The sequence below is a fragment of the Proteus sp. CA142267 genome (assembly GCF_003336825.1).
Classification (GTDB): Bacteria; Pseudomonadota; Gammaproteobacteria; order Enterobacterales; family Enterobacteriaceae; genus Proteus; species Proteus terrae.
On record NZ_QPMG01000008.1, the window covers coordinates 1 to 57671 of the forward strand.

Here is a 57671-nt window from a genome sequence, read left to right on the forward strand (position 1 = left end):
GTAGCGTTGTTGACTGCGCTCATTCGCACTAGTCACATACTTTTGTATGCTCCCAGCGACTCATTCACTTGTCGCCTAGCTACACCTCGAACTATTTAGAGTAAGAGTCTCGTCATATTCAAGTTGTAGCGTTGTTGACTGCGCTCATTCGCACTAGTCACATACTTTTGTCTGCTCCTAGCGACTCATTCACTTGTCGCCTAGCTACACATCTTGAACTATTTAGAGCAAATTCAGGGTGTATACCCCGTTTTTAAATGATGCATACAGCATAAATAATCAATCGCTATTGATAAAGTCAAACAGAACAATCTATTTGATAGATTATAACTATCAGTTTAATACAATAAAGTAGGATTATTTATGACTCCTTGTATAACGATTCATTCTAATCAACTTTGGAAATGAATACTATGCTTGTTAACAAATGGTTACGAATAATATGATAAATTGAATTAGCATCTCTTTGATATATCAAATGTAATTCGACTATATGACAAAAAGATGAAACTCAAAATGGCAGTTAAATGTATCAGTCATCAAGTTGGTGTTGTTGCGCTCTTTCTAGTAATTGTGGATAAAACTGCCAAAAAATCTCGCTTAATTCATCGTAATGTGTTTCGAGTACGATATAAGAGCCCGCAAGTGCGCTTAATCGTGGTCTTCTTCTCGCCATTCCTTTCAACGTTTGAGCAATATATGCCTTGTCAGCATAACGAATTAACCAAGATTGTGACCATAGATATTCGTTGAGCTCTTGGAATTTTTCAGGTGTTTGCCATAAATCTGGTTCAATAATATTTCGAGTCTTGGTGACAAATTCAGTCAATGGTATATGCGGTTCAAACTTTGACCAGTTTAAAGAAAGAAAGTGATCCCAAAAAACATCTAAGGTAATCGGTGAAACTCGGCGATATTCATCAGGAAATAAAAGGCGAGCTTGTTTGACTAATGGGTGAGTATCAGTGAGTACATCAATACGTCTATGCATACGAATACCCTCAATAACAGCTTGGCTGTAATCAGAGCTAGGTGCGCCTTTGACGTAATCTGCCATCATATTGCCTAATAGAGAGCTTTTTGCCCTAAAGGCCAGATGTAAGTGAGCAAGATAATTCATCTCATCATCATAGCGCTTTTTGAATAAAAAAGGGCTTCTTTGTTGCACTGATAAGCTGGCAGCACTAGACTAGTCCGCCTGTTTTTTATGAAAGTAGTCGTTTAATTATGCGTGTATCAGACTTTACATTTGAATTGCCAGAAGCCTTGATTGCTCACTATCCTCAACCTCAACGCAGTGGTTGTCGTTTGCTCTCTTTAGAAGGTGAGACTGGTGCTTTATCACACGGTGTTTTTACCGATGTGTTAGATAAAATAAATGCCGGTGATCTACTGGTTTTTAATAATACTCGCGTGATCCCTGCGCGTATTTATGGCCGTAAAGCGTCAGGCGGTAAAATCGAAGTATTAGTTGAGCGTATGCTTGATGAACATCGTGTGCTTGCCCATGTTAGAGCCTCTAAATCCCCAAAAGAAGGCGCTGCGCTTGTACTAGGTGAAGATGAAAGTGTACAAGCAACTATGGTTGCGCGTCACGATACACTTTTTGAAATTTGCTTTGATGATGAAAGAGATGTTCTCACCATCCTAAATAGCATTGGGCATATGCCTTTACCTCCTTATATTGATCGCCCAGATGAAGAATCTGATAAAGAGCTTTATCAAACGGTCTATAATGAGCGTCCTGGCGCTGTTGCCGCACCGACAGCGGGATTACACTTTGATGAACCATTACTGCAAGCCTTAAAAGAAAAAGGTGTGGAGATGGCATTTGTTACACTGCATGTTGGTGCAGGTACTTTCCAACCAGTGCGTGTTGATAACATCGAAGAACACACAATGCATTCTGAATACGCAGAAGTACCACAAGACGTGGTTGATGCTGTATTAGCATGTAAAGCGCGTGGAAATCGAGTGATTGCGGTGGGTACAACTTCTGTTCGTTCTTTAGAAAGTGCTGCGAAAGCAACAAAAGACGCGTTAATCGCGCCTTTCTTTGATGATACCCAAATCTTTATTTATCCGGGTTACCAATATCAAATTATTGATGCATTGATTACGAATTTCCATTTGCCTGAATCAACTTTAATCATGCTGGTTTCTGCTTTTGCAGGGTATAAAAATACCATGAATGCATATAAAGAAGCTGTTGAGCAAGAGTATCGTTTTTTCAGTTATGGTGATGCGATGTTTATTACTCGTAATCCTTTAGCTATTAATGAAAAAATAGGACAAGAATAAAGATTTATTATTCTTTTTAACGTTTTTCTTCGTTTTATGAATTGTTATTTCAACTTTATTGCTTAATCCCTTTGGCTAAGCACGGGTTTTTGTTGAAGTAACATATACAGCCGTCTAACAAATGATTAGAATGTGCTGTTTTTTATTGCGCATTGGACTGTTTTTCTGATGCTTGGAGGATGAGTGAAATACGAATTAGACAAAACCGACGGTAATGCTCGTCGCGGTCGCCTTATTTTTGAACGTGGTGTTGTTGAAACACCTGCATTTATGCCAGTGGGTACTTACGGCACAGTAAAAGGAATGACACCTGAAGAAGTAAAAGCAACAGGTGCACAAATTCTTTTAGGTAACACCTTCCACTTATGGTTACGTCCTGGTCAAGAAATCATGAAATTACATGGTGATTTACATGATTTTATGCAATGGCAAGGCCCTATTTTAACGGATTCAGGTGGTTTCCAAGTCTTTAGTTTAGGCGCAATGCGTAAAATTAAAGAAGAGGGTGTTCACTTCCGTAACCCTATTAATGGCGAAAAGATTTTCTTAAGCCCAGAAAAATCAATGGAAATCCAATACGATTTGGGTTCTGACATTGTGATGATTTTTGATGAGTGTACGCCATATCCTTCAGATTGGGATTATGCAAAAAACTCAATGGAGATGTCATTACGTTGGGCTAAACGTAGTCGTGCGCGCTTTGATGAACTTAATAACAAAAATTCATTATTCGGTATTATTCAAGGCGGTGTTTACGAAGATTTACGTGATATCTCTGTAAAAGGGCTAGTCGAAATTGGTTTTGACGGTTACGCTGTCGGCGGCCTTGCGGTCGGTGAGCCTAAAGAAGATATGCATCGTATTTTAGAGCATGTCTGCCCTCAAATTCCTGCGAATAAACCGCGTTATTTAATGGGTGTTGGTAAACCAGAAGATTTAGTTGAAGGTGTTCGTCGTGGTATTGATATGTTTGACTGTGTCATGCCAACACGAAATGCACGAAATGGCCATCTGTTTGTAACCGATGGTGTCATTAAAATTCGTAATGCGAAACATCGCTCTGATACATCAACACTTGATGAACATTGTGACTGCTATACCTGTAAAAATTATAGCCGTGCTTATTTACATCATCTTGATCGTTGTAACGAAATTTTAGGTGCAAGGCTGAACACTATTCACAACTTACGTTATTATCAACGTTTGATGGCTGAGATTCGTCAGTCTATTGAAGATTCACGTTTTGAAGAGTTTGTACACGAATTCTACGAACGTATCGGAAAACCTGTCCCACAGCTAAATGGCAGTGCGACTAAGTGTGAATAATGTATACGAGAAAGCCCAATTCTGTGTATGATATTGGGCTTATAACTTGAATATCGTCGATATCGACAACAATGAGGAAAAGTGAATGAGTTTTTTCATTTCTGATGCTGTAGCTTCTGCTGGACAAGCAGCACCTGAAGCTAGCTTTATGTCTATTTTACCGATGTTAGTGATCTTTATTCTGATTTTCTATTTCATGATCCTACGTCCACAGCAAAAACGTACTAAAGAACATCGTAAACTGATGGATTCTATCGGTAAAGGTGATGAAGTTTTAACGACTGGTGGTTTAATTGGTCGTGTTGTTAAGGTTTCAGATAACGGCTATATCGTTGTTGCTCTGAATGAAACAACTGAAGTAACTATCAAACGTGACTTTGTTGCCGCTGTATTACCTAAAGGCACAATGAAAGCTATTTAATAACATTTCCCCAAAGGGAAAAGGGAACTGCCGTGCTAAACCGTTATCCTTTGTGGAAGTACCTGATGTTGATAGCCGCTATCCTCATCGGTCTGCTTTACGCACTTCCTAACCTATATGGTGAGGATCCGGCTGTTCAAATCACTGGCGCGCGGGGAACCGCCGCCAATGAGCAAACACTGGATCAAGTTCGATCTTTATTAGATAAAGAAAAAATTGAAGCGAAATCTATTGCACTTGAAAATGGTGCGATTTTGGCTCGTTTCGGTAACCCTGATATTCAGTTACGTGCCCGTGAAGTGTTGTTACCTGCATTAGGCGACCAGTTCATTGTTGCACTTAACCTTGCACCAGCAACACCAAAATGGTTAGAAGCCATTGGTGGTGAGCCGATGAAACTGGGGTTAGACTTACGTGGTGGTGTTCACTTCCTGATGGAAGTTGATATGGAAACTGCGTTAGGTAAACTTCAGGAACAAAATGTTGAAAGTCTGCGTACATTATTACGTGACGAAGGCATTCCGTATTCCTCTATTCGTAAAACGGATAACTATGGTGTTGAAATCCGTTTCCGTAATTCGGATGATCGCTCTAAAGCTTCAGATTACCTAACTCGTCGTAATCAAGACCTCATTTTTAGAGATGGTGCAAATAACTCATTAAGAGCTATTTTTACTGACGAACGTTTACGTGATGCTCGTACTTATGCGGTACAGCAAAATATCACTATCTTACGTAATCGTGTTAACCAGTTAGGTGTTGCAGAGCCATTAGTTCAACGCCAAGGCGCTGACCGAATTGTTGTTGAATTACCAGGTATCCAAGATACCGCTCGTGCTAAAGAAATCTTAGGTGCGACAGCAACATTAGAATTCCGTTTAGTCAATACTACCGTTGATCCTTCTGCTTTAGAAACAGGTCGTATTCCGGGCGACTCAGAAGTGAAATATACCCGTGAAGGTAGACCAACTATTCTTTATAAACGCGTTATTTTAACGGGTGACCACATTACTGACTCAACCTCCCAGGCTGATGAATATGGTCAACCTCAAGTGAATATTTCACTTGATAGCGCTGGTGGTTCTATCATGTCTAACTTTACGAAAGACAACGTCGGTAAACCGATGGCAACACTGTTCGTCGAGTATAAAGACAGCGGTAAACGCGATGAGAACGACCGTGCTGTATTGGTTAAAAGCGAAGAAGTTATCAACGTTGCGAATATTCAGAGTCGTTTAGGAAATAGCTTCCGTATTACGGGTATTTCAAATGCGAATGAAGCACGTCAATTATCTCTGTTATTACGTGCCGGTGCGTTGATTGCACCTATTCAAATCGTTGAAGAAAGAACGATTGGTCCAACTTTGGGTCTGCAAAATATTACCCAAGGTTTAGAAGCGTGTTTATGGGGTCTGATTGCGTCAGTTGCCTTTATGATAATTTATTATCGTAAATTTGGTGTGATTGCGAGTACTGCATTAATGGCAAACTTAGTGTTAATCGTTGGGGTAATGTCACTATTACCGGGCGCAACACTGACCATGCCGGGTATTGCGGGTATCGTATTAACACTTGCCGTCGCCGTCGATGCCAACGTACTGATAAACGAACGTATCAAAGAAGAGTTACGTAATGGTCGATCAGTACAACAAGCAATTCATGAAGGTTATAAAGGTGCCTTCTCCAGTATTATTGATGCGAACTTAACCACATTAATTACAGCTGTGATCCTTTATGCAGTCGGTACCGGCTCAATCAAAGGCTTTGCTATCACAACTGCAATCGGGGTTGCAACATCCATGTTTACCGCTATCGTCGGTACTCGTGCGATTGTAAACCTGTTGTATGGTGGTAAACGCGTTAAGAAACTGTCTATTTAAGGAGCACGTTGTGGCACAGGATTATACTGTTGAACAATTAAACCATGGTCGTAGAGTCATTGACTTTATGCGTTGGGACAACGTCGCCTTTAGTATTTCGTTTCTGCTTTTGATAGCTTCAATTGCTATCATTTCCGTGAAAGGATTTAACTGGGGACTGGATTTTACAGGTGGTACAGTAATTGAGATCAATCTCAGTCAACCAGCCGACCTTGATAAAATGCGTGATAGCCTAGATGCTGCGGGCTTTAAAGATCCTCTGTTACAAAACTTTGGTAGCAGCCGCGATATTATGGTGCGTATGCCTCCTGTTGAAGGACAGGCTGGTCAAGAATTAGGTAAGAAAGTTATCGATGTTATCAATGCTAAAGTTGATAACGATGCTGTGGTAAAACGTATTGAATTTGTTGGGCCAAGTGTGGGTAGTGAATTGGCTCAAACAGGTGCAATGGCGTTATTATCTGCACTTATCTGTATTCTTATCTATGTTGGATTCCGTTTTGAATGGCGTTTGGCGTTAGGTGCTGTTATCGCACTTGCGCATGACGTGATTATTACGCTGGGTGTACTTTCACTATTCCACATAGAAGTTGACTTAACCATTGTGGCGTCATTGATGTCTGTTATCGGTTACTCACTGAACGATAGTATTGTTGTATCAGACCGTATTCGTGAGAATTTCCGTAAAATTCGTCGAGGAACATCATATGAAATTATGAACGTTTCTCTTACACAGACATTAAGCCGTACCATCATGACATCAGCAACAACATTACTTGTTGTATTAATGCTGTATATCTTTGGTGGTTCAATGCTTCAAGGCTTCTCTTTAGTTATGTTAATCGGTGTTTCAATCGGTACTATTTCTTCTATTTATGTGGCTTCTGCATTAGCACTGAAAATGGGAATGAAACGTGAACACTTGATTGTACAAAAAGTGGAAAAAGAGGGTGCCGATCAGACAACACTCTTACCATAATAGAGCGTTTTTCTGATAAAACATTGCAAACACCCTGCCAGTGTATACTGACAGGGTGTTTTTTGTTCACTGAACAGGTACACTGTTTATGAGTATTGTCAAAAGTAGGAATAACTATGCATTGCCCATTTTGTGGAGCCGTAGATACCAAGGTAATTGATTCCAGACTTGTTGGTGATGGTTCACAAGTGCGCCGTCGTCGCCAATGTCTTGTTTGTCATGAACGTTTTACTACCTTTGAAGTAGCAGAGCTAGTGATGCCTCGTGTTGTGAAAAGTGATGAAATACGTGAGCCTTTTGATGAAGAGAAACTTCGTCGAGGTATGCTTAAAGCATTAGAAAAACGTCCAGTGAGTTCAGATGATGTTGAAGCTGCGATAAGCCATATCAAATCACAACTAAGAGCGACGGGTGAAAGAGAAATACCTTCAAAAGAAATTGGCAATTTTGTTATGGAACAACTAAAGAAACTCGATAAAGTGGCTTATATTCGCTTTGCTTCGGTTTATCGTAGTTTTGAAGATATCCGTGATTTTGGTGAAGAAATCGCAAAATTACAGGATTAATGCGCTAATACTGTAATTTATTTAATGATTTGACAAATAACGATAAATAATAAAATTATATGTAATTATTATGACAAATAACAACAGTAACAATCCAAGTGAAAATGAAAGCCTGCATGATGAACACTATATGCGTCGAGCTATTGAGCTTGCAGCATTAGGTCGCTTTACAACATCACCTAACCCTAATGTGGGATGTGTGATCGTAAAAGAGGGTGAGATTATCGGTGAAGGTTATCACCATCACGCAGGTGGCCCTCATGCTGAAGTTAATGCATTAAAAATGGCTGGGGATAAAGCAAAGGGGGCGACGGCTTATGTCACACTTGAACCTTGTAGTCACTTTGGTAAAACACCACCTTGCGCTGATGCCTTGATTAATGCAGGTGTAAAACGAGTTGTTGCTGCGATGCAAGATCCTAATCCTCAAGTTGCAGGCCGTGGTTTGCACAAATTATTATCAGCGGGGATTGATGTTTCACACGGCGTTTTAATGCAAGAAGCTGAAAAACTTAACGTTGGGTTTTTTAAACGAATGAGAACAGGCTTCCCTTATATCCAGCTAAAATTAGGTGCATCTTTAGATGGTAAAACGGCATTAGCATCAGGTGAAAGCCAATGGATAACCTCTAAAGCATCTCGTCGAGATGTGCAAAATTTTCGGGCTCAAGCTAGCGCTATTTTAACGACTAGTGCAACAGTAATTGCTGACAATCCTTCTATGAATGTTCGTTGGGATGAGCTTTCAGATGAAATCAAAGCTATCTATCCTGAAGAAACGCTACGTCAACCTATTCGTATTGTTACTGATAGCCAAAATAGAGTGAGTGAAAATCATAAAATTACTCAAATTGAAGGCGAATGCTGGTTGGCGCGTACAAAATCACAGTCAAGTGACTGGCAAGGTAATGTATCAGAAATCCTATTACCAACAAATGGCAAAAGCAGTGGTGTAGATTTAGTTTTATTAATGATGCAATTGGGTAAACGCAATATCAATACCGTATGGGTTGAGAGTGGTGCTCATTTTGCTGGCGCATTATTAGAGGCTGGGCTTGTTGATGAGCTTATTATTTATATAGCGCCTAAAATTTTAGGGAATGATGCTCGAGGATTATTTACACTTTCTCCACTTTCATCATTATCCGAAGCACCTGAATTTACAGTAGATTCTCTCCAACAAATTGGCTCTGATATCAGAGTTTGTTTAAAACCTCGTTATTAATAGACGCAAATAAGTGTGTCTACGGCGCTATTTGTAGTAAAATAGCGCCGTGTGTGTTATTTCCTGTCGTTACGACATCGTTATCAGCCAACTAAATGCCTTGATTTATCAAGGGTTTTTGGCTCCTTTGCTGTGTAATAATAAAACAGAGCGCAGTAAAGGAAAGAATATGATAAAATCCGCGCCCCGCGGATAGGAGAAAAAGGTAACCTATGAACGTAATCAAAGGTGTTGTCGCGGCGCCAAACGCACGCGTAGCAATTGCAATTGCCCGTTTTAATAATTTCATCAACGACAGCTTATTAGAAGGTGCGGTTGATGCATTAGAACGTATTGGACAAGTTTCCTCTGAAAATATTACCGTCGTTTGGGTTCCAGGCGCTTATGAGTTGCCATTAACTGTTAAAGCATTAGCAGAAAGCGACAAATATGATGCAGTTATCGCATTAGGCACTGTTATCCGTGGTGGAACCGCACATTTTGAATACGTTGCTGGCGAATGTAGTTCTGGCCTATCTCAAGTTGCAATGCAAAGTGAGATCCCTGTGACTTTTGGTGTATTAACAACTGAAAGCATTGAACAGGCCATTGAACGTGCTGGAACTAAAGCGGGCAACAAAGGTGCTGAAGCGGCAATGACAGCACTTGAAATGATCAATGTACTTAAAGCCATAAAAGGCTAATCATCTGTTTTAACTTAAGGGGAATTTTGTGAAACCTGCTGCTCGTCGTCGTGCTCGTGAGTGTGCTGTTCAAGCTATCTACTCATGGCAATTATCCGGAAATGACATCGCGGATGTGGAATTGGAGTTTTTATCCGAGCAGGATACCCAAGGTGTAGATATTGCTTATTTTCGTGAGCTTTTAGTGGGTGTTGCCATTAATGCAACACGTTTAGATAAGGCAATGGAACCTTATTTATCCCGCCAACTTGAAGAATTAGGTCAAGTTGAAAAAGCAATTTTACGTTTAGCAATGTTTGAACTTAGCTTCCGTGAAGATGTTCCTTACAAAGTTGCGATTAACGAAGCGATTGAACTGGCTAAGGTATTTGGTGCTGACGATAGCCATAAATTTGTTAATGGCGTGCTTGATAAAGCTGCACCAACTGTACGTAAAAAATAACGTTTTTCACGTTTCCTCTATGGTAAATAATTCAAGGCCGGTATTTCCGGCCTTTTGTTTAATAAAGCTAGTCTAGTATGCATAGCTCAATAGGAAATAGATAATGCCTTGTGGTGAATTCTCCCTTATTAAGCAATATTTCACTTCACAACCTGTAAAACGAAAAGATGTGAGTACAGGAATTGGGGATGACTGCGCAATATTGACGGTACCTGAAAAGCAACAAGTCGCTATTAGTACCGACACTTTAGTGAGTGGTATTCACTTCCTTCCTTCTATCTCACCTGAAGATTTAGCCTATAAAGCACTTGCTGTAAATATTAGTGACTTAGCTGCCGTTGGTGCAGATCCTTCTTGGGCTTCATTAGCTTTAACGCTACCAGATACAAACAGTGAATGGCTTGAGGCATTTAGTCGTTCTTTCTTTGCGTTAGCTGATTATTATGCAATCCAGTTAATCGGTGGTGATACTACTCGCGGTCCTTTAAGTTTAACAATCACAATACAAGGGCTTGTTCCACAAGGAACTGCATTACTTCGCTCTGGTGCTAAAATTGGTGATTGGATCTATGTTACGGGGTTCTTAGGCGATAGCGCAGCAGGACTTGCTGTATTACAAAATAGATTACAGCCGACAGAAAAAGAACATAGCGATTATTTTATCGCAAGGCATTTGCGCCCTCAGCCTCGTTTACTACAAGGTCAAGCATTACGTCATTTAGCGACATCTGCGATTGATATTTCTGATGGACTTATTTCAGACTTGAACCATATTCTCACAGCAAGTGGTTGTGGGGCTCGCTTAAATTTAGATGCATTGCCTTACTCGCCAGCGATGAAAGCGGAAGTGAGTAAAGAACAAGCGGAGATTTGGGCATTAAGTGGTGGTGAAGATTATGAGTTATGCTTCACAGTGCCTGAAATCAATCGTGGCGCCTTAGAGATTGCATTAGCACATACTGGGGCAGATTTTCATTGTATAGGGCAAATTATGCCGATTGCTGAAGGTATTCGTTACTTACGTGATGGCAAAGATGTTTACCCTAATCTCAAGGGATTTGATCATTTTAGTGAGTCTAACGAGTAACCTTACTTTAATTTAAAGGCGCTTTATTAGCGCCTTTAATGATCTTGATAATATCTAAATCTATATTTAAAGAGATTATTAATAATCTATTATCTTAGTTCTTTTTCACAAATTCAGACTTCAATTTCATTGGTCCAAAGCCATCAATTTTACAATCGATATTATGATCGCCTTCCACTAAACGGATACCTTTTACTTTAGTACCGATTTTTAGCATGGTTGAGCTACCTTTGACTTTGAGATCTTTAATCACAGTCACTGAATCGCCATCAGCTAATAAATTACCATTAGCATCTTTAACTACTAACTCATCGCTATCAACAGTTGGTTCTGCATCGTTCCACTCGTGTGCACATTCAGGGCAAACATACATTGCACCATCTTCATAGGTGTATTCAGAATTGCACTTAGGACAAGAAGGTAATGACATAATAATACTCTCAAATTTTATCAAAATGGGAAGTGATTAATCGTCACAATGAGGATAACACTTGCCCCATAAATTAAAGGACACATTATCATTTAAGAGTGAAAGTTCTAAGCAATCCCCTAAATAGTCCTGCCTCTGATAATGCGAAAGGGCAATAGTATAATGGATTTGATGTAAATTTGCATCTTTCACAGGCTATGACGTAAAGAGTGAGGGAAAGTAGGCTAAATATAGAGTGTTAAATAGAAAATAAAGATATATAAAATTGGTTTTAAATGTTTAATAAGTTAATGATATTAAAGTGATAATTTTATAAATATAACTAAAAATAAATGCTCTCATCTTAAAAGAGAGCATCATCAATAATAGTGTTAATCTTCTTATTATGGTTTTATAAAATGGCTCACCGAACCACGCTCTATAAGTTTGGGTGTAAGCACCAAAACATTGTCATCAGCATCGATATTTTCCATACGATGTAATAATTGGCTGACAGCAAGTTTACCCAATTCATCTTTAGGTTGGTGAATGGTAGAAAGAGGAGGGATCATATAAGAAGCTAGGTCGATATCGTCATAACCCATGACTGAAATATCATCAGGTACACGCAAACCTTTTTGATAAATAGCTTGATAAGCACCAACAGCCATTGCGTCATTACAGGTGAAAACCGCTTGTGGTAAGACAGAATGTGAGAGTAATTTTTGCATTGCGCTAAACCCGCCTGCAAATTCAAAATCACTGGTTAACACAAACTCTTCTCGAATAGTGAGTCCTGCTTTTTGCATCGCATTGTAATAGCCTTGCAAACGATGTTTTGCTGGGAGTTTATCTTGTGGACCGGCAATACAGGCAATTTCAGTAAAGCCTTTTTCAATCAGATAATTGGTGGCGATTTCTCCCCCAAGTAGGGAGTTATCTTGAATAATATCTCCGCCGTATTCAAACGGAGACCAATCCATCATGACCATAGGTAAACGAGGATAACGATTTAGCACTTCATGAGAGGGCGCTCGGGCTTCTGTTGACATCAATAATAAGCCATCGACACGTTTTTGTAGCAGCGTTTCAAGGCTACTATCCATACGCTCGTAATCTCCTTCGGTATTACATAAAATTAGGCTATAGCCTTTTTCGTAGCAGCTGCGTTCAACACCACGCACAACTTCTGCATAGAAAGGGTTGCTACTAGCTGTCACTAACATACCAATAGTGTGAGTACAGTTCATTTTTAAACTGCGTGCTAAAGCTGAAGGCGCGTAATTTAAGGTTTCGATAGCATCGTTAACCTTTTTACGAATGCCTTCGCTCACATAACGATTGTTATTGATAACGTGAGAAACAGTTGATGTCGAAACGCCCGCCAAACGGGCGACATCTTTCATTGTTGCCAAAGTACTATGCTCGCTCTGCTAAAAATGATTCGATTTCATGACGCCAAGGAACAGATGATTGCGCACCATGACGTGTAACTGCAATGGCAGCTGCTGCGTGAGCAAAACGGATAGCCTCAACGGAAGGTTTCCCTTCTAATATTGCAGTGACAAATGCACCGTTAAATGTATCACCTGCGGCAATGGTATCAACAGCATCGACACGAAATCCAGGAATTATCATGCCTTTTCCTTGTTCACTAAACCATACACCACGGCTACCCAAAGTGATAAGCACTTGTTTGATACCTTTTTGATGTAAAATTTCGGCAGCTTTTGCCGCACCCGCTTCATCATGCACAGAAATGCCTGTTAATATTTCGGCTTCCGTCTCATTTGGAGTGATAACATCAATAAAACTCAGAAATTCATCAGATAAAGGTTGCGCTGGTGCTGGGTTTAAAATGACTTTAGTTTGGTGTGATTTTGCCAGTTTTGCGGCTTCAAAAACAGTATCTAACGGTGATTCTAATTGCATCAGCAAGGCATCAGCATGCTCAACAACATGATGATATTGCTGAAAATGTGTAGGTGTTAGTGCGCCATTAGCACCTGCAACAATACTAATTACGTTTTCACCTTGTTCATTAACAAGGATCATCGCAACACCTGTTGGTGTTTGCGGAATAATACTAATTGCATCGATATGAATATTATCTGTTTTAAGCTGTGAAATTATCTCACTACCAATCGCATCATCACCGACACAAGCAATAAAGGTAATATCGGCGCCACTGCGACCACAAGCAACGGCCTGATTTGCACCTTTACCACCAAAGGCTATTTTGTATTGATGACCAATAATGGTTTCACCCGGTTTGGGAAATTGTGAAATATTCATAATGTGGTCAACGTTAATGCTACCTAGAACAGCAAGGCGAGGTGTTGTCATAGCCTTTATCCTTGTGAAAACGTGTTTTAATGATTAAAGCTACCACGGAGCAATATTACCCCGTGGTATTTATTGTTGTTATTTTTTAATAACTAACTCAAGTTCGACAGGGATTGTTGCATCCACTTTTTCGCCTTTGAGAATTTTATCTGCGGTTTGAATGCCGATAATACCAATTTGGTCTGGACGTTGAGCAATGGTTGCGCCTAACATGCCACGGTTTACTGCTTTGATCCCATCATCTGTACCGTCGAAACCAATCACTAATACATCGGTACGACCGGCAGTTTGTAATGCACGTAATGCACCTAATGCCATTTCATCATTCTGTGCAAAAACAGCTTGAACTGCAGGATAAGCAGTTAATAGATTTTGCATTACGTTAAGACCTTTTGTTCGGTCAAAATCAGCTGGTTGGCTGGCAAGTACATTTAGTTTATGAGCATCAACCGCTTGTTTAAAGCCTTCACCACGTTCACGAGATGCAGAGGTTCCTGTGATCCCTTCTAGTTGGATAACTTTGGCATCACTAGCCACTTTTTCTGCAATATAATCACCTGCCATTTTACCACCAAGACGGTTATCTGAAGCGACGTGGCTGACGACTTCACCTTTGTTTGCAACGCGGTCTAAAGTAATAACGGGGATTTTGGCTTTATTGGCTAAAATAACAGCGTTACCTACAGCATCAGAGTCTGTCGGGTTAATGAGCATTAAGCGTGTGCCTTTTACTGTCAGATCTTGCACGTTAGCAAGCTCTTTAGCTGGATTGTCCATCGAATCAAGCACAACTAAATCGTAACCTAATCGATTAGCTTCTTTCTGCGCACTGTCTTTCATGGTGACAAAGAAAGGATTGTTAAGTGTTGATATAACTAGTGCGATCGACTCTTTTGCAAATGCGTTGGCGCTGATTGTGGCGCTTAATGCAACAACAGAAAGAAGTGTCGCCATTTTTTTGAGTTTCATAATATAAGTTCCTGTCGGGATTCGGATTAAGAGAATAGAGAGTTATTTTTTGTTATCTACCAAAACAGCAAGTAAGATGACTACCGCTTTTACTATCATTTGATAGTTTGATGATATTCCTAGTAAATTCAGTGCATTATTTAAGAAGCCTAGAATAAGTGCACCAATTAATGTACCAATAATACGACCTTTACCACCAGCAAGACTGGTACCACCCAAAACAACAGCAGCAATAGCATCTAGCTCATAACCATTACCTGCCATTGGTTGTGCTGATGAAAGGCGAGCAACTTCAATGATACTGGCAAGGGCGGCTAATAAACCACACAGTGCATAAACAATGACTTTGATTTTATCGACGCTAATACCCGATAAACGTGTTGCTGATTCATTCCCCCCAAGCGCATAAATATAACGGCCTAAACGGGTATGATGTAATAAATACCATGCGCTCAAAAAGACGATCATCATGAGCCAGATTGGGGTTGGAATACCAAATGGGCGACCAATACCAAACCAGCTAAACAGATCGGCATTATCGCTAAAGCCGGTGTTAATTGGGCTCCCGTCGGTATAGACACGGGTAACGCCGCGCAGTAATAACATCATGACTAGCGTAGCAATAAAGGCTTGAACTTTACCTTTAGCAACAATAATTCCTGTTACACCACCAATAGCTGCACCTAATGCCAATGCTCCAACAACAGCAACAAGTGCATTAACATCAGCACCTACCATAGAAGCAGCAACAGCACCTGTTAGTGCAAGCAATGAACCAACAGATAAGTCGATACCGGATGTCAAAATAACCAGAGTCATTCCAACGGCCATAATGGCATTAACCGATGTTTGTTGGAGAATATTGAAAATATTATTTAAGGTAAAAAAATTAGGACTGAGTGTGGAAACGGCGACAATCAGAATAAGCAGAGCAATCAGTGATTTTTGCTCTAATAACCAAGCTTTTGAGAACCAACGTTTTGACGCTGGAATTGAATTTGTGCTCATATCAAACTCCTACTTTAGCGTCATATTGTTTACCAACAGCCGCAGCCATTAGCATTTCTTGTGTGACATTGTGAGCGGAGAACTCACCACTAATACGACCTTCATGCATAACCAAAATACGGTCACTCATTCCCATTACCTCAGGCATTTCAGAAGAAATTAAGATGATGCTTAATCCTTCTTGTTTAAATTTATTAATTAGCTGATAAATTTCTTTTTTAGCGCCCACATCAACGCCTCGAGTGGGTTCATCAAGAATAAGTACTTTAGGGCGAGTCATTAGGCCTCTTGCGATAGCCACTTTTTGTTGATTTCCCCCTGATAAGAAACCAATGGTTTGATCCATTGAAGGGGTTTTTATATTGAATAATTTAATAAAATCGCCAACAGTGAGTTGCTCTTCTTTATGATTAAGCACACCCATACCGCGGCTAAAATAACGTAGCGCAGTCAAAGACATATTTTCTTTTACTGACATACCGAGCACTAAACCATCACGCTTTCTATCTTCAGAGATGTAAACAATGCCTTGTTCTAAACCTTCAGCGGGTTTTTTGATTTGGCAGGGCTTACCATCTAACTCAACAGTGCCATTGGTTTTGGGTAATGCGCCGTAGATAATTTTCATTAATTCTGTACGACCAGCACCCATTAAGCCTGAAATACCAAGAATTTCGCTTTCATGTAATGAGAAACTGACATCATGAACATCTTCGCCACTGAGGTTTATGACGTTGAGTTTGGTTTTACCTTGAGGGATATTAATACGAGGGTATTGGTCTTCTAACTTACGACCAACCATCATTTCAATTAGAGTGTCTTCTTTTAATGAGGCGACAGGTTTTTCACCAATAAACTGACCGTCTCGCAGTACAGTCACGTCATCGCAAATCTCAAAGATCTCTTTTAAACGATGTGAGATATAAACAATGCCGCAACCTTGATCTCTTAGTTCACGAATAACACTAAATAGCGACTCAGTTTCAGTGTCAGTTAATGCATCTGTTGGTTCATCCATAATAATTACTTTGGAACCAAAACTAAGCACCTTGGCAATTTCTACCATTTGCTGATCACCAATCGATAATTCAGACACTAAACGGTGACTGCTGTAAGCAAGATTTAATCGAGCTAATAACTTATCGGCCTCTGCATACATTTTCTTCCAATCGATAGCGCCAAAAGCACGGGTAAACTCACGACCTAAGAAAATATTCTCTGCGATGGTTAATTCAGGAATAAGGTTAAGCTCTTGGTGGATAATACCTATCCCTGCTTCTTGAGAAGATTTGGGACCATTAAAAGCACAACTTTCACCTTGATAAATCACTTCGCCGGCATCTTTTTTATAGATCCCTGTGAGTACTTTCATGAGTGTTGATTTTCCTGCGCCGTTTTCACCGACTAAAGCCATCACTCGACTAGGGTAAATTCGTAACGTCGCACCTGATAGTGCTTTTACACCGGGGAATGACTTATCAATATCTTTAAGTTCAAGTAAAGGTTCCATATTGTCCTCAAAAAGTCACACCAGAAAACAACACAATATTGGCATAAGGCGTACATTCACCGGTTCTAATAACAGCTTTATTTTCAGTAAGTTGTTTTTTGAATGCTTCATGTGAAACATACATTATTTGAATAGACTTCTTCTGCTCTTGCTCTAATAAATAGAGATAAGAGAGGATTTCATTAAAAAGAGAGGGATTGATGGTTTTAATTTCTTCTGCCAGCATCACGGCTTCAACTTGCATCTCATGAGTGATTGTTTGCAACACGGACATAAAGTCCGGAATACCCTGAGTGAGAGCAAGATCAATACGTTCAACAGAGGAGGGAATAGGTAATCCGGCATCTGCAATAGTGATTTTGTCAGTGTGTCCTAAACGTGAAATTACACTCGAAATAGGACTATTAAGTAATACACCTTTTTTCATATTTTCTCCTCAGCGAAACGTTTCGCTGTTTACATAGTAGAAAAGAAAAGTGGGAAAACAAGTTTGATTTATTCATATTGTGAGCATGATCGAAACGTTTCGTTGGCAAGCAAAAAGAAAGAAAAATCTAACTGATTGAATAAATTAACGCTGAATGGATTCAATGAGGGAAATGATTGTTTTCAGAGAATTTCATAAAAATGTGATGAAAGACAAAATTATAATGGAAGAGGAAAATATGAGGTTTGAAAGTGTAAACCAGTATATAAAAGTAGGTAAACTTCAGTCTGGAAAATACATTAACCTCCCCTATAGTTAATTAGGAGAGGTTTTTTAATTATTTAAATTCAATCAGTTAGCTTGATAGGCTTTAATTGATTTTTCAATGCCTTCAGCATCTAATCCTAAGTCAGTTCTGATTTCTTCTTGTCCACCTTGTGGTACAAATAGATCAGGTATACCTAAGTTTAAGACAGGTACTAAGCAACGCTCTTGCATTAATAACTCATTAACACCACTGCCTGCGCCACCCATAATGGCATTCTCTTCTAGTGTTACCAACATATCATGTTGTTCTGCCAGAGAAAGGATAAGGGATTTATCAAGAGGTTTGATAAAACGCATATCAGCCACAGTTGCATCAAGTTTTTCAGCTACTTCTAATGCTTCGGGTAGTAATGTACCAAAGTTTAGAATAGCAATGTCTTTACCTTGGCGACGAATAATACCTTTACCCATAGGCAGTGGACTGAGTGGTTGTAATTGCGCACCAACACTCGAGCCCCTTGGGTAACGTACTGCAACAGGGCCATCTTGATAGTGATAACCGGTGTGAAGCATTTGGCGACACTCATTTTCATCACTTGGTGCCATAATGATCATATTAGGAATACAGCGTAAGAATGAGAGATCAAAAGCACCTTGGTGAGTTTGACCATCTGCTCCCACAATACCACCACGATCAATAGCAAATAAAACAGGCAGTTTTTGAATGGCAATATCGTGGATCACTTGGTCATAAGCGCGTTGTAAGAATGTTGAGTAGATAGCAACGATAGGCTTATAACCACCAATTGCTAAACCCGCAGCAAAGGTAACAGCGTGTTGTTCTGCGATCGCAACATCAAAGTATTGTGATGGGTATTCTTTTGAGAAACGCACCATACCAGAGCCTTCACGCATAGCAGGGGTAATTGCCATGAGTTTCGGATCGGTTGAGGCTTCTTCACATAACCAGTCACCAAAAATTTTAGAAAATGTAGGTCGTGCATTAGGGCTTTTAGGTAATGTACCTGCTTGTGGATCAAACTTAGGTACAGCGTGCCAGCTAATAGGATCACGTTCAGCAGGTGCATACCCACGACCTTTCTTAGTCATAATATGCAGAAGCTGAGGACCTTTTAGATCACGCATATTGGCGAGTGTTTGCACTAACGCAATAACATCATGACCATCAACTGGGCCGATATAATTAAAGCCTAACTCTTCAAACATGGTGCCGGGAACAACCATGCCTTTAATATGTTCTTCTGTCTTTTTCAGTAATTCTTTAATTGGTGGAATACCAGAAAAGACCTTTTTTCCACCTTCACGTAAGGTAGTATACAGTTTGCCTGATAGCAATTGAGCAAGATGATTATTCAATGCACCAACGTTTTCGGAGATTGACATCTCGTTGTCATTAAGTACAACGAGCATATCTGGCTCAATGTCACCTGCGTGGTTCATTGCTTCAAAAGCCATACCCGCAGTAATTGCACCATCACCAATCACACAAACTGTTTTTCTGTTCAGCTTTTCTTGTTCTGCTGCAACAGCCATACCTAAACCTGCACTGATAGAGGTTGATGAGTGACCGACACAAAGTTTGTCGTATTCACTCTCTTCTCGCCAAGGGAAGGGATGTAATCCATTTTTTTGACGGATAGTATCAATGCGGTCACGGCGACCTGTTAAGATCTTATGGGGATAGGCTTGATGACCAACATCCCAAATAAGATTATCAAAAGGGGTTTTATAGACGTAATGAAGAGCAACCGTTAACTCAATAGCACCTAAACCTGAGGCGAAGTGACCACTTGAGCGGCTGACACTGTTAAGAAGAAATAGCCTTAGCTCATCACAGAGTTTAGGTAAACTCTCTTTTGGTAATAGGCGCAAATCTTCTGGTGTTTCAACCAACGCCAATGTGGGATATTTTTCGATATCAATGCTCATGTGATGCCTATTAATTAATCACTTGTAATAGGGAAAGAACAGGTAAGCTGCTCTCTTTATTTTTTATTAGTTTTTCCGTTCGACGATAAAACTCGCTAATTGTTTAAGCGTGGTCGTATCGTACTCGTATTGCTCAAGAAACGCTAAGGCATCCAGTGCTTCGTTATACAATTCCTGTGCTTTCTTTTGAGCTTGCTCTAACCCAAGAAGTGCAGGATATGTGCTTTTCCCTGATTCTTGGTCGCTGCCTTGACGTTTTCCTGTTTCTTCAGTGCTGCCAATGACATCTAAAATGTCATCTTGTACCTGAAATGCAAGGCCAATAGAGTGGGCATATTTATCTAGTGCGGGTAATACATCATGGCCTTTTGAGCCAGCACTAAATGCGCCTAAGCGAACAGCTGCACGAATTAATGCACCTGTCTTGTGTAAATGGATTTTTTCAAGAGATGCGAGATCAATCGATTTATCTTCGGCTTCAAGATCAAGTGCTTGACCGCCGCACATACCAGCGAGCCCGCTGGCTGTTGCTAATTCAGCAATCATTGCAACACGATCACTCATTGCAACATCAGGCATTGGATTTTTCGCTAAGATCTCAAAGGCGAGTGTTTGTAATGCATCGCCTGCTAAAATTGCGTTGGCTTCACCAAACTCAATATGACATGTTGGTTTACCACGACGTAAATCATCATCATCCATTGCAGGCAGATCATCATGAATAAGAGAATAAGCGTGAATACATTCTACTGCGGCGGCTGGTGCATCAAGGTTAAGAGCAGGGATTTTAAACATTTCACCTACTGCATAAACAAGGAAAGGACGTAAGCGCTTTCCACCTAAAAGGGCACCATAATGCATGGCTTTACCTAGAGGCATGTCAGTAAATGGTAAAGCGGATAGCGCTTGGTTTAATGCATCGTCAACACGCTGGTGGGCGGAATCTAATTTATGACGGAACGCATCCGTACTTGAAGTTGCGTTACTCAATTATTCTGCCTCTTGGATAAAATCATCAGGAGTTGCATTATCATCTTCTTTAAGAAGAATGCGAACACGCTGTTCTGCGTCTTGTAATGTTTTTTGTCCAACACGGGCTAGACGAACGCCATGTTCAAATTCATTAAGCGCTTCTTCTAAAGGGAGTTCACCGGATTCTAAACGGTTTACGATTTGCTCAAGTTCTTGCATAGATGCTTCGAAACTTGGTGCTTGTGCGATGTCTTCGTTAATTGGTGTTGTTTTCTTAGCCATAATATTTTTGATAATAAAGCATGTTAGCGCTGAATAATAGCGATCATCTTACTACAATTGAGAAGAAAATTTCTTATTCAGTCGATGATTTTTGCGGGTGAGCCCTAAATATTGGTGATATACTTTGTGACTTTTATAAACTCCAGTCAATTTACATCACTGTAGTTTATGTTTCTACTTAATAACCTATGACCATTGACTATGAAGTTTATTATTAAATTATTCCCCGAAATTACGATCAAAAGCCAATCAGTTCGTATACGTTTTATCAAGATCCTCACTAGCAATATTCGTAATGTACTTAATACATTAGGTGATGAAATCACGGTTGTCCGTAATTGGGATAACATTGTTGTTGTCAGCAAGGATGAAAGCAAAAGTGAGGCGGTATGTGATGCATTAACACGTATTCCTGGTATTCATCACTTTCTACAAGTAGAAGAGCATCCGTATACTGATCTACACAATATTTTTGAGCAAACTTTTGCAGCATTTAAGCATTTAGTTGAAAACAAAACATTTTGTGTTCGTGCCAAACGTCGTGGTAAACACAGTTTTACTTCAAATGAAGTTGAGCGCTATGTTGGTGGTGGTTTTAACCAACACGTTGAAAGTGCTAAAGTGAAATTAACCCGTCCAGATGTCACCATTAATTTGGAAATTGAAGATGACAAACTGATTCTGGTAAATGCGCGTTATGAAGGTATTGGTGGTTTCCCAATTGGTACACAAGAAGATGTTTTATCACTGATCTCTGGTGGTTATGACTCAGGTGTATCGAGCTATATGTTAATGCGTCGTGGTAGCCGAGTTCACTATTGTTTCTTTAACTTAGGTGGCTCTGCTCATGAAATTGGCGTTAAACAAGTTGCGCATTATTTATGGAACCGTTTTGGTCGTTCACATAAAGTGCATTTCGTTGCTGTTGATTTTGAGCCTGTTGTCGCAGAAATCTTAGAAAAAGTCGATGATGGTCAAATGGGTGTTGTATTAAAACGTATGATGGTACGTGCAGCATCAAGAGTGGCAGAACGTTATGGTGTTCAAGCAATTGTTACTGGCGAAGCATTAGGGCAGGTTTCTAGCCAAACCTTAACTAATTTACGTTTAATTGATAATGCGACAGATACGTTAATTTTACGTCCTCTTATCACTCATGATAAAGAGAACATTATCAATATCGCACGTCAAATTGGTACAGAAGATTTCGCTCGCACAATGCCTGAATTCTGTGGTGTGATTTCAAAAAGCCCAACAGTGAAAGCGGTAAAAGCGAAGATCGAAGCAGAAGAAGAGAAGTTTGATTTTTCTATTCTTGATAGCGTTGTTGAAAATGCTAAGAATATGGATATTCGTCGTATTGCAGAAGAAACCGTACAGCAAGTTACTGAAGTTGAAATGGTCTCTGAATTTGGCGCTAACGACGTTATTCTGGATATTCGCTCACCAGAAGAGCAAGAGACTTCACCATTAAAGATAGAAGGTGTTGATGTTAAAGAGCTACCTTTCTATAAACTAAGCACTCAGTTTGGTGATTTAGATAACGCAAAAACCTATTTACTCTATTGTGATCGTGGAATGATGAGCCGTTTACAGGCGCTTTATTTACGTGAGCAAGGTTTTGAGAACGTTAAAGTCTATCGTAAAAAATAATATATAACGTTTATATTGTTGATAAAAAAGCCACTATGGAGTGGCTTTTTAATTGGTTGTTGATAATGATTTATTAAAAGAGATTTTGAAATTCTTCAGCTCTTTTTTCTAGTACAGCCAAAAATGATGTTTTTGCTATTTCATGGGCATTTGGTGACATAATAGCAATAATTTGATATCTGTCAGGGTTGAGCCAATGCTGGCAGTAAACTAAGTAATGATTGGATTTTCTTTGTATTTGTGGTGTTCTTTTATTCCATTCAGGCTCAATTGGCATTCTAATATGTATTTTAGAAATTAGAGATTGACATAATTTAGCATTACTTTCCCATCGACCATCAGCACCTAAATAATTAGATAATATTTTCTCTTTTTTCCAGAGCTTTAATAAGAGAGCATACTCATCAGCGATAGCTTTATATTCAATATCAGGATGTATTGATATTTGAATCATAACACATTAATTGCTATCAAATTTAGGTGTATCAAGCCCTAATTTAGTATGCTCAGATTGTATTAGTTTTCTCATCTCAGCATCTGTTATATTGGGTTTTTTATTCGTTGTTTTTAATGGCTGATGAGTTTGTTCTATAAATGAAACAACCTCAGCTAATGCACTTCTATATATTGCTAATGAGCGGCCAAATAAAAGAATACTCTGTTTTTTTGAGATATCATTATTTGAAAATGAAATAAGGACATTTTTTATATCAGCTAAAGAGGTATCTATACCTTTTATATTTTTATTTATTTGTTCATAGATGTGTTGGCTAATAAATAAACTTTCATGTTTTTCCCACTCTTCTTTTAATCTGTTTAAGTCACTATTGAGTAACTCAGCTAATTTGTTCATTTTTTCAGTGGCATCATTAATTGGAATAGCAACAAGTTGATTAGATACCGGAGATGCAAAAGAGTATTGAACATTGGAGATTAACGATGATTGTTTATGTTTAAAACTTTCTGCTGGGACAGTGGCTAATCCCATAGAAATTAAAGTAACAAGCCTAGGTAATTTTTTATGATATTGCAGAGTTTTCATTTTGCCACATCCTTTAGAAATTGGCTCTATCTTAGCCTCTCAATAATTATTTTTAAATATGATAAGAAGAAATAACAGCTGAAATAAGTCTTAAAAATTAATCCCCAACTAATAAATAATATATTAATAATGTGATTTTATTAAATGGGGACGTTTTCTAGTATGTAAGTTAATTACCTATCCCCAAAGCCTGTAAATTCATCTTGGTAATTATAAATGCCGGGTGGTAATACAAGTTGTTTGGCAACATCGGCAGCGACTTCTTTGCCTTTTAAGCGCTCGATAATTTTTAGTGCAAAATCGATAGATGTTGCAGGTGCTTGGCTAGTAATTAAGTTAACTCTTTCATCAAAATAGACTCGATAATCAACCCATTTTTTCGGTGATATTTTATCTTTTAATGTAGGAAAGCCCGTCATGTTGCCGATGGGAAAAATATTGTGAGATTCAAGAATAATTGCAGGTGCTGCACAAATGGCTGCGACAAGTCTATTCTCACTGTGCATACGGCGCACTTTCTCAACCACTAAAGGGCTGTCTCTTAAGGTTTCAGTACCTTGTAACCCACCGGGTAGAATAATAACGTCGTAATGATGATCAACGACACGAACTAAAGGCGCATCAGCTACAATTTTAATACCACGAGAACAAGTGATAACAAGATCATCAACATCATCTTCTGCACTTGCAAGTACAACATTAATACCGGCTCTTACCAGTAAATCTGCGGTGGTAACGACTTCGGTTTCTTCACTTCCATTAGCTAGGCAGATGAGCGCTGATATGGTCATAATTGCCTTCCTGTTGTTTAATAAATTGAAAAAGGCGGTTATTTTCTGGTAACACAAGCCCTTGTTCTGAAGCCCGACGTAATAAATAACCAGTAATATAGTCAATCTCTGTATGGCGCTGATATTTCACATCTTGATACATAGACGAATAATTATTTGCTGTTTGTTCTATCGTATCAATAATATAACCATGAAGATGGGCTTGAGATGTTGGTACAACCCCTTCGCGCTCCATAACTTGATAAACTTCATCACATATTTTTTGAATATGTTCAGGATAACGCAATAAATCTCCATTACGGCATTGATAATAAACGGTAAGAGGGTTGATAACACAATTAACCGCAAGTTTTAGCCAACTAATCGTGTGGATATCATTATGCCAAGCGACATCGGGTAAGGCATGATGCAAGATTTCGGCTAAATAACTGTATTGTTGAGCTGCATGATTTAATGGGCCTATATGTGTTATTCCAGTTGCTGTATGAATAACATCTTGGCCTTGTTGGTAAGCACCATGAGTAATAATGCCTTGTAAAATAGGCCTGATAACTGAGTGTTTTGTTGCGGTTAATTCATCAGCAGTACCCATACCATTATGAATTAGTAAAATAGGGCACTGTGCAGAAAGATTAGGTAATAGTGCATTAACTGCATCTGAGACTTGCCAAGATTTTAAGCAGACAATTAATAATTCGCTTTGTTTTAACCATTCAAGTTGATTTGCGGTAATACGTTGATAAAAAGGCTTGCCATTAATGTTATCAACACTCACGTCCAAAAAAGGCTGAGGCACTCTAAGCCAACCTTGTACTTCATGAGATTGAAGTGTTAAAGCTGCAACCCAAAGTTTACCAATCGAACCACACCCTAAAACGGTAATTTTCATTGTGCCTCTTTTTGCAAATCGTAATAGCGTAAGGTGGCTACTGACGGTCATTAGACTATTTAGCTAAAATTATAACATTGATTACACTACTCTGTTTAAAGTATGTTTGCGCTTTACTGTAAGAGGAAATTAACAGTTGCCTTGTAAATCCTCGTCCAATGTGAAGTGACCCCATAAATTTGTTATTGAATGTACAATGCTTTTTTGCAACCCTAAAAGAAGCTATTATTCGGGTTGTATTTATTTATTGAGGAAGAAAGAATGCCATCTTTTGATATCGTATCTGAAGTTGACTTACATGAAGTGCGAAATGCGGTAGAAAACGCACAACGTGAACTGACTACTCGCTGGGATTTTCGTAACGTTGAAGCAAGCTTTGAGTTAAACGAAAAAGCAGAGTCAGTGAAAACGACCAGTGTATCTGAATTTCAGGTTCAACAATTACTAGATATTCTGCGTGAGAAAATGGCAAAAAGAGGGATTGATGGTGCAGTATTAAATATCCCTGAAGAGATGACTCACAGCGGAAAAATGTACAGCGTAGAAGCCACCTTAAAACAAGGTATTGATACAGCTTTAGCGAAAAAAATTGTCAAGCTGATCAAAGACAGTAAGTTGAAAGTTCAGGCTCAAATTCAAGGTGAGCAAGTTCGTGTTACAGGTAAATCACGCGACGATTTACAAGCCGTGATGAAATTAGTAAGAGAAGGCGAGTTAGGGCAACCATTCCAATTTAACAATTTCCGTGACTAATTGTTCATCTATTTAGTCATACAAAAATGCGCTGTTGAACCAGCGCATTTTTATTTCATCCAATAAATTTATTGGACTTCAAACTAAAGAGATCAGAGCCTCTAATGTTGCTCTTGGCGTCTTTTTAGTATCAACCTTGATATAGGCACTTTGTTCATCCGCCATAATCACAACTTCATTAACACCAGGTTGTTGCTTAAATAATTGCTGTAGTTGCTGTTGTTGGCTCGAAGATAAACTTTCAGGTAATTCAACACGTAAGTTACTGACATAAGAAGGTTGGCGTAATGTTAGGCTAATAAAAAACCAAATAAAACCAATCACTAAACAGCCTAAAAATACAGTCTGTGCACTATAATGCTGGTAAAGCCATCCTCCTAAAATTCCACCTAATGCCACACCTAAAAATTGGCTAGTGGAATAAATTCCCATTGCTGTGCCTTTATAACCTGCTGGTGCTTCTTTACTGATTAATGAAGGAAGAAGTGCTTCCATAATATTAAATCCAATAAAGAAAACTTGAATGCCCGCAATAATTAACCACAAGCTAGAGCCTGAAATAATCAAAATAACTTGAGCAATAATAAGTAAGGAAATACAGAATAAGAAAACTTGTTTCATTTTTCGTTTTTTTTCTGCATAGATAATAAAAGGAAGTACAGTAATAAAGGCGATAAGCATGGTGACTAGATAAACAATCCAATGTTTCTCTTTCGCTAAGCCGGCGCTATTCATAACCAGAGGAAGTGCAACAAATGCCGCCATTAATAAAGTATGTAGTGAAAAAATACCTGTATTCAATTTAAGAAGTTGTGCATCAAATAAAACCTTTTTTACGCTACCACGAACAAAACCTGACTCTCGATTAAGAATATGGTGTTCGCTATTCGGCACAGTAAAAAGTGTAATAATAATGCCACCAAATGCGAGTAGGGCAATTCCCCAAAATAGGCCATGTAAACCAAAAATATGCGTTAAAATAGGTCCTAAAACTAAGGCTAAAGCGAATGTTATCCCAAAACTAATACCAATAAAGGCCATTGCTTTTGTTCTATTTTGCTCTCTTGTTAAATCTGATAATAAAGCCATTACTGCAGCTGAGATAGCTCCCGCTCCTTGCAATGCTCTACCAATAATAATGCCGTAGATATTGTCACTGAGAGCCGCAATCAGACTACCAATAATAAAAATAATTAAGCCAAAAACAATCATAGGTTTTCGACCAAATTTATCAGAGAAAATACCAAAAGGAATTTGGAATATAGCTTGTGTTAATCCATAAATACCGATGGCTAATCCAATGAGAGATTCTGTTGCGTGTTGTAGTTGAATCCCGTAGGTGGTTAAAACTGGGAGTACCATAAACATGCCAAGCATGCGAAGAGAAAAAACAGTACCTAGTCCCCATGTTGCTTTGCGCTCTAATGGGGTCATTTTATTATCATTCATGGATTACCTCGTATTACTGATACCCCCATTGTAATGACATTTTCTAGTGAGGTTAATCAATAAATGGGATACAAAAAAGACAAAACTGTACTGATATCATGCGAAGTCGTAAAAGCGATAAAAAAATACCAGTCAGAAGGCTGACTGGTATTTAGGTTACTTTAATAAATACATTATCTTAGATACGCAAGAACCGCTTCTGTTGAGCTTGTTGGATCAACAGACATCATTACGCTTAATGAAGTGATTGCGACAATAGAGAAAATAAATAATTTTCGTGCCCACACAATATCATTGGTTGCTTTATAACCTGATAAAGCCATGCCTAACCACCAAATACTGACGGCTGAAGCCACAATCAGGTATTTATAGCCTGCATAACCGACTAATGTCAGCATTAAGGTTGCGATCATAAACGCCAGAATATAGAGAATGATATGACGTTTAGCGACTGAGATCCCTTTAATTACAGGTAATACAGGGATATTTGCAGCTTGGTAGTCTTTAAAACGGAAAATAGCAATGGCATAAGAGTGAGGCATTTGCCACAAACTAAAGATAAGTAATAGGATTGCCGCGCCTGCATCAAATTCACCGCTAACGGCACAATAACCGATAACAGGAGGTGCAGAGCCAGATAAACTTCCAATCAGCGTGCCATAAACAGATTTACGCTTCATGTAGAGGCTATAAACCCCAACATAAATAATAAAACCGAATACAGCGATAAACATTGCAAGTGGGTTGGCTGCTACATAGAGCAGCACAACACCTGCAATACCTAATACTGAGGCATAAATCAGGCTAATTCGAGGGTCAATTAATCCTTTAACTAATGGGCGATTCTTCGTTCTTTCCATGATACGGTCAATATCACGGTCAATATAGTTGTTAAAAACACAACCAGAAGCAACGACCAGAGACACCCCAAGTAGAGTCGCAAAAAATAGGGAGTAATCAATCTCACCTTTAGAAGCGAGCAGAAAACCACCTATTACAGAAATTAAATTTCCGAAAATAATTCCTGGTTTGGTGACTTGTAGGTATTGCTTAATCATAGCGACAACTCTTAATCCATCATCATATTGATGTTCAGGTTGTACATAATCCACAACGAGCCTACGACAACAATGCCGATAATAAGCAGTGTGAACAGGAATGCGACGACGTTCCAGCGTTCTTCTGATGACGTATTCATATGCAAGAAGTAGACTAAGTGAACCACAATTTGCACAACTGCCATACCGACAACAGTCCATAGAATTGTTGCTGGTGTCGCTGTTCCTTCCATCACCATCCAAAATGGAATAACGGTGAGGATAACAGACAGAATAAAGCCAATCAGATAAGACTTCATGCTGCCGTGGCTTGCGCCTGAAGGAGAAGTATTTGGATGACTCATTACATCGCTCCCATCAGATAAACTACGGTGAACACACAGATCCAGACAACGTCAAGGAAGTGCCAGAACAGACTTAAACAGCTTAAACGAGTACGGTTAACTTCAGTTAAACCACGGCGTGATACTTGGATCATCATAATAACAATCCAAATTAAGCCAGCCGTTACGTGAAGACCGTGCGTTGAAACTAATGCAAAGAATGCAGATAAGAATGCACTGCGATCTGGGCCATAACCTTCTGCGATTAGCTCATGGAATTCGTAAACTTCCATGATGACGAAACCTAGGCCGAATAAGAAAGTAACAAATAACCACAGATTAACTTGGCTAACGCTACCTTTGTTCATGCTCAGCATAGCGAAACCAAAAGTGATACTACTAAATAGCAGTAAGAAGGTTTCAACTAAAACAAACGGTAAGCTAAAAATTTCTTTACCTGAAGGGCCATCCGCAATCCCGTTAACAAGCACCGCATAAGTGGCGAATAAGCTGGCAAACAGGATAAGGTCGCTCATTAGGTAGATCCAGAAGCCGAAAACTTTCGTCGCTCCTGCATCGTGGTGCCCATGATGCTCATGGGCGTTTGTGTTATTTACAGTTTGAGTAGACATTATTTCACACCTGCTTTTTTCAGTTCTTCATAATGCTTATTCTCGAGAGCTTCAATTTCAGGTACTTGGACATAGTAATCCACATCTGTATCAAAGCTTTTCACGATCCAAGTGACAATCATGCCAGCGAAACCAACGATAGCTAACCACCAGATATGCCAGATCATGGCAAAACCAAGTACTAAGCTGAATGCTGAAATAATCACACCAGCGCCTGTATTTTTAGGCATATGGATTGGTTCGTATTTAGTTGGACGCTGATAAGCGGTGCCTTTTTCTTTTTGATCCCACCATTCATCACGCGTTTGAACATTAGGTTCAACGGCAAAGTTATAGAAAGGAGCAGGTGAAGAAATTGACCATTCCAGAGTACGTCCTCCCCACGGATCTCCCGTTAAATCACGGTTTTGATCACGGTCACGGATACTGACGTAAATCTGGACAACTTGGCAAGCGATACCGATAGCAATTAGTGCAGCACCACCCGCAGCAACCATCAGCATTGGATGGAACTCTGGGTTGATGTTTTGGCTGATACGACGAGTCATACCCATAAAGCCAAGAATGTACAGTGGCATAAAGGCCATAAAGAAGCCGATAAACCAGAACCAGAATGCACGGATACCCCATTTTTCATTCAGTGTGAAACCAAATGCTTTAGGGAACCAGTAAGTCATACCAGCGAAACAGCCGAATACCACACCACCGATAATAACGTTATGGAAGTGAGCAATTAAGAATAAGCTGTTATGTAGAACGAAGTTTGCACCCGGAACGGCTAACAGAACCCCAGTCATCCCCCCAACAGAGAAGGTGATAAGGAAACCGATAGTCCACAACATTGGGCTTTTATATTCGATACGGCCTTGATACATCGTAAACAGCCAGTTAAAGATTTTAACCCCTGTTGGTATAGCGATGATCATCGTGGCGATACCGAAGAAGGCATTGACGTTGGCGCCAGAGCCCATAGTAAAGAAGTGGTGTAACCAAACGATAAATGACAACACGGTAATAACGACAGTTGCACCAACTAATGAGGTATAACCGAATAACCGTTTTTTAGAGAATGTTGCTGTAACTTCAGAGAACACACCAAATACAGGCAGAACAAGGATATAAACTTCTGGATGACCCCAAGCCCATACAAGGTTGATGTACATCATCATGTTACCGCCCATATCATTGGTAAAGAAGTGCGTACCAAGATAGCGGTCTAAAGTTAATAACGTAATAGTGACTGTTAAAATTGGGAATGCAGCGATAATCAGGACGTTAGTACATAAAGCAGCCCAAGAGAATACTGGCATTTTCATCATGCTCATACCCGGCGCACGCATACGCAGGATAGTTGCAAAGAAGTTAACCCCTGTTAGAAGTGTACCAATACCGGATATCTGTAAACTCCATATCCAATAATCGACCCCGACTCCAGGGTTATATTCCAGACCAGAAAGTGGCGGATAAGCTAACCAACCTGTTTGAGCAAATTCACCGATACCCAAAGAGATGTTGATTAATAACACACCTACAACAAAGAACCAGAAGCTCAGGGAATTTAGGAATGGGAATGCCACATCACGAGCACCAATTTGTAAAGGCACAACGAGGTTCATCAGGCCCACAACAAAAGGTGTTGCCATGAAGAAAATCATGATAACGCCGTGTGCGGTAAAAATCTGATCATAGTGATGAGGTGGTAAGAAACCGGCTTCACCAGCAGAGGCGAGAGCTTGTTGGCTTCTCATCATAATCGCATCGGCAAAGCCACGGAACATCATGACCATTGCAACGAGGATATACATAATACCAATTTTTTTATGGTCAACGCTGGTTAACCATTCGGTCCACAACCATTTCCATTTACGAAAATAAGTTAGTGCGCCAACAACAGCAAGCCCACCAAGAACAATACCGAGTAAAGTAACTACGATAATTGGTTCATGTAGCGGGATTGCATCAAGAGTTAATTTTCCGAACATGCCTTTATTCCTCTGCTCCTGCATGCGCCGCATGGCTCATGTTCATATTCATTGTTGCATCAGCATGTGCTGTCTGGTTGCCACTGGTGTGAGCGCCATGACCTGTGTGACCAAATTTAGAAATGGTCTCTTGGAATAACATTGGCTTCACGCTTGAATAGTAGGTCACTGGATTTTTCTGGCTTGGTTTAGCAAGTTCATTAAATGCAGCGGTCGTATTTAACGTATCTGACGATTGTTTGACTTTTTCAACCCACGCATCGAAACCGGCACGATCAGGTGTCGCAATCGCTGTAAATTTCATATCAGAGAAACCGTGTCCACTATAACTTGCTGACATTCCTGGATATTCACCAGGCTCATTAGCAATTAAGTGCAGTTTAGTTTGCATTCCTGCCATCGCATAGATTTGTCCACCTAAGCGAGGGATAAAGAATGAGTTCATGACTGAGTCAGAAGTGATTTTGAAATTAACAGGAACATTAGTAGGGAAAGCCAGTTCATTTACTGTTGCAATACCTTGTTCAGGATAGATAAATAACCATTTCCAATCCATTGAAACAACTTCAATGGTGACAGGTTTTTCTGTGGACTCTAATGGTTTGTAAGGATCAAGTTCATGGGTTGTTTTCCATGTGATGCTTGCCAAAATCACAATAATGATAATTGGCACAGTCCAAACGACGAGTTCAATTTTATTTGAGTGAGCCCAGTTTGGGCGATAGGTGGCTTTAGTATTGGATTCACGGTAGCGAAAAGCGAAAACAATCACCATCAGTATTACCGGTATCACAACAATTAACATTAAACCAAGCGCAATGAGGATTAATGTTTTTTGCTCAGCGCCGATAGCGCCTTTGGGATTCATTAACGCCATATCACAGCCACTCAATAGAAGAGCTGCTGCTAATAGCGAGAGTGTCCCAATACTTTTTATGTATTTCATAAGTCTCATCCAACGACCCAAATGACAAAGGTTCTATTGTTGTTTCATCAGTATCAGTAAGGACATTTTACGGTAAGGTTGCGACAGTGTAAACAATTGTAATGGTAAGTAAGTGGTTGGTTAGTCTTTTGTGTTAATGTGATCACAAGTAATTAAAATATTAAATAAATGTTAATTTAATTATTGCGTATTAACTATAATTTCATAAAGTATCATGTTTTTAAAATAAATACATATTTTTACAAATAAAAATGCAATAAAAAGTGTAAGAAAACGTATTCTGATTAAAAAAGTAACAAATTAGAGGTCGGAGGAGAGTTGATGGGGAAAATCCTTTTTATATTGATGTTTAATATCCATATTTGATGCTTGTATGATTTTTAATATGGATAATTAGTGATTTGATGAATGTTTATATCCAATGAGAAAGTTTTTCATTAAGTGATAAAAAGAGGTTACAGCGGATAAAAATCGATCCGCTGTAATAAAAATTAACAATTTCCTATCAGAAGTTATATTTCAAGCTATATACAATGCCATCTTGCAGAAAACTCTCTCCTAGCTTTTTATAAGCATAACGATACTGAATTCCAGTAGTGATAGAGGTCGTTGGATGCCACCAAATGGCTAAAGCGCCATTAATGCCATTTTTACCTCCATTGCCATAACGTTTGTGTCGTTGGAATTCCATTTCATGCCAGTTTGTTAGGCTAAATTTTTGATTTTTTATATTAAAATCATATCCAGCAACCCAACCAGCCACATAACCGTTGTTACCTGAATATTTAGATTGATCGACATAATGAAGGGCAATAAAAGGTTTAAACCATAAATTAGCAATTTGTGTGTTATAGCCAAAGCCGTAAAGTGTATTTACTTCATGGAAGTTACCACCATATTTTTTACCAGGGAGTGACCATGTACCGTAAACATGTCCGTATAGATTGAAATGACTTTCACCTAAATAAATGCGGCTTGTTGCTTTAACGGTATAACGTTGATTATCACCCGGTTGCGCTTTTCGAGGATTAAATGGATTTTCAAGATCAAAAAAGCCGTAAAACTCACCCCATGAAAAGTTAGCGCCACCTTCAAGTTCTAAATAGGCAAAATCATCTTTATGAGAAGATTGCCCTGTTTTGTGTGTTGTATGTGTTGTCCAATCCAAGTAGTTAATACTAGCGCTTGCAAATCCTCCTAAATAGCTTGCCTGAGAAGGTAAAGAGAATGTTGTTGCGATGACAAATAAAAATGATTTTTTGATCATAAATTATCCCGATGGCTTATGGCCAATTATGGTTGCGGTGAATGTTCAGTTTTTCTTTTTTATTAGAATAATAAACTATAAAAATCCTTTTTATAGAAATTTGAGTTTAAAATAAGATCTATTTCTAGAATTTTGATATTAGTTTAAAAAATGAGAAATTTTGTATTTTTTTATTTTATTTTTTGAATTAATAGCAAAAATAAAAAAGGAGTTTTTGATAAGAAGAGGAAATTTAAGGAGATAATGATAGAAAATGGCTCTTAGATGAAAAAGTAATATGAACAGCGTAAAAATACCTCACGACACGGGAATAAAGGGATAGTATCATTAACCCATATTCGTTTTTATCTTACTTGGAATTTTCATTGTGACCTCATTTGCTGAACTTAACGCACTTCCTACTGAACAACTCGCTAACCTTAATGAATTGGGTTATCTCACTATGACTCCAGTTCAAGAAGCTGCTTTGCCCGCCATTCTTGAAGGAAAAGACGTTCGAGCTCAAGCAAAAACAGGTAGTGGTAAAACAGCTGCTTTTGGTTTGGGTGTTTTGCAACATATTGATGCAAAACAATTTAATACCCAATCACTTATTTTATGCCCAACGCGAGAACTTGCTGATCAAGTTGCAAATGAATTACGTCGCCTTGCTCGTTATCTTCCCAATATCAAAGTATTGACACTGTGTGGTGGTGTTCCATTTAGCATCCAGCGTGATTCATTAATTCATGCTGCACATATTATTGTTGCAACGCCGGGTAGATTACTTGATCACATAAGAAAAGAGACTGTTACTTTAGATGATGTGAAAACATTGGTATTGGATGAAGCAGACAGAATGTTGGATATGGGATTTTTTGATGATATCAACGACATTATTTCTCGTATACCAACCGCACGTCAAACATTGCTCTTTTCTGCAACTTGGCCAAATGAGATCGCAGCAATTAGCCGTAAAATCCAGAAAAATCCAGTCACTATTGAGATAAACTCTGTTGATGAACTTCCGGCGGTTGAACAGCAGTTTTATGAAATATCTCGTCATGGAAAAATAGGATTACTGCAAAAACTTTTAAGTCGTGAGCAACCAGCTTCTTGTGTGGTGTTTTGTAACACGAAACGAGATTGCCAAGATGTGTATGAAACACTGACAGAAAGCAACCAAAGTGTACTTGCTTTACACGGCGATATGGAACAAAGAGAGCGTGACCAAACGCTTATTCGATTTGCTAATGGGAGTTGTCGTGTATTAGTAGCAACAGATGTTGCGGCTCGAGGACTAGATATTAAAGCGTTAGAAATGGTGATTAACTACGAATTATCGTGGGATCCTGAAGTGCATGTTCACCGGATCGGTCGTACAGCTAGAGCGGGCGAAAGTGGATTGGCTATTAGCTTTTGCGCACCAGAAGAAATTCAGCGAGCTAATGCGCTAGAAGAGATGCTTCATATGAAGATAAATTGGTTACCAGTACCAACTGGGCTACAAATTACGCCTCTTGAAGCAACAATGGCAACATTATGTATTGATGGTGGTAAAAAAGCCAAAATGCGTCCGGGTGATATTTTAGGCGCATTAACGGGCGATATGGGTTTCAATGGTGCCGACATTGGTAAAATTATGATTAACCCAACACATGCTTACGTTGCCGTAAAACAATCTATCGCCAAACAAGTTTGGAAACAGCTGCAACAAGGTAAAATCAAAGGTAAAGCAGTAAAAGTAAGATTGTTTAGATAAGTTCTCTTTAGTGACTGCTCCCCGCCCGTATTGGGCGAGGGTTTACGGCAGATTTTGCTAAGAATGCAAAAGGACAGCTTAAGCTGTCCTTTTTTATGGTGCATATTTTGAGAGAGTAATAAAATTAATATGTTGTTTTCTTAAGGGCTAAATAATCTAAGATTGTGCCAAAGACAAGGCTTATCGCACCAATAATAACACCGTATAAAAAGAGTGTTGAAGCCCAAGAACTTAATCTATTAGTATCTATTGACTGAATAAAATCAACAGATTGGAATATTTCTAAAGTCGGTAGTGAATTTGTAATAACAAGAATTAAACTACAAATAAAGAAGAAAACAGTCAGCATCAAACCATAAATAGCAAAACGGTACTGTTTAATAAATAAAGTTCTTCTAAGGAATTCACCTGTTTTTTGCGTATAAATAAGTGTGTTTTTCGAAATTAATAACAAGATAAGGCCAGGTACAGCAGCAATAATAGAAAAAAGATAAAATGCTTCCCAACCGTGGCTTTCAACATACCAGCCTGCAACGGGGCCAACATAAACACGACCAATAGCAGAGAGAGCTGAGAGTAACGCAAATTGTGTTGCTGAAAAGGAGAGATGACAAAGTGTCATTAAGAGGGCAACAAATGCAGCTGTTCCCATCCCTCCACAAATATTTTCAAATGCAACTACCGCACCCATGCTATAAATACTTTGCTCAGAAACAGCTAAATACCAATAACCAATATTTGAACCACCTTGCAAAATACCAAAAATCATCAGCGCTTTAAATAAACTCCAACGGCGCATTAATAAGCCACCTAGTAATGCCCCAATAATAGTGGCTGCAAGTCCAAGAGTTTTATTTACTAATCCGACTTCACCGGCATCAAATCCAGCACCGCGAATAAGAAAGGTGGTACTTAAACTTAGGGCAAAGGCATCACCCATTTTATACAGCACAATAAGCAGTAAAATTAGCCAAGCATTATTGCGAGAGAAGAATTCATATAAAGGCTCAATAACAGCTTCATAGAGTGTACGTGGTGGCTTTACGGCGGTTTCTGGCTCTTGAGCGAGTAATGTGGCAATAATACCAATTCCCATTAAGGCAGCCATTAACCAGTACATGTTTTGCCAGCCAATATATTTATCGGCTAACCAAAGCGCCATTCCTCCTGAAACAAGCATAGCTATGCGATAGCCTAATACAGAAACCGCAGCACCTGTACCACGCTCATCTGCTTTTAAAATATCTGTTTTATAGGCATCAAAAACAATATCTTGTGAAGCAGAACAAAAGGCAACGATGACAGCTAAAGAGGCAAGCCACCATAAATGATCATTAGGATTTAGAAATCCCATTCCTGCAATACCAATCACTAACCCTATTTGAGTGAGCAACATCCATCCTCGGCGACGGCCAAGAAAAGAAGGGGTATAGCGATCCATAAAAGGCGACCAAAGGAATTTAAAAACATAGGCTTGTCCCACTAATGAGAAAAAACCAATGGTTTTTAAATCGATATCTTCTACCGTCATCCATGCTTGTAATGTACCTGCGGTTAACGCCAGAGGTAATCCAGAAGTAAAGCCAAGTAATAGAAGAATAAATGATTTATACCAAGTGGTTTGTTTGAAGGCGGGCTGAACCATGCAAAAATTCCTTTAAACGACCTGTTTGAAGTAACAGGTCGTTTATTCTAATAAAATTAACGGGCGTTAGATTTGATAAATTGACTGACTGAAGCGTCTTTTGCCATATCGTTAACGAGTTCACTTAAGACATTGTTAATCGCAGCGGCAATTTTCTCATTAGTTGCACCAAATGGACCTTGAACATTGTAGCTAGTACGGAATGTTTTGGTATTAGAACTGCCATTCGGCAAAGTGACGATAATTGAAATATCCGCTTTTGCACTGATATTATGACGAACGCTTCCTTCACCAACATCTGCATTGAGTTTATTGATAGCAATAATCACATCAGCAGAAGCCGGAGAACCTATCATAAAACCACGGGCTGTCATTTGTTTTTGTAAAACTTCTTGCATTAAAAATGCAATATCACGAGTTGGAACAAGGACATCTAATTTACCGTTGCGGTTGATTTCCGCTAAGTTTTTTGATGCACGTTTGTCTTGGCTTGAAATGTTCAGTGAAATAGGGCGCATTGTTGGATCTGCCGCAGGAACTGACATCACAGGCTCAATAGATAATTTGTTACTAGGAGTTGCACAACCTGAAAGCAGAGTTAATGCAAAAACAGCACAGAGTAAATTTTTAATCATGAGGTAATCTCGGTTAAATATGTCTGTTGTGTTAACAAGTAGAATAGGCTTCAAACTTTAGCCTATCATACCACTGCTGATAGGTTGCTAATATCCCCTTAACGAACGAAATTATCTGATTTTATCAATTGATTTTATTTCAAATTACCCTCATTTTTACTCATGTATTTGACAATATTCGGTCAATGGTTTTACTCAAGATGAAAAATAAGCGATTATCATCAGCAAAATTAAAAAGAATAAGCTCATCATTTCGTATTGATAAAGACTAAATCAATATAGTCTGGTTGACTTATTTTTTATTCGCCATGGTATAAAGGCTAGAGTATTAGGGGCAGAGATGATCCGTGATGATATTGAGAATAAGCTGATTTCACGCTTTTCACCGCATTTTTTACAAGTAATAAACGAAAGCTATCGCCATAATGTGCCCGAAGGCTCTGAAAGCCACTTTAAAGTCATTATCGTTAGTGATGATTTTAATGAAAAACGTAGTGTTTCGCGCCATCGTGATGTGTACCAAACATTAGCTCATGAAATGGAAAATGGTGTTCATGCATTAGCATTGCACACCTTTACTTTGAATGAATGGAATGAACAACAGGATAAAGCATTACGCTCTCCTGGGTGTCGTGGCGGAAGCCAAGAAGATTAACAACCTTATCGTTAATCATGAGTAAATAGATCCTAAGATGCGTATTTTTTGTTCTTTATAGAGGAAAAAAGGGGCGAGTTGCTCGATTTTATGAAAAAATTGAGGAATAAAACGGCTCTTTCTCGACTCAACCCCTCTAGATCGTTATAATGTCGCGTCTAATTTTCAGTAAGGTTTCGGGATGCTTCTGATATCAGGGATCCTCGTTTTTTTAAATGTGGCGGCCCCGGTTCTGAAAGGAAAATAAACCTAAACATGTCAATACCATGTTAGTTTCCTTTAAAGTAGACCGAGCACTAAAACTTATTTTGAGGTAACAAGATGCAAGTTTCTGTTGAAACGACTCAAGGCCTAGGGCGTCGTGTCACAATCACCGTACCAGCCGCTGATATCCAAACTGCTGTAGACAGTGAACTGAAAAAAGCTGCTAAAACTGTTCGCATTGATGGTTTCCGTAAAGGTCACGTTCCAATGTCAATGGTTAAACAGCGTTATGGTATGTCAGTACTGAATGATGTTCTGGGTGACCTGATGCAGCGTAATTTCATTAACGCTATCATCGAAAACAAAGTAAACCCAGTTGGCGCACCTGACTACAAACCAGAGCAATACAAAGAAGGTGAAGACTTTGTTTACTCTGTAGAATTCGAAGTTTTCCCAGAAATCGAACTGAAAGATCTGGAAAGCATTGAAGTTGTAAAACCCGTTGTTACTGTTAAAGACGAAGACGTTGATAACATGTTAGAAACACTGCGTAAGCAACAAGCAGAGTGGAAAGATAAAGACGGCGAAGTTGCAGCAGAAGATCGCGTAACTGTTGATTTCAACGGTTCTATTGACGGTGAAGAATTTGAAGGCGGAAAAGCTGAAGATTTCGTACTGGCAATGGGTCAAGGTCGTATGATCCCAGGTTTCGAAGAAGGCGTTATCGGCCATAAAGCTGGCGAAGAATTCACAATTGATGTGACTTTCCCAGAAGATTACCACGCTGAGAACCTGAAAGGTAAAAAAGCACAATTCGCTATCAACCTGAAAAAAGTTGAAGAGCGTGAACTGCCAGAATTAACTGAAGAGTTTATCAAGCGTTTTGGTATTGCTGATGGTTCTGTTGATGGTTTACGTGCTGAAGTACGTAAAAACATGGAACGTGAACTGAAAAATGCAATCCGTACTCGTGTTAAATCACAAGTTATTGATGGCTTAGTTAAAGCAAACGAAGTTGACGTACCAGCAGCTGCTGTTGACAGCGAAATCGAAGTGCTACAACGTCAAGCCGCTCAACGTTTTGGTGGCGACGAGAAACAAGCTCTGCAATTACCACGTGAACTGTTCGAAGAACAAGCTAAACGTCGTGTAATCGTTGGATTACTGTTAGGTGAAGTGATCAATAGTAATGAACTGAAAGCAGAAGACGACCGTGTTAATGCACTGATCGACGAAATGGCTTCAGCTTACGAAGATCCATCAGAAGTTGTTGAGTTCTACAACAAGAACGAACAACTGATGAACAACATCCGTAATCTTGCGTTAGAAGAGCAAGCGGTAGAAAAAATCTTAGCAAATGCTAAAGTAACTGAAAAAGAAACTAACTTCACTGAACTGATGAACGAAGTTCAAATGGGTTAATTCTTAACCGCGAATATCGGTTTTAAGCAAAAACCCGTGGTTTTTACCACGGGTTTTTTTCAGTTTGTATATATTTATCAAATTTTGCCTTGAAATTTGAGCGATTATCTCCAGATAATTCTATATTCTCTTTATCACTCCTCGCGAGGCGCCTTGAATGTCTTGTGAGAGATTAGATCATTAGAAATGGTCATGATCAATTATCTCAAGTAAAATTGTTGTCATTGGCACCAATAAGAATGCAATAGGAGACAGACATGTCATTTAACGACACACAGGAACAATTCGCACCTAATATGGCTCTGGTGCCGATGGTTATAGAGCAAACTTCGCGAGGAGAGCGTTCTTACGACATTTACTCACGTTTATTAAAAGAACGTATTATTTTCCTGACTGGCCAAGTTGAAGATCACATGGCTAATCTTATCGTTGCTCAAATGCTATTTTTAGAAGCAGAAAACCCAGAGAAAGACATCAACCTGTATATCAACTCACCAGGTGGCGTAATTACTGCGGGTATGTCCATCTATGACACCATGCAGTATATCAAAGCAGATGTTAGTACAATTTGTATGGGGCAAGCGTGTTCAATGGGCGCTTTCTTACTATCTGCTGGTGCGAAAGGTAAACGTATTTGCTTACCTAACTCTCGTGTGATGATCCACCAACCGCTAGGTGGTTACCAAGGTCAAGCAACAGATATTCAAATTCATGCTCAAGAGATTTTGAAAGTAAAATCCCGTATGAATGAGCTAATGGCTCAACATACAGGTAAATCTATTGAAGAAATAGAAAGAGACACTGAGCGTGATCGTTTCTTATCCGCTAATGAAGCGTTAGAATACGGATTAGTGGATAAAGTCTATACTCAACGTAGCTAATCATTACACGTTGTAATAGCAACTGAATTAATACGTTTCCTTTGTTGGTCAATAACGCAAAGGAAACAGCTATCAATATTTATGTAAAAAGACTTTCTTCTTCTTATAAATGATAAGAGGAATAACTAAGTGAGGTTGACTGATGACAGATAAGCGCAAAGATAGCTCAGGGAAGCTTCTGTATTGCTCTTTCTGCGGTAAAAGCCAGCATGAAGTAAAAAAATTGATCGCTGGTCCGTCGGTTTATATCTGTGATGAATGTGTCGATCTTTGTGTTGATATCATTCGTGAGGAAATAAAAGAACTAGCACCTCATCATGAACGCAGTGAATTGCCAACGCCACATGAAATCCGTAAGCACCTTGATGACTATGTTATCGGTCAGGAATTGGCTAAAAAAGTTTTGGCTGTTGCCGTTTATAACCACTATAAACGTCTGCGTAATGGCGATAAAGCCAATGGTGTTGAGCTAGGAAAAAGTAATATTTTGCTGATTGGCCCTACTGGTAGCGGTAAAACGTTATTAGCAGAGACATTAGCTCGCTACCTTGATGTTCCTTTTACTATGGCAGATGCCACAACGCTGACAGAAGCGGGTTATGTGGGTGAAGATGTTGAAAACATCATTCAAAAACTGCTACAAAAATGCGATTACGATGTGCAAAAAGCACAACGTGGTATTGTTTATATTGATGAAATTGACAAGATCACTCGTAAATCTGAAAACCCATCAATCACTCGTGATGTGTCTGGTGAAGGTGTACAGCAAGCATTATTGAAATTAGTTGAAGGCACTGTGGCTTCAGTTCCTCCTCAAGGTGGACGTAAGCACCCACAACAAGAGTTTTTACAAGTAGATACTTCTAAGATCCTCTTTATCTGTGGTGGTGCATTTGCAGGGCTCGATAAAGTTGTTGCACAGCGTTTAAATACACATTCAGGTATTGGTTTTGGCGCAGAAGTTAAAAGCCAAAAAGAGAAAGCTAGCGAAGGTGAATTATTAGCCCAAGTTGAGCCAGAAGATCTGATTAAATTTGGTCTTATCCCTGAATTTATTGGTCGTTTACCTGTTGTTGCAACGCTAGGCGAATTAAACGAAGAAGCATTAATCCAAATCTTACAAGAACCTAAGAATGCACTGACTAAGCAATATCAGGCGTTATTTAAATTAGAAGGTGTGGATTTAGAATTCCGTAAGGAAGCGCTGACTGCAATTGCGAAAAAAGCTATGGTACGTAAAACAGGTGCGCGTGGTTTACGTTCGATTGTTGAAGCAGCATTACTTGATACGATGTATGACCTTCCTTCATTTGAAAATGCAGAAAAAGTGGTCATTGATGAAGGCGTTATTAATGGAAAATCTGAGCCACTGGTTATTTATAGCCAACCAGAAAATCAGGCTTCAGGTGAATAATGCATCGTAATTTGGCAATGTCTCTTGTCTGACATTATCTAGTTTTTTCTCAAAATAAGAGAGAAATTTAAGATAAAGCGCGCCAACGCAATAAAAATGAGGGAATTTTCCCTCATTTTGTTTTTTTAATGGGTAATGCTATTGAATGTCAGAAAAGTGCCCTTATATATTTTGACAATCCGTGGAATTAATTTTATTTGGTGACATGCGAATAAAATTACCTGTAAAAGCGTTAAGCTAAAAACGAAGAGAGAGCTCTATGAATCCTGAGCGTCCAGAACGTATTGAAATACCTGTATTGCCATTACGTGATGTCGTTGTATATCCGCATATGGTGATCCCGTTGTTCGTTGGTCGTGAAAAATCCATTCATTGCTTAGAAGCTGCGATGAACGACAACAAACAAATTATGCTGGTTGCGCAGAAAGATGCATCTACTGACGAACCAGGTGTTAATGATCTTTTTTCTGTTGGTACAGTTGCCTCTGTTTTACAGATGCTAAAACTGCCTGATGGAACAGTGAAAGTACTTGTCGAAGGTATTCGTCGTGCCAAAATTACGACGTTATCTGATAATGGTGAATACTTTCAGGCAAAAGCAGAATACCTTGAAACGCCAGCAGTTGATGAGCGCGAACAGGAAGTCTTAAATCGTACAACGATTAATCAGTTTGAAGGTTATATCAAACTGAATAAAAAAATTCCGCCAGAGGTATTAACCTCATTACATGCTATCGAAGAATCAGCGAAATTAGCAGACACCATTGCTTCTCATATGCCGCTGAAATTAAAAGATAAGCAAGCTGTACTTGAAATGTCTGATGTTACAGAACGCCTTGAATATTTAATGGCGATGATGGAATCAGAAATCGATCTGCTACAAGTTGAAAAACGCATTCGTAACCGCGTTAAAAAGCAGATGGAAAAGAGTCAGCGTGAGTATTATCTCAACGAGCAAATGAAAGCGATTCAAAAAGAATTAGGTGAGATGGATGATGCACCTGATGAAATGGAATCGCTGAAACGTAAAATCGACGCTGCAAAAATGCCAAAAGAGGCAAAAGAGAAGACAGAAGCGGAACTTCAGAAATTAAAAATGATGTCGCCAATGTCAGCAGAAGCCACGGTTGTACGTAGTTATATTGATTGGATGGTTCAAGTTCCTTGGAATAGCCGTAGCAAAGTTAAAAAAGACTTAGTGAAAGCACAAGAAGTTCTTGATACTGACCATTATGGCTTAGAGCGCGTTAAAGAGCGTATCCTTGAATATCTCGCGGTACAATCTCGCGTTAGCAAAATTAAAGGACCAATCCTGTGCTTGGTAGGGCCTCCAGGTGTAGGTAAAACCTCACTGGGTCAATCTATTGCTAAAGCAACAGGCCGTAAATATGTTCGTATGGCGTTAGGTGGTGTACGTGATGAAGCTGAAATCCGTGGTCACCGTCGTACTTACATTGGTTCTATGCCGGGTAAATTAATTCAGAAAATGGCGAAAATTGGCGTCAAAAACCCACTTTTCCTGTTAGATGAAATTGATAAGATGTCATCAGATATGCGAGGTGATCCGGCTTCTGCACTGTTAGAGGTGTTAGATCCAGAACAAAACATCGCATTTAACGACCATTATCTGGAAGTTGATTACGATCTGTCTGATGTTATGTTCGTGGCGACATCTAACTCCATGAATATACCAGCACCATTGTTAGATCGTATGGAAGTTATTCGTTTATCTGGTTATACCGAAGACGAAAAACTGAATATTGCTAAGCAACATTTGTTACCAAAACAGATTGAACGTAATGCGCTAAAACCAAGTGAGCTGACAATCCATGACAGCGCAATTATGGGCATTATTCGTTATTACACGCGTGAAGCAGGTGTACGTAGTTTAGAACGTGAAATTTCTAAATTATGCCGTAAAGCAGTAAAACAACTGTTAATGGATAGCACAATCAAACATATTGAGATTAACGAAGATAATCTCAAAGACTACTTAGGTGTTCGTAAAGTTGACTATGGTCGAGCTGATACTGAAAACCGAGTAGGTATGGTAACAGGACTTGCATGGACAGAAGTTGGTGGTGATCTACTAACTATTGAAACAGCAAGTGTACCGGGTAAAGGCAAGCTAACATTCACTGGCTCTTTAGGTGAAGTGATGCAAGAGTCTATTCAAGCGGCAATGACAGTAGTTCGTGCTCGTGCTGATAAACTTGGTATTAATGGCGATTTCTATGAAAAACGTGATATGCACGTACACGTTCCTGAAGGTGCAACACCAAAAGATGGTCCAAGTGCAGGTATCGCAATGTGTACTGCATTGGTATCAAGCCTAACAGGTAACCCTGTACGTTCGGATGTTGCAATGACGGGTGAAATTACGTTACGCGGACAAGTATTGCCAATTGGCGGACTGAAAGAAAAGTTACTTGCTGCACATCGTGGTGGAATTAAGACAGTTCTTATCCCAGATGAAAATAAACGTGATTTAGAAGAAATTCCTGAAAATATTGTTGCTGATCTGGATATTCACCCAGTGAAAACAATTGAGGAAGTTTTATCGCTAGCCCTGCAAAACTCGCCGTTTGGCATGGAAGTTGTGACTGATAAATCACACTAAAGAGTGATGTTAGTCATAAATTATAGCTAAAAAAAAGGCTGGATAAGTAATAAAAGCTTGCCAGCCTTTTTTTGTGTCGCTAATTTAATTGGGATTTTAATTAAAAATGCTGTTTTATCGGTCTTGCTATATCTAAAAAGGCTTGATATAACGACGTTTGCAAAATTTGCCATTAATGGTGAAAAATAACGCATAAAATTATGGGGATGAAAGCGTGAATAAAACTCAACTGATCGACAAAATTGCTGCAAATGCAGATATCTCAAAAGCGGCAGCAGGTCGTGTTGTAGATGCTCTGGTTGCTTCTATTACTGAATCTTTACAAAAAGGTGATGATGTAGCATTAGTAGGTTTCGGTACTTTCACTGTACGTGATCGTGCAGCTCGTACAGGCCGTAACCCACAAACAGGTAAAGAAATCCAAATTGAAGCTGCAAAAGTTCCTGCATTCCGTGCAGGTAAAGGCTTAAAAGACGCAGTTAATCAATAATAGTTGAACTTATTTTCTGCCAATTTGTTATTAGCTTAACGTTATGGATAAACAGAAAACGACTCAATTAAAAAATGAAGCGCATCTTTTTGAGATGCGCTTTTCTTTTTTTAGGTTATAAATCACGATTAAACCTTGTATTCTCTGGCGATAAGACGTGAAACTGAAGTAGTCATTTGATAGAATGACGCGTTGTTCTATAACTGAAATAGACAACAATGAATGATTCAGTGATGAGTTAAATGGTTATCGTAATCAATGAATCAAATAATGCTGTTTAGTTTTTTCTTAGTTATAGAAAGTGCGTGTTAAGACTGCGCATTAATACGGGACTGGCTGTTTTTAATGATTGTCGCGTGTCGCGACATTTTGATATCAAGCCAGCATGGGCATATTATCTTTTCGCTGTGCTCAAAATAGTCGTGTAACACCCATAAAAATAATTTTTATTTCACCAAACGGAGCCTCGTCTCGTTATGATGGACAACATTCGTTCCACTGCTAATAATCCATTTATAAAGATATTATTAGCTGTGATCATCCTCTCCTTCGTCCTAACCGGTGTGGGCGGATATCTCTTTAGTTCAGGCGTTAATGATGCTGCTGAAGTTAACGGATATAAAATTAGCCGTTCTCAATTAGAGCAAACTTATCAGCAACGTCGTGCTCAATTACAACAAGATATGGGTGAAAATTTTGCTGCTCTTGCTTCATCGGAAGAAGGTCAGAAACTTATTCGCCAACAAGCGCTTGATATGCTGATCAACCAAGCATTACTTGATCAATTTGCACAAAATCTGGGTATTTCAGCTGGTGATCAGCAAATTAGAGATGCTATTTTTGCGCTTCCTTACTTTCAAACTGATGGCAAATTTGACAATAAAAAATATGTTGATTTATTGAAAGGTAATAATATTGATGCTGATGCCTTTGCAGAAGGTATTCGTCAAAACCTTATCAATCAGCAATTAAAATTTTCTATTCAAGGTACAGATTTTGCCTTAGATAGCGAAGTTAAAGAATTTGCAGGCTTAATGCTACAAAGTCGTAATGTACGTTTAGCATCATTAGACATTCAGCCATTCCTTGAAAAAGAAACGGCATCTGATGAAGAAGTGAAAGCGTTCTATGAGCAAAATAACCAAATGTTCATCGCGCCAGAGCAATTTAAAATTAGCTATATCCAATTAAATGCTCAAAAAGATTTTAATAACATCAACATTACTGATGAAGAAGCGAAGGCTTACTATGATAGTAATATTGATGAATTCACAGCTGCAGGACAAAAACAATACAGCATCTTAGTATTAGCAGACGAAGCGGCAGCTAAAGCGGCAGAAGAAGAGCTGAAAAAAGGCGCTGATTTTGTTTCGTTGGTGAAAGAAAAATCTATTGATAGTTTCTCTAAAAAACAAAATGGTTCTTTAGGTTGGATAACTATCGGACAAGAATTACCCGAGCTGGCTAATGCAAGTTTGACAGAAAAAGGCCAAATTTCTGAGCCTGTTAAAATCAGCAATGGTTACGCAATTTTCCGCCTTGATGATGTTAAACAATCTGTTGTAAAACCATTTGATGAAGTGAAAACAGATTTACTAGCAAAAATGCGTGAAAATAAAGCAATTGATGATTTCTTCGCATTACAACAAAAAGTGAGCCAAGCTGCGTCTAACGACAACGACACATTAGCGCCTGCCGCTAAAGCGGGCAATGTAGCTGTTGTTAATACTGATTGGTTTGATGAAAACACAGTTCCTGCACCATTAAATAATGAAAAACTCACCCAGTTAATTTTTGGTGGTTCATTAGTGGATGAAAATGGCCCAACAGGCATGAATTCAGATATGGTGACGTTAGGTAATGACAGTGCATTTATCGTGCGTGTAGAAGGTTATAAGCCTTCAGCAAGCCAACCATTAGATAAAGTACGTGATCAAGTTGTTATGCTGGTTAAACAGCAAAAAGCATCACAAGCAATGAATGCACAGGCTCAAAAACTTTTAGCTGCATTGAAAGAAGGTAAAGGCGAAGAAGCACTGAAAGCTGCTAATATTTCGTTTGGTAGTGAAGAAAGCATTGTTCACTCATCTGCAACAGATGTAGTACAAACCGCTATTTTCTCTATGCCAAAACCTGCTGAAGGTAAAAAAGAGTATGGTATGACTAATGTACCTGGTACCAAAGTCGTCCTCATTCAATTGGACAGCGTAACAGATGGCAAACCAACATCTGAACAACTAGAGTTTATGACTAATCTCTATCGTGCGCAGATGGGCGAAGAAGCGTTACAACTCATGTTACGTGATCTAAAAGATAACGCTAAAATTGAAATTTTTGATAAAGATTATCAATAATCAATTTTGAGTTATTACATTGAAAACCCAGCATAAAGCTGGGTTTTTTTATGGCAGCTATCCTTGATAATTTAAATAATAACTCCGCCTCTCGAAAAACTCATGTTTGAGAGCAAGCCCGAGAATTTTTTGTAATGCTTTTTTTTGTTCATTTTTATTTTTCGTGCCTTCTCATGGTTTTATTTTTATGTAATTGCTGGTTTATCAATATATTGGCATTCTTCTTCTGCATTCAGAAATCTCTGTATGCCATCGAATTTGAACTTATTGAATAAAAGGAAATTATGATTATGAAAATGGATAAAAAAATGTTGTCAGGTTTTATGGCCTCTATTTGCCTTGCTTTGGGATTAGGCCTTTCTCCTCTCTCTTATGCAGAAGAAGCCCCAGCTTCAACACCAACGGTTTCTATCGAAACTCACACCTCAGTTGATCGTGATGCTAAAGAAAATAAAGCTAACACAGAAGGTAAAGTTAATTTAAATACGGCAACAGTAGATGAGCTAATGGGATTAAAAGGAATAGGAAAAGCGAAAGCACAAGCCATTATTGATTATCGTGAGCAGTTAGGGCGTTTTACCACTATCGATGAACTTGAAAAAGTTTTTGGAATTGGTATGAAGTTAGTTGATCAAAATCGTGATTTTATCGTTATTAATTAAGGTATTCATTCTTATACGATGTTGAGTATAAGTGACAGCAGAAACGTGAATATTGATTGAAATTCCCCGTGTTTCTCTTTGATTTTTTTGATAAGAGAAACACGTTTTCTGTTCTGAAAGAAAACAAAATAAACCTATATCAGAAGTTACTAAATTTATTTTCTTGGCTATATTTATGGTATCGCAAAAAACTTTATAAAAAAATTTATTAGAATAATCAAGAGGTAATAAATTGATATGAGTACATTAATTAAAGTTTATGGCTTCCATTTAGATGTTTTTGAACATGTGAATAATGCACGTTATCTTGAGTTTTTAGAGCAAGCCCGATGGGATTGGATTGAGCAACATTTAGATTTTGATTGGTTTAAGCGCAATGGCTTGGCGTTAGTGGTTGCTAATATCAATATTAATTATCGCTTACCTGCAAGCTTAGGTGATGAGCTACTGATTGATTGTGATGTTGCTGAAGTGGGGATTAAGAGTGGCGTACTTTCTCAGAAGATCGTGAGAAAAAAAGATGGCGCACTTATTTCTGATGCATTAATCACGTTTGTTCTTGTAGACATTAACACCAAAAAAGCCCTGACATTAACAGATCAGTTAAGAGAGAAGCTTGAGTATGTACGTCAATCATCCTAATACACAAAGAGAGTATTAGAGATCTCTCAGTCAATGCTATTGGCCTAATCAAATATGATTTAATGCAGTGGTAATGTTTTATGAATTATCACTGCATAAGCAAATAGAACGGTGGGGAGTCATGATAATAAGCAAAGTAATTATGATGATTATTTAAGGCCCACTTTCTGTTTCATTGCCTGCATAATTGGTGTTTTATCGGCTAAGTAAGTGCTTAATCCGCGTTGTCTTAAATGGCAGGCTGCACATTCACCACAGCCATCACCTTGAATACCGTTATAGCAAGTTAAAGTTTCATGACGAACGAAATCTAACTTCTTATAGTAATCAGCAAGGGCCCAAGTTTCAGCTTTATCTAACCACATTAATGGTGTGATAAATTTAATATCACGTGCAATACCTAAGCTGACTGCATGATTCAGTGCTTTTACAAATTCATCACGACAATCAGGGTAACCAGAGAAATCTGTCTCACAAACACCGGTGATGACACTCTCTGCACCAATTTGATAAGCGTAAATTGCCGCTAAAGTAAGGAAAAGGATATTTCTACCCGGTACGAAGGTACTTGGAATATCACTTTCTTCACTTTCTTTGAAATCAGGAACAGGAATATTGTCGCGAGTTAGGCTACTGATAGCGAGTTCATTGAGTAAACTTACATCTAAAACTTTATGCGCGGTTGCTCCCAGTAATTGACTAACTTTTTGTGCTACCTCAATTTCTTCTTTATGGCGTTGCCCATAATTAAACGTAATACAATGTACTTCATCGTACTTTTCCAATGCTTGAATAAGGCAGGTTGTCGAATCTTGTCCACCACTAAAGACAACGACCGTTTTTTTCATCAGAATACTCCTGAATATTGAATTTCTATAAGGATTAGTACGCATAAAAGTACATATATTATGGCAATTTATTACCGATTTATCATTAGATGATTACTCTTATAGTAAGGGGCAGGTTATCATTATTTTTTGTAGGGGCATATTTTGAAGGAGTATCTATGTTAGATAAGATTGACCGTAAACTATTAGCGCTGTTACAGGAAGATTCAAGCCTCTCACTGAATACTTTGGCTGAGGCTGTTAACCTAACCTCAACACCTTGCTGGAAACGATTGAAAAGACTAGAGGATGAAGGGTATATTCGTAAGCGTGTTGCGCTACTTGATAGTGAAAAAATCGGGCTAGGTCTAACAGTTATTGTTATGATTAGAACACAGCAACATAATAGCGAATGGTACGAACAGTTTGTTTCATTTGTTAAGCAAATGCCAGAAGTACTGACATTCTATCGAATGGCGGGTGAGTGTGATTATCTAATGCATGTTGAAGTAGTAGACATGAAAAGTTACGACCTATTTTATAAGCGTATGGTTAATGGCGTACCGGGTCTTATTGATGTGACTTCTAACTTCGCAATGGAAAAAATTAAATACACAACGGCAATGCCGATACCTGAATAAGGTTCATCTTTACCAACTGGCACTTTTATTTTTTGTATAACCTTAGGATTTAAGGCGTGGCTCTATTTTCACAGCTCAGTTGGTATTTTCTCAGTGAATGGCGTCGTTATGTAGGTGCCATTTTCTTATTGATGGTTATCGCAGTATTACAGGTGATCCCCCCGAAGATTGTTGGGATCATTGTGGATGGTGTCGATAACCATAGTCTGACATTTAGCCAAGTGATGAATTGGATTGGTGTGATGGTATTAATTGCCCTCGCAGTTTATCTTTTACGTTATTTTTGGCGTCTTTGGTTATTCGGTGCATCTTATCAACTCGCAGTAAAACTACGGATGCAAATTTACCAACAACTTAACCAGCAATCCTCTTCATTTTATCACCGCTATCGCACTGGTGATTTAATTGCACGTACCACCAATGATGTTGATAAAGTCGTTTTTGCAGCGGGCGAAGGTGTACTGACCTTAGTGGATTCTATGGTTATGGGGCTTGCTGTGCTTGTCATGATGAGTATTCAGTTAAGTTGGGAACTAACACTAATTTCATTATTACCTATGCCAATCATGGCAATTTTGATTAAGCGATATGGCGATAAACTACACAGTCGCTTTAAAACCGCACAGGCACTTTTCTCTTCACTCAATAATCAAGCACAAGAAAGCCTGAGTAGTATTCGCATGATCAAATCATTCGGGCTAGAGCAACAGCATGCCTCTCGTTTTGATGATGTTGCAAAAGAAACTGGACGCCAAAATATGCGTGTTGCACGAATTGATGCGCTATTTGATCCTACTATTTTCATCGCTATTGGTTTTGCTAATTTACTCGCTGTGGCCGGAGGTAGCTATTTTGTTATTAATGGCAAAATGACATTGGGTGAACTAACCAGCTTTGTGATGTATTTGGGACAAATGATCTGGCCAATGCTGGCATTAGCATGGATGTTCAATATTGTTGAGCGTGGTAGTGCTGCTTATAGCCGAATTAATAGCTTATTGGATGAAAAACTCGATATGGTTGATGGTGAATTATCACCAAAGCAAGGTCGGGGTGTGTTATCTGTTGATATCAAACGTTTCCAATATCCCGAACAAACAACAGAAACACTGAAAAATGTTCATTTCACATTATCACCTGGTGAAATGTTGGGTGTTTGTGGAATGACTGGGAGTGGAAAAAGTACATTACTTACCGTTATTCAACGACTTTATGATGTAACTGAAGGTGAGATTTGTTTTCAATCTATACCTATTTATCAATTGAAACTTGATGAATGGCGAGCACGATTGGCCGTTGTTAATCAAACACCTTTCCTATTTTCAGATACCATCGCGGGAAATATTGCCTTAGGGCGTCCTGATGCGACAAAAGAAGAAATAGAGTCTGTTGCGAAACTGGCAAATATTCATGAGGATATTTTACGCTTACCGGAAGGGTATCAAACACAAGTCGGTGAAAAGGGCGTAATGCTATCTGGCGGACAAAAACAGCGTATTTCTATCGCTCGAGCACTATTATTGGATGCTGAAATCTTATTATTAGATGACGCTCTATCCGCTGTTGATGGACAAACTGAATATCAAATTTTACAAAACTTGTCGCAATGGCGAAAAGACAGAACGTTAATTATTAGTGCTCATCGCTTATCTGCATTAGTTGATGCTACGAATATTTTAGTTTTAAAACAGGGTGAGATTATAGAGCAAGGTACACATCAGCAATTAATTTCAATACCGGGTTGGTATCAAGATATGTACCATTATCAGCAATTAGAGGCCGCGCTGGATGACGATGAATAAAAATAAATCCGTTAAAGCGCTATTACCTGCATTAAAGCGTCTTTTGACTTATGGTAAAAACTATCGCAAGCCTATGACATGGGGTGTCATTATGCTGTGGGTAGCTGCCATTGCAGAAGTGGGGGGCCCATTAATTGTTGGTTATTTTATTGATGCAAAAGTTGCCACAAATAATGTGGAATTAATGTCATCATTAGGCCTGGCGTTAGCTTTCATCCTTTTACAGGTGATCGCTGCCACACTTCACTATTATCAAGCTATTGTGTTTAATCATGCGGCTGTTGGGGTTGTACAACAATTACGCACTGATGTAATGAGTGCAGCACTAAAACAGCCATTAAGTGCTTTTGATAATCAGCCTGTAGGGCAATTAATTTCTCGTGTAACAAATGACACTGAGACGATTAAAGATTTGTTTGTGAACGTGTTACCAACATTATTCCGAGCGATTGCTTTAGTGGTTGTAATGCTGATCGCCATGTTCTTATTAGAATGGCAAATGGCATTAATCGCGATGACAATCTTCCCAGTAGTTATTGGTGTAATGATGCTTTATCAGCGACTTAGTACGCCGATAGTTCGTAATGTGCGTCATTTTCTCGCCAATATAAATGATGGTTTCCATGAAGTCATCAATGGCATGTCAGTTATTCAGCAATTTAGGCAACAAGCTCGATTTGGTGAAAGAATGTCAGATGACAGCTGGCAACATTACCAAGCACGTATGAAAGCGTTAAAACTTGATGGCCTGTTATTACGTCCTTTACTAAGTATGCTCTCTGCGTTGGTTCTGTGTGGTTTATTAATGTTGTTTGGGTATCAAGGCAGTGCTGTTATTGGTGTTGGGGTTATTTATGCATTTATTAGTTATTTAGGTCGATTAAATGAACCCTTGATCACCCTGACATCTCAGCAGTCGATTTTACAACAGGCAGTTGTCTCTGGTGAACGTGTTTTTGAACTAATGGATGCTCCTTTGCAGCGCTACGGTTCATCATCACACACTATCACCCAAGGTAATATTGATGTTAACTCTCTTTGGTTTGCGTATCGTGATGAGCAATGGGTATTAAAAGATATCAATTTAACTATTCCTGCTCGTCATTTTGTCGCATTTGTTGGGCACACAGGAAGTGGCAAGAGTACTTTAGCTAGTTTATTAATGGGAAATTACCCTTGGCAAAAAGGGAGTATCTTTTTAGATAATCAACCGTTAGAAGCATACTCTCACGCCGCATTACGCAGTGGTATTGCGATGGTGCAGCAAGATCCTGTTTTATTGTCTGGCTCACTGCATGACAATATTACATTAGGGCGTGAATGTGATGAGTCACATTTATGGCATGTTCTAGAGACAGTACAACTTGATCAGTGGGTTAAAGCATTACCTGAAGGGCTACAAACAGAACTTGGTGAGCAAGGTAGTCGCTTATCTGCTGGGCAAAAGCAGTTACTTGCATTGGCTCGTGTACTATTAATACCTCCTCGTATTCTTATTCTGGATGAGGCAACAGCAAATATTGACTCAGGAACAGAACAAGCCATACAGAAAGCATTAAAAGTGGTTAGGGAAAAAACGACACTGATTATTATTGCTCACCGACTCTCCACTATTATTGAAGCCAATGAAATTGTGGTGCTTCATCGTGGTGCAATTGTCGAGCAGGGCGATCATGCTAAGTTACTCTCACAAAAAGGCAGATACTATAATATGTATCAATTACAGCAAGTCAGAGAGTCTTTACAAGAACAAGATCCTATTGAAGTAGAATAATAACCTTAAATAAAAAATATAATTTTAAAGGGCACATCATTTTTATGTATGTGCCCTTTTTTATTTCCCGATTATCTTGCTTTGAGCAAAATAGCCGTCATATTTTTGCACCAATTCGGTGAACCTTTTCACTTTAATAGTTTTAAATATTTATTTTCTTATAAATATCAATCAATTAAATAGTGGCATATCTTTTGCTTTGCTATATAGACTTTGCTCTTTCAAATATCGACGAGGTTTATATGAAATATATCATCGCCATTATTAAGCCATTTAAATTAGAAGAAGTACGAGAGTCACTCTCTGAGTTAGGCATAAAAGGAATGACAATCAGTGAAGTAAAGGGATATGGGCGACAGAAAGGACATGCAGAGTTATATAGAGGAGCTGAATACGAAGTTAATTTTCTTCCCAAAGTAAAAATAGAACTCGCTATTTGTGATGAACAACTTGAGCCTGTTATGCAAGTGATTATGCAAGCGACAGATACAGGAAAAGTAGGAGATGGAAAAATTTTTGTTTTGGAATTATTGCAGGCAGTCCGTATTCGTACCGGTGAATCTGGTGATGAAGCACTTTAAAGGAGATATTCGATGAAACGCTTACTTTCTTTGCTATTAATGTTAGTGCTTACACACTTTTCTTCATCTGTATTTGCGACTGAAACAGTGACTGTTGATAAAGCCGATAATGGTTTTATGTTGATATGTACTGCTTTGGTTTTCTTTATGACTATACCTGGTATCGCCTTGTTTTATGGAGGATTATTAAGAAGTAAAAATGTACTTTCTTTGATCACACAAGTGATGATGACCTTTAGTGTTGTGGTCATTCTTTGGATAACTTTTGGCTACAGTTTGGCTTTTACTGTGGGCAATAAAGTCTGGGGTGGGTGGTCACTTACTTTTTTGAATAACGTATCACTGGATTCACTCTCTGGTTCAATTAATCAGTATGTGCATGTTGCTTTTCAAGGATCGTTTGCGGTTATCACTGTTGCATTAATTGTTGGGGCATTAGGAGAGCGTATTCGTTTTTCTGCATTGCTTATTTTTACGATTATTTGGTTCACTTTTTCTTATATCCCTATTGCTCATATGGTATGGGGAGAAGGTGGCTGGTTAATCGATGATGGTGCATTAGATTTTGCTGGGGGAACCGTCGTACATATTAATGCTGCTATTGCGGCTCTTGTTGGTGCTTACTTACTTGGTAAACGACGTGATAGTCAGCATACAGCGCTTAAACCTCATAATTTGCCTATGGTTTTTACTGGTACGGCTGTACTTTATATCGGTTGGTTCGGTTTTAATGCAGGCTCTGCTGGCAGTGCAAATGCGATTGCGGCTTTAGCGTTTTTAAATACGGTAGTTGCAACTGCGGGAGCCGTACTTTCTTGGACTGCATCAGAATGGATAACCAGAGGTAAGCCCTCTATGTTAGGTGGTTGTTCAGGTTGTATTGCAGGGTTAGTGGCGATTACGCCTGCTGCTGGCACAGTTGGCGTGATGGGCGCTTTATTTATTGGTGTAATGGGAGGGATTATTGGGCTTTGGGGGGTTGTTGTTTTAAAGCGCTGGTTAAAAGCCGATGATGTTTGTGATGTTTTTGGTATTCATGGTACTTGCGGTATTGCGGGTTGTCTATTAACAGGGATATTTACGGCTTCATTTTTAGGTGGCGTAGGGTATAGCGATGGTATGACACTGAGTAAACAGGTTTTAATTCAATTAATGAGTGTTGTGATCACGGTAATTTGGTCTGGTGCTGTTGCTTATATCAGTTTTAAAATCGCAGATAAGTTGGTGGGGTTACGCGTTTCTGAAGAGGAAGAGCATGATGGATTAGATTTAACAACTCATGGTGAAAGAGCTTATCAGCAGTAATTGTCTATTCCCCCTCTTTTGAGGGGGGAATATACCAAGGTATTATTTTGAATGTTTAGTACGTTTTTGGCGAATTACCCCTTCTTGAACAGAAGACGCCACTAACTGACCGTTTGTATTAAAGAATTTACCTCTCACAAATCCTCTACCGCCTGATGCTGAAGGGCTTTCAATCACATAAAGCAACCAATCATCCACACGGAATGGACGATGAAACCACATCGAATGGTCAATTGTAGCAACTTGCAGGCTTGTATCCATAAAGCCTAAACCATAAGGTTGGAGAGCAGTTGGTAAAAAGTCAAAATCAGAGACATAGCCAAGCAAGTATTGATGCAAGAAAGGATCAGATGGCATTTCACCACGACTACGATACCAAACATAGCGTTCAGCAGGCGCTTTAGAGTAGCCAAAAGGGCTAAAATATTGCACTGGACGTGCCTCAAAAGGCGTTTCTCGTAGTGCTAAAGATTTAATCGGCTCAGGTAATTTAGGCGCTAATTTCTTTAAAATCTCATGTTGTGAAATAAGTTCATTTGGAAAAGGAACATCAGGCATTGCATCTTGATGTTCAAAACCTTCTTCAAATTCTTGAAAAGACACCGTCATATAGAAAATAGGCTTACCATGCTGGATCGCACTGACTCTACGAGTGCTAAATGAACCACCATCACGGATAAATTCCACATCATAAACGATAGGCTTATGGCTATCACCAGGACGTAAAAAGTAGCTATGAAATGAGTTGATATAACGGTTATCAGCAATTGTCTGTTTTGCCGCGTATAGTGCTTGTCCTACTACTTGCCCACCAAAAACTTGAGGTAATCCTAAATCTTCGCTTTGACCTCTAAATAGACCTTCTTCTATTTTTTCAAGTGCCATCAAATTGATGAGATCTTTCAATGCTTGACTCATAGTGTACCTGTATCATTAGATCTGGTTATTTTTTATAAAGTTGATTATATACAATCCTAAGAAGATAAAAAAATAATCTCCCTTTTTTCTCTTGGATCGCAACCTAATGATAAATGCACAGAGTTGATGGAGATTATTATTTATCAGCTTATTGAATACTCTTTGATGAGTTTATGAGAGAAAAAAAGAGCGTTAAAGGCAATTGAATAATCAGTGAGCGTATATTTGGATAATTAATCATCACTTAGGCTCGCTTTCCTTGCTATTTAAGTCAGTTTAAAACATAATGCGTGTCGTCTTAGCAATAAGACAATCTATGGGGTCTTGTTGGTTCTCCCGCAACGCTAACTTGTTAACTCGGTCAGGTCCGGAAGGAAGCAGCCATGGCAGGTGTCGCGTGTGCCGGGATGTCGCTGGCAAGGCCCCACCCAATTTCTAGCCCTTCATAATTTCTAATCTCTCATAATTATTATTTCCTAAGATTATTTATCTTCCTTTATATTTTAACTCTCTATACGTGTTTTTGAGTGCTGTTTTCTTTAGATTTGAGAGTCAATATTATTGAATAGAAAATAGTATGCTTAATGTATCAATTTATTATTGGAAAATTTACAGTAGTGTTT

The 57671-nt window shown here is 38.8% G+C and carries 53 protein-coding genes and 1 other RNA gene; 28 read left to right on the plus strand and 26 right to left on the minus strand.

What is annotated here, in order from left to right; translation table 11 throughout:
• Positions 1-532: 532 nt before the first annotated feature.
• Positions 533-1120: an ACP phosphodiesterase gene (locus C0T34_RS13120; RefSeq protein ID WP_098944012.1), complete on the minus strand. Its 588-nt coding sequence runs from the start codon at positions 1118-1120 to the stop codon at positions 533-535.
• A gap of 107 nt (positions 1121-1227) precedes the next feature.
• Here C0T34_RS13120 and queA point away from each other — a divergent pair, with 107 nt between their 5' ends.
• The 10 genes from queA to thiL all read left to right on the plus strand — a co-directional run bounded on the left by queA (position 1228) and on the right by thiL (position 10910).
• Positions 1228-2301 carry a tRNA preQ1(34) S-adenosylmethionine ribosyltransferase-isomerase QueA gene (gene queA / locus C0T34_RS13125; protein ID WP_098941126.1) on the plus strand — a complete coding sequence of 358 codons (1074 nt, stop codon included), beginning with the start codon at positions 1228-1230 and terminating at the stop codon, positions 2299-2301.
• A gap of 183 nt (positions 2302-2484) precedes the next feature.
• Positions 2485-3627: a tRNA guanosine(34) transglycosylase Tgt gene (gene tgt, locus C0T34_RS13130; protein ID WP_098941125.1), complete on the plus strand. Its 1143-nt coding sequence runs from the start codon at positions 2485-2487 to the stop codon at positions 3625-3627.
• An 85-nt stretch (positions 3628-3712) separates the two neighbouring features.
• Positions 3713-4048, plus strand: coding sequence for a preprotein translocase subunit YajC (gene yajC / locus C0T34_RS13135; protein ID WP_006535133.1), 336 nt, complete (start codon positions 3713-3715; stop codon positions 4046-4048).
• 32 nt (positions 4049-4080) lie between these two features.
• Positions 4081-5928, plus strand: coding sequence for a protein translocase subunit SecD (gene secD / locus C0T34_RS13140; protein ID WP_075672033.1), 1848 nt, complete (start codon positions 4081-4083; stop codon positions 5926-5928).
• A 10-nt stretch (positions 5929-5938) separates the two neighbouring features.
• Entirely contained in the window at positions 5939-6907 is a 969-nt protein-coding gene (gene secF / locus C0T34_RS13145) for a protein translocase subunit SecF (RefSeq protein ID WP_098941124.1), read from the plus strand.
• A 116-nt stretch (positions 6908-7023) separates the two neighbouring features.
• A complete protein-coding gene (nrdR, locus tag C0T34_RS13150; RefSeq protein ID WP_006535128.1) occupies positions 7024-7473 on the plus strand; it encodes a transcriptional regulator NrdR in 450 nt (149 codons plus the stop codon).
• Positions 7474-7543: 70 nt separating this feature from the next.
• Positions 7544-8698, plus strand: a complete 1155-nt coding sequence (gene ribD, locus C0T34_RS13155; RefSeq protein WP_198800915.1) for a bifunctional diaminohydroxyphosphoribosylaminopyrimidine deaminase/5-amino-6-(5-phosphoribosylamino)uracil reductase RibD — start codon at positions 7544-7546, stop codon at positions 8696-8698.
• Positions 8699-8910: 212 nt separating this feature from the next.
• The gene (ribE, locus tag C0T34_RS13160; RefSeq protein ID WP_023580887.1) at positions 8911-9381 is read left to right on the plus strand and encodes a 6,7-dimethyl-8-ribityllumazine synthase; all 471 of its coding nucleotides are present in this window, start codon (positions 8911-8913) and stop codon (positions 9379-9381) included.
• A 28-nt stretch (positions 9382-9409) separates the two neighbouring features.
• On the plus strand, positions 9410-9823 hold the full coding sequence (gene nusB / locus C0T34_RS13165) for a transcription antitermination factor NusB (RefSeq protein ID WP_006535124.1): 414 nt from the start codon (positions 9410-9412) through the stop codon (positions 9821-9823).
• A gap of 103 nt (positions 9824-9926) precedes the next feature.
• Positions 9927-10910, plus strand: a complete 984-nt coding sequence (gene thiL / locus C0T34_RS13170; protein WP_098941122.1) for a thiamine-phosphate kinase — start codon at positions 9927-9929, stop codon at positions 10908-10910.
• A 94-nt stretch (positions 10911-11004) separates the two neighbouring features.
• Here the strand turns inward: thiL and C0T34_RS13175 are convergent, their stop codons facing one another.
• The 10 genes from C0T34_RS13175 to xseB all read right to left on the minus strand — a co-directional run bounded on the left by C0T34_RS13175 (position 11005) and on the right by xseB (position 21050).
• Complete coding sequence (locus C0T34_RS13175; protein ID WP_109850291.1) at positions 11005-11340, minus strand: zinc ribbon domain-containing protein YjdM; 336 nt, start codon at positions 11338-11340, stop codon at positions 11005-11007.
• A gap of 383 nt (positions 11341-11723) precedes the next feature.
• Positions 11724-12725 (minus strand): ribose operon transcriptional repressor RbsR, encoded by a 1002-nt coding sequence (rbsR, locus tag C0T34_RS13180; protein WP_075672023.1) that lies wholly within the window; start codon positions 12723-12725, stop codon positions 11724-11726.
• 13 nt (positions 12726-12738) lie between these two features.
• Positions 12739-13665, minus strand: coding sequence for a ribokinase (rbsK, locus tag C0T34_RS13185; RefSeq protein ID WP_098941121.1), 927 nt, complete (start codon positions 13663-13665; stop codon positions 12739-12741).
• A gap of 78 nt (positions 13666-13743) precedes the next feature.
• Positions 13744-14634: a ribose ABC transporter substrate-binding protein RbsB gene (gene rbsB, locus C0T34_RS13190; RefSeq protein WP_088493698.1), complete on the minus strand. Its 891-nt coding sequence runs from the start codon at positions 14632-14634 to the stop codon at positions 13744-13746.
• 42 nt (positions 14635-14676) lie between these two features.
• Positions 14677-15642 (minus strand): ribose ABC transporter permease, encoded by a 966-nt coding sequence (gene rbsC / locus C0T34_RS13195; RefSeq protein ID WP_098941119.1) that lies wholly within the window; start codon positions 15640-15642, stop codon positions 14677-14679.
• A 1-nt stretch (position 15643) separates the two neighbouring features.
• A complete protein-coding gene (gene rbsA / locus C0T34_RS13200) occupies positions 15644-17152 on the minus strand; it encodes a ribose ABC transporter ATP-binding protein RbsA (RefSeq protein WP_109850292.1) in 1509 nt (502 codons plus the stop codon).
• Positions 17153-17159: 7 nt separating this feature from the next.
• Positions 17160-17579, minus strand: a complete 420-nt coding sequence (gene rbsD, locus C0T34_RS13205) for a D-ribose pyranase (RefSeq protein WP_088493695.1) — start codon at positions 17577-17579, stop codon at positions 17160-17162.
• 351 nt (positions 17580-17930) lie between these two features.
• A complete protein-coding gene (gene dxs, locus C0T34_RS13210) occupies positions 17931-19796 on the minus strand; it encodes a 1-deoxy-D-xylulose-5-phosphate synthase (protein ID WP_109850293.1) in 1866 nt (621 codons plus the stop codon).
• 66 nt (positions 19797-19862) lie between these two features.
• The gene (ispA, locus tag C0T34_RS13215) at positions 19863-20786 is read right to left on the minus strand and encodes a (2E,6E)-farnesyl diphosphate synthase (RefSeq protein WP_088493693.1); all 924 of its coding nucleotides are present in this window, start codon (positions 20784-20786) and stop codon (positions 19863-19865) included.
• On the minus strand, positions 20787-21050 hold the full coding sequence (gene xseB / locus C0T34_RS13220) for an exodeoxyribonuclease VII small subunit (protein ID WP_023580876.1): 264 nt from the start codon (positions 21048-21050) through the stop codon (positions 20787-20789). It lies immediately after the preceding gene.
• Between the two features lie 201 nt (positions 21051-21251).
• Between xseB and thiI the strand changes: the two genes are divergently transcribed.
• Positions 21252-22703, plus strand: coding sequence for a tRNA uracil 4-sulfurtransferase ThiI (thiI, locus tag C0T34_RS13225; protein ID WP_088493692.1), 1452 nt, complete (start codon positions 21252-21254; stop codon positions 22701-22703).
• 73 nt (positions 22704-22776) lie between these two features.
• Here the strand turns inward: thiI and C0T34_RS13230 are convergent, their stop codons facing one another.
• The 4 genes from C0T34_RS13230 to panE form a co-directional block, all read right to left on the minus strand.
• On the minus strand, positions 22777-23157 hold the full coding sequence (locus tag C0T34_RS13230) for a type II toxin-antitoxin system YafO family toxin (RefSeq protein WP_098941115.1): 381 nt from the start codon (positions 23155-23157) through the stop codon (positions 22777-22779).
• Between the two features lie 6 nt (positions 23158-23163).
• The gene (locus tag C0T34_RS13235) at positions 23164-23745 is read right to left on the minus strand and encodes a hypothetical protein (protein ID WP_098941114.1); all 582 of its coding nucleotides are present in this window, start codon (positions 23743-23745) and stop codon (positions 23164-23166) included.
• 173 nt (positions 23746-23918) lie between these two features.
• A complete protein-coding gene (yajL, locus tag C0T34_RS13240) occupies positions 23919-24536 on the minus strand; it encodes a protein deglycase YajL (RefSeq protein ID WP_109850294.1) in 618 nt (205 codons plus the stop codon).
• A complete protein-coding gene (gene panE / locus C0T34_RS13245; RefSeq protein WP_109850295.1) occupies positions 24505-25425 on the minus strand; it encodes a 2-dehydropantoate 2-reductase in 921 nt (306 codons plus the stop codon). The genes yajL and panE overlap by 32 nt, the downstream gene beginning before the upstream one ends.
• 261 nt (positions 25426-25686) lie before the next feature.
• Between panE and C0T34_RS13250 the strand changes: the two genes are divergently transcribed.
• Positions 25687-26178: a YajQ family cyclic di-GMP-binding protein gene (locus C0T34_RS13250; RefSeq protein WP_072063676.1), complete on the plus strand. Its 492-nt coding sequence runs from the start codon at positions 25687-25689 to the stop codon at positions 26176-26178.
• A 78-nt stretch (positions 26179-26256) separates the two neighbouring features.
• On the opposite strand, the gene C0T34_RS13255 is transcribed toward C0T34_RS13250, so the two are convergent.
• The 7 genes from C0T34_RS13255 to C0T34_RS13285 all read right to left on the minus strand — a co-directional run bounded on the left by C0T34_RS13255 (position 26257) and on the right by C0T34_RS13285 (position 33835).
• A complete protein-coding gene (locus C0T34_RS13255) occupies positions 26257-27627 on the minus strand; it encodes an MFS transporter (protein ID WP_109850296.1) in 1371 nt (456 codons plus the stop codon).
• 173 nt (positions 27628-27800) lie between these two features.
• On the minus strand, positions 27801-28685 hold the full coding sequence (gene cyoE / locus C0T34_RS13260; protein ID WP_069368580.1) for a heme o synthase: 885 nt from the start codon (positions 28683-28685) through the stop codon (positions 27801-27803).
• An 11-nt stretch (positions 28686-28696) separates the two neighbouring features.
• Complete coding sequence (locus C0T34_RS13265) at positions 28697-29029, minus strand: cytochrome o ubiquinol oxidase subunit IV (RefSeq protein ID WP_109850297.1); 333 nt, start codon at positions 29027-29029, stop codon at positions 28697-28699.
• A complete protein-coding gene (locus tag C0T34_RS13270; RefSeq protein ID WP_036932890.1) occupies positions 29029-29640 on the minus strand; it encodes a cytochrome o ubiquinol oxidase subunit III in 612 nt (203 codons plus the stop codon). Before C0T34_RS13270 ends, C0T34_RS13265 begins: the two co-directional genes overlap by 1 nt.
• On the minus strand, positions 29640-31622 hold the full coding sequence (gene cyoB / locus C0T34_RS13275) for a cytochrome o ubiquinol oxidase subunit I (protein WP_109393252.1): 1983 nt from the start codon (positions 31620-31622) through the stop codon (positions 29640-29642). The genes C0T34_RS13270 and cyoB overlap by 1 nt, the downstream gene beginning before the upstream one ends.
• A 4-nt stretch (positions 31623-31626) precedes the next feature.
• A complete protein-coding gene (gene cyoA, locus C0T34_RS13280) occupies positions 31627-32577 on the minus strand; it encodes a cytochrome o ubiquinol oxidase subunit II (protein ID WP_088493685.1) in 951 nt (316 codons plus the stop codon).
• Positions 32578-33073: 496 nt separating this feature from the next.
• Positions 33074-33835: an outer membrane protein OmpK gene (locus tag C0T34_RS13285; RefSeq protein ID WP_075671993.1), complete on the minus strand. Its 762-nt coding sequence runs from the start codon at positions 33833-33835 to the stop codon at positions 33074-33076.
• A 367-nt stretch (positions 33836-34202) separates the two neighbouring features.
• On the opposite strand from C0T34_RS13285, the gene dbpA reads away from it, so the two are divergent.
• Positions 34203-35576: an ATP-dependent RNA helicase DbpA gene (gene dbpA / locus C0T34_RS13290; protein WP_075671991.1), complete on the plus strand. Its 1374-nt coding sequence runs from the start codon at positions 34203-34205 to the stop codon at positions 35574-35576.
• Positions 35577-35700: 124 nt separating this feature from the next.
• On the opposite strand, the gene ampG is transcribed toward dbpA, so the two are convergent.
• Entirely contained in the window at positions 35701-37221 is a 1521-nt protein-coding gene (ampG, locus tag C0T34_RS13295) for a muropeptide MFS transporter AmpG (protein ID WP_098941111.1), read from the minus strand.
• A gap of 56 nt (positions 37222-37277) precedes the next feature.
• The gene (locus C0T34_RS13300; protein ID WP_098941110.1) at positions 37278-37856 is read right to left on the minus strand and encodes a YajG family lipoprotein; all 579 of its coding nucleotides are present in this window, start codon (positions 37854-37856) and stop codon (positions 37278-37280) included.
• A gap of 340 nt (positions 37857-38196) precedes the next feature.
• On the opposite strand from C0T34_RS13300, the gene bolA reads away from it, so the two are divergent.
• From bolA to C0T34_RS13345, 9 genes are all read left to right on the plus strand, one after another.
• Positions 38197-38511, plus strand: a complete 315-nt coding sequence (bolA, locus tag C0T34_RS13305; protein ID WP_098941109.1) for a transcriptional regulator BolA — start codon at positions 38197-38199, stop codon at positions 38509-38511.
• A gap of 321 nt (positions 38512-38832) precedes the next feature.
• Positions 38833-40137 carry a trigger factor gene (tig, locus tag C0T34_RS13310; RefSeq protein ID WP_023580863.1) on the plus strand — a complete coding sequence of 435 codons (1305 nt, stop codon included), beginning with the start codon at positions 38833-38835 and terminating at the stop codon, positions 40135-40137.
• Between the two features lie 257 nt (positions 40138-40394).
• Positions 40395-41018 (plus strand): ATP-dependent Clp endopeptidase proteolytic subunit ClpP, encoded by a 624-nt coding sequence (gene clpP, locus C0T34_RS13315; protein WP_004245088.1) that lies wholly within the window; start codon positions 40395-40397, stop codon positions 41016-41018.
• Between the two features lie 142 nt (positions 41019-41160).
• Entirely contained in the window at positions 41161-42432 is a 1272-nt protein-coding gene (gene clpX, locus C0T34_RS13320) for an ATP-dependent protease ATP-binding subunit ClpX (protein ID WP_006535087.1), read from the plus strand.
• Positions 42433-42691: 259 nt separating this feature from the next.
• Complete coding sequence (gene lon, locus C0T34_RS13325; RefSeq protein ID WP_098941108.1) at positions 42692-45052, plus strand: endopeptidase La; 2361 nt, start codon at positions 42692-42694, stop codon at positions 45050-45052.
• Between the two features lie 214 nt (positions 45053-45266).
• Entirely contained in the window at positions 45267-45542 is a 276-nt protein-coding gene (hupB, locus tag C0T34_RS13330) for a nucleoid-associated protein HU-beta (RefSeq protein WP_036911695.1), read from the plus strand.
• Between the two features lie 476 nt (positions 45543-46018).
• Complete coding sequence (gene ppiD / locus C0T34_RS13335) at positions 46019-47896, plus strand: peptidylprolyl isomerase (RefSeq protein ID WP_109850298.1); 1878 nt, start codon at positions 46019-46021, stop codon at positions 47894-47896.
• Positions 47897-48186: 290 nt separating this feature from the next.
• On the plus strand, positions 48187-48558 hold the full coding sequence (locus C0T34_RS13340; protein WP_226892331.1) for a ComEA family DNA-binding protein: 372 nt from the start codon (positions 48187-48189) through the stop codon (positions 48556-48558).
• 237 nt (positions 48559-48795) lie between these two features.
• Complete coding sequence (locus C0T34_RS13345) at positions 48796-49200, plus strand: thioesterase family protein (RefSeq protein WP_023580858.1); 405 nt, start codon at positions 48796-48798, stop codon at positions 49198-49200.
• Positions 49201-49349: 149 nt separating this feature from the next.
• Here the strand turns inward: C0T34_RS13345 and queC are convergent, their stop codons facing one another.
• The gene (gene queC, locus C0T34_RS13350; RefSeq protein WP_088493675.1) at positions 49350-50048 is read right to left on the minus strand and encodes a 7-cyano-7-deazaguanine synthase QueC; all 699 of its coding nucleotides are present in this window, start codon (positions 50046-50048) and stop codon (positions 49350-49352) included.
• Between the two features lie 158 nt (positions 50049-50206).
• Between queC and C0T34_RS13355 the strand changes: the two genes are divergently transcribed.
• From C0T34_RS13355 to amtB, 5 genes are all read left to right on the plus strand, one after another.
• Entirely contained in the window at positions 50207-50668 is a 462-nt protein-coding gene (locus tag C0T34_RS13355) for an Lrp/AsnC family transcriptional regulator (RefSeq protein ID WP_036911686.1), read from the plus strand.
• Between the two features lie 56 nt (positions 50669-50724).
• On the plus strand, positions 50725-52470 hold the full coding sequence (locus C0T34_RS13360) for a SmdA family multidrug ABC transporter permease/ATP-binding protein (RefSeq protein ID WP_109850299.1): 1746 nt from the start codon (positions 50725-50727) through the stop codon (positions 52468-52470).
• A complete protein-coding gene (locus C0T34_RS13365) occupies positions 52457-54244 on the plus strand; it encodes a SmdB family multidrug efflux ABC transporter permease/ATP-binding protein (RefSeq protein ID WP_109850300.1) in 1788 nt (595 codons plus the stop codon). Before C0T34_RS13360 ends, C0T34_RS13365 begins: the two co-directional genes overlap by 14 nt.
• A 242-nt stretch (positions 54245-54486) precedes the next feature.
• Positions 54487-54825, plus strand: a complete 339-nt coding sequence (glnK, locus tag C0T34_RS13370) for a P-II family nitrogen regulator (RefSeq protein WP_098941103.1) — start codon at positions 54487-54489, stop codon at positions 54823-54825.
• Between the two features lie 12 nt (positions 54826-54837).
• Complete coding sequence (amtB, locus tag C0T34_RS13375) at positions 54838-56130, plus strand: ammonium transporter AmtB (protein WP_109850301.1); 1293 nt, start codon at positions 54838-54840, stop codon at positions 56128-56130.
• 42 nt (positions 56131-56172) lie between these two features.
• Here amtB and tesB read toward each other — a convergent pair whose 3' ends face one another.
• Positions 56173-57048 (minus strand): acyl-CoA thioesterase II, encoded by an 876-nt coding sequence (gene tesB / locus C0T34_RS13380; RefSeq protein WP_088493671.1) that lies wholly within the window; start codon positions 57046-57048, stop codon positions 56173-56175.
• Between the two features lie 325 nt (positions 57049-57373).
• Here tesB and ffs point away from each other — a divergent pair.
• Positions 57374-57470: signal recognition particle sRNA small type (ffs, locus tag C0T34_RS13385), an RNA gene on the plus strand.
• The last annotated feature ends 201 nt before the right edge of the window (positions 57471-57671 follow it).

Excerpts from the sequence above, each read along its gene's own strand:
- cyoA (WP_088493685.1), bottom strand. The coding sequence starts at position 32,577 with ATGAGACTTATGAAATACATAAAAAGTATTGGGACACTCTCGCTATTA.
- dxs (WP_109850293.1), bottom strand. The coding sequence starts at position 19,796 with ATGAGCATTGATATCGAAAAATATCCCACATTGGCGTTGGTTGAAACA.
- lon (WP_098941108.1), top strand. The coding sequence starts at position 42,692 with ATGAATCCTGAGCGTCCAGAACGTATTGAAATACCTGTATTGCCATTA.
- C0T34_RS13340 (WP_226892331.1), top strand. The coding sequence starts at position 48,187 with ATGAAAATGGATAAAAAAATGTTGTCAGGTTTTATGGCCTCTATTTGC.
- glnK (WP_098941103.1), top strand. The coding sequence starts at position 54,487 with ATGAAATATATCATCGCCATTATTAAGCCATTTAAATTAGAAGAAGTA.
- C0T34_RS13345 (WP_023580858.1), top strand. The coding sequence starts at position 48,796 with ATGAGTACATTAATTAAAGTTTATGGCTTCCATTTAGATGTTTTTGAA.
- C0T34_RS13270 (WP_036932890.1), bottom strand. The coding sequence starts at position 29,640 with ATGTCTACTCAAACTGTAAATAACACAAACGCCCATGAGCATCATGGG.
- ampG (WP_098941111.1), bottom strand. The coding sequence starts at position 37,221 with ATGGTTCAGCCCGCCTTCAAACAAACCACTTGGTATAAATCATTTATT.
- C0T34_RS13285 (WP_075671993.1), bottom strand. The coding sequence starts at position 33,835 with ATGATCAAAAAATCATTTTTATTTGTCATCGCAACAACATTCTCTTTA.
- C0T34_RS13355 (WP_036911686.1), top strand. The coding sequence starts at position 50,207 with ATGTTAGATAAGATTGACCGTAAACTATTAGCGCTGTTACAGGAAGAT.
- C0T34_RS13250 (WP_072063676.1), top strand. The coding sequence starts at position 25,687 with ATGCCATCTTTTGATATCGTATCTGAAGTTGACTTACATGAAGTGCGA.
- clpX (WP_006535087.1), top strand. The coding sequence starts at position 41,161 with ATGACAGATAAGCGCAAAGATAGCTCAGGGAAGCTTCTGTATTGCTCT.
- ribE (WP_023580887.1), top strand. The coding sequence starts at position 8,911 with ATGAACGTAATCAAAGGTGTTGTCGCGGCGCCAAACGCACGCGTAGCA.
- C0T34_RS13255 (WP_109850296.1), bottom strand. The coding sequence starts at position 27,627 with ATGAATGATAATAAAATGACCCCATTAGAGCGCAAAGCAACATGGGGA.
- bolA (WP_098941109.1), top strand. The coding sequence starts at position 38,197 with ATGATCCGTGATGATATTGAGAATAAGCTGATTTCACGCTTTTCACCG.
- tig (WP_023580863.1), top strand. The coding sequence starts at position 38,833 with ATGCAAGTTTCTGTTGAAACGACTCAAGGCCTAGGGCGTCGTGTCACA.
- rbsC (WP_098941119.1), bottom strand. The coding sequence starts at position 15,642 with ATGAGCACAAATTCAATTCCAGCGTCAAAACGTTGGTTCTCAAAAGCT.
- amtB (WP_109850301.1), top strand. The coding sequence starts at position 54,838 with ATGAAACGCTTACTTTCTTTGCTATTAATGTTAGTGCTTACACACTTT.
- rbsK (WP_098941121.1), bottom strand. The coding sequence starts at position 13,665 with ATGACAACACCTCGCCTTGCTGTTCTAGGTAGCATTAACGTTGACCAC.
- yajL (WP_109850294.1), bottom strand. The coding sequence starts at position 24,536 with ATGACCATATCAGCGCTCATCTGCCTAGCTAATGGAAGTGAAGAAACC.
- ppiD (WP_109850298.1), top strand. The coding sequence starts at position 46,019 with ATGATGGACAACATTCGTTCCACTGCTAATAATCCATTTATAAAGATA.
- queC (WP_088493675.1), bottom strand. The coding sequence starts at position 50,048 with ATGAAAAAAACGGTCGTTGTCTTTAGTGGTGGACAAGATTCGACAACC.
- tesB (WP_088493671.1), bottom strand. The coding sequence starts at position 57,048 with ATGAGTCAAGCATTGAAAGATCTCATCAATTTGATGGCACTTGAAAAA.
- clpP (WP_004245088.1), top strand. The coding sequence starts at position 40,395 with ATGTCATTTAACGACACACAGGAACAATTCGCACCTAATATGGCTCTG.
- C0T34_RS13365 (WP_109850300.1), top strand. The coding sequence starts at position 52,457 with ATGACGATGAATAAAAATAAATCCGTTAAAGCGCTATTACCTGCATTA.
- thiL (WP_098941122.1), top strand. The coding sequence starts at position 9,927 with ATGCCTTGTGGTGAATTCTCCCTTATTAAGCAATATTTCACTTCACAA.
- nrdR (WP_006535128.1), top strand. The coding sequence starts at position 7,024 with ATGCATTGCCCATTTTGTGGAGCCGTAGATACCAAGGTAATTGATTCC.
- C0T34_RS13265 (WP_109850297.1), bottom strand. The coding sequence starts at position 29,029 with ATGAGTCATCCAAATACTTCTCCTTCAGGCGCAAGCCACGGCAGCATG.
- yajC (WP_006535133.1), top strand. The coding sequence starts at position 3,713 with ATGAGTTTTTTCATTTCTGATGCTGTAGCTTCTGCTGGACAAGCAGCA.
- rbsD (WP_088493695.1), bottom strand. The coding sequence starts at position 17,579 with ATGAAAAAAGGTGTATTACTTAATAGTCCTATTTCGAGTGTAATTTCA.
- ribD (WP_198800915.1), top strand. The coding sequence starts at position 7,544 with ATGACAAATAACAACAGTAACAATCCAAGTGAAAATGAAAGCCTGCAT.
- cyoE (WP_069368580.1), bottom strand. The coding sequence starts at position 28,685 with ATGATTAAGCAATACCTACAAGTCACCAAACCAGGAATTATTTTCGGA.
- C0T34_RS13235 (WP_098941114.1), bottom strand. The coding sequence starts at position 23,745 with ATGAAAACTCTGCAATATCATAAAAAATTACCTAGGCTTGTTACTTTA.
- C0T34_RS13300 (WP_098941110.1), bottom strand. The coding sequence starts at position 37,856 with ATGATTAAAAATTTACTCTGTGCTGTTTTTGCATTAACTCTGCTTTCA.
- queA (WP_098941126.1), top strand. The coding sequence starts at position 1,228 with ATGCGTGTATCAGACTTTACATTTGAATTGCCAGAAGCCTTGATTGCT.
- thiI (WP_088493692.1), top strand. The coding sequence starts at position 21,252 with ATGAAGTTTATTATTAAATTATTCCCCGAAATTACGATCAAAAGCCAA.
- C0T34_RS13230 (WP_098941115.1), bottom strand. The coding sequence starts at position 23,157 with ATGATTCAAATATCAATACATCCTGATATTGAATATAAAGCTATCGCT.
- C0T34_RS13175 (WP_109850291.1), bottom strand. The coding sequence starts at position 11,340 with ATGTCATTACCTTCTTGTCCTAAGTGCAATTCTGAATACACCTATGAA.
- cyoB (WP_109393252.1), bottom strand. The coding sequence starts at position 31,622 with ATGTTCGGAAAATTAACTCTTGATGCAATCCCGCTACATGAACCAATT.
- xseB (WP_023580876.1), bottom strand. The coding sequence starts at position 21,050 with ATGGCTAAGAAAACAACACCAATTAACGAAGACATCGCACAAGCACCA.
- C0T34_RS13120 (WP_098944012.1), bottom strand. The coding sequence starts at position 1,120 with ATGAATTATCTTGCTCACTTACATCTGGCCTTTAGGGCAAAAAGCTCT.
- rbsA (WP_109850292.1), bottom strand. The coding sequence starts at position 17,152 with ATGGAACCTTTACTTGAACTTAAAGATATTGATAAGTCATTCCCCGGT.
- rbsR (WP_075672023.1), bottom strand. The coding sequence starts at position 12,725 with ATGAAAGATGTCGCCCGTTTGGCGGGCGTTTCGACATCAACTGTTTCT.
- panE (WP_109850295.1), bottom strand. The coding sequence starts at position 25,425 with ATGAAAATTACCGTTTTAGGGTGTGGTTCGATTGGTAAACTTTGGGTT.
- rbsB (WP_088493698.1), bottom strand. The coding sequence starts at position 14,634 with ATGAAACTCAAAAAAATGGCGACACTTCTTTCTGTTGTTGCATTAAGC.